This is a genomic window from Suttonella sp. R2A3 (assembly GCF_021513215.1).
Lineage (GTDB): Bacteria > Pseudomonadota > Gammaproteobacteria > Cardiobacteriales > Cardiobacteriaceae > JAHUUI01.
In genome coordinates this window covers 748,626-806,296 of sequence record NZ_CP090975.1, presented here as the reverse complement: position 1 = coordinate 806,296, position 57,671 = coordinate 748,626, and the positions used below count along the sequence as shown (strand labels likewise).

At 48.9% G+C, this 57,671-nt stretch carries 50 protein-coding genes, 1 tRNA gene, 1 pseudogene and 1 riboswitch (2 of these 53 cut by a window edge); of the genes and pseudogenes, 34 read left to right on the top strand and 18 right to left on the bottom strand.

Annotated features, from left to right (window positions below; genetic code table 11):
- Window positions 1-521, top strand: the 3' end of a protein-coding gene (locus tag L0B52_RS03825; protein ID WP_235065220.1) for an ABC transporter ATP-binding protein. The gene continues 1,336 nt to the left of window position 1, outside the view; 521 of the gene's 1,857 nt are visible here — the last part of the coding sequence; its start codon lies off the left edge, out of view; the stop codon is at window positions 519-521.
- 5 nt (window positions 522-526) lie between these two features.
- A complete protein-coding gene (locus L0B52_RS03820; protein ID WP_235065219.1) occupies window positions 527-1,498 on the top strand; it encodes a putative transporter in 972 nt (323 codons plus the stop codon).
- Between the two features lie 5 nt (window positions 1,499-1,503).
- Here L0B52_RS03820 and tenA read toward each other — a convergent pair whose 3' ends face one another.
- The 8 genes and pseudogenes from tenA to infA form a co-directional block, all read right to left on the bottom strand.
- Window positions 1,504-2,163: a thiaminase II gene (tenA, locus tag L0B52_RS03815; protein ID WP_235065218.1), complete on the bottom strand. Its 660-nt coding sequence runs from the start codon at window positions 2,161-2,163 to the stop codon at window positions 1,504-1,506.
- A gap of 2 nt (window positions 2,164-2,165) precedes the next feature.
- On the bottom strand, window positions 2,166-2,846 hold the full coding sequence (locus L0B52_RS03810) for a TenA family protein (protein WP_235065217.1): 681 nt from the start codon (window positions 2,844-2,846) through the stop codon (window positions 2,166-2,168).
- Window positions 2,847-2,862: 16 nt separating this feature from the next.
- Window positions 2,863-3,803: pseudogene (locus L0B52_RS03805) on the bottom strand (ABC transporter substrate-binding protein).
- Between the two features lie 9 nt (window positions 3,804-3,812).
- Entirely contained in the window at window positions 3,813-4,559 is a 747-nt protein-coding gene (locus L0B52_RS03800; protein ID WP_235065216.1) for an ABC transporter permease, read from the bottom strand.
- The gene (locus tag L0B52_RS03795; RefSeq protein ID WP_235065215.1) at window positions 4,553-5,266 is read right to left on the bottom strand and encodes an ABC transporter ATP-binding protein; all 714 of its coding nucleotides are present in this window, start codon (window positions 5,264-5,266) and stop codon (window positions 4,553-4,555) included. Before L0B52_RS03795 ends, L0B52_RS03800 begins: the two co-directional genes overlap by 7 nt.
- A complete protein-coding gene (gene thiD / locus L0B52_RS03790; protein ID WP_235065214.1) occupies window positions 5,267-6,064 on the bottom strand; it encodes a bifunctional hydroxymethylpyrimidine kinase/phosphomethylpyrimidine kinase in 798 nt (265 codons plus the stop codon).
- Window positions 6,065-6,113: 49 nt separating this feature from the next.
- Window positions 6,114-6,204, bottom strand: a riboswitch (TPP riboswitch).
- Between the two features lie 84 nt (window positions 6,205-6,288).
- The gene (locus tag L0B52_RS03785) at window positions 6,289-8,040 is read right to left on the bottom strand and encodes a BCCT family transporter (RefSeq protein ID WP_409202313.1); all 1,752 of its coding nucleotides are present in this window, start codon (window positions 8,038-8,040) and stop codon (window positions 6,289-6,291) included.
- Window positions 8,041-8,213: 173 nt separating this feature from the next.
- On the bottom strand, window positions 8,214-8,432 hold the full coding sequence (infA, locus tag L0B52_RS03780; protein ID WP_235065212.1) for a translation initiation factor IF-1: 219 nt from the start codon (window positions 8,430-8,432) through the stop codon (window positions 8,214-8,216).
- Between the two features lie 146 nt (window positions 8,433-8,578).
- Here infA and gcvT point away from each other — a divergent pair, with 146 nt between their 5' ends.
- The 7 genes from gcvT to L0B52_RS03745 all read left to right on the top strand — a co-directional run bounded on the left by gcvT (window position 8,579) and on the right by L0B52_RS03745 (window position 14,118).
- The gene (gene gcvT / locus L0B52_RS03775; protein ID WP_235065211.1) at window positions 8,579-9,691 is read left to right on the top strand and encodes a glycine cleavage system aminomethyltransferase GcvT; all 1,113 of its coding nucleotides are present in this window, start codon (window positions 8,579-8,581) and stop codon (window positions 9,689-9,691) included.
- Complete coding sequence (gene cysE, locus L0B52_RS03770; protein WP_235065210.1) at window positions 9,688-10,380, top strand: serine O-acetyltransferase; 693 nt, start codon at window positions 9,688-9,690, stop codon at window positions 10,378-10,380. Before gcvT ends, cysE begins: the two co-directional genes overlap by 4 nt.
- The gene (locus L0B52_RS03765) at window positions 10,373-11,497 is read left to right on the top strand and encodes a cysteine desulfurase family protein (RefSeq protein WP_235065209.1); all 1,125 of its coding nucleotides are present in this window, start codon (window positions 10,373-10,375) and stop codon (window positions 11,495-11,497) included. Before cysE ends, L0B52_RS03765 begins: the two co-directional genes overlap by 8 nt.
- On the top strand, window positions 11,494-11,814 hold the full coding sequence (locus tag L0B52_RS03760; RefSeq protein WP_235065208.1) for an iron-sulfur cluster assembly accessory protein: 321 nt from the start codon (window positions 11,494-11,496) through the stop codon (window positions 11,812-11,814). The genes L0B52_RS03765 and L0B52_RS03760 overlap by 4 nt, the downstream gene beginning before the upstream one ends.
- A gap of 110 nt (window positions 11,815-11,924) precedes the next feature.
- Entirely contained in the window at window positions 11,925-12,977 is a 1,053-nt protein-coding gene (locus tag L0B52_RS03755) for a DUF2333 family protein (RefSeq protein ID WP_235065207.1), read from the top strand.
- A gap of 5 nt (window positions 12,978-12,982) precedes the next feature.
- Window positions 12,983-13,960 (top strand): hypothetical protein, encoded by a 978-nt coding sequence (locus tag L0B52_RS03750; protein WP_235065206.1) that lies wholly within the window; start codon window positions 12,983-12,985, stop codon window positions 13,958-13,960.
- Window positions 13,961-14,029: 69 nt separating this feature from the next.
- Window positions 14,030-14,118, top strand: a tRNA-Leu gene (locus tag L0B52_RS03745).
- A gap of 249 nt (window positions 14,119-14,367) precedes the next feature.
- On the opposite strand, the gene L0B52_RS03740 is transcribed toward L0B52_RS03745, so the two are convergent.
- Window positions 14,368-15,147 (bottom strand): SDR family oxidoreductase, encoded by a 780-nt coding sequence (locus L0B52_RS03740; protein WP_235065205.1) that lies wholly within the window; start codon window positions 15,145-15,147, stop codon window positions 14,368-14,370.
- 4 nt (window positions 15,148-15,151) lie between these two features.
- Window positions 15,152-15,727 carry a tellurite resistance methyltransferase TehB gene (gene tehB, locus L0B52_RS03735; protein ID WP_235065204.1) on the bottom strand — a complete coding sequence of 192 codons (576 nt, stop codon included), beginning with the start codon at window positions 15,725-15,727 and terminating at the stop codon, window positions 15,152-15,154.
- Between the two features lie 232 nt (window positions 15,728-15,959).
- On the opposite strand from tehB, the gene L0B52_RS03730 reads away from it, so the two are divergent.
- The 5 genes from L0B52_RS03730 (at window position 15,960) to L0B52_RS03710 (ending at window position 22,926) form a co-directional block, all read left to right on the top strand.
- Window positions 15,960-17,324 (top strand): VOC family protein, encoded by a 1,365-nt coding sequence (locus L0B52_RS03730; RefSeq protein WP_235065203.1) that lies wholly within the window; start codon window positions 15,960-15,962, stop codon window positions 17,322-17,324.
- Between the two features lie 51 nt (window positions 17,325-17,375).
- Window positions 17,376-18,344, top strand: coding sequence for a hypothetical protein (locus L0B52_RS03725; protein WP_235065202.1), 969 nt, complete (start codon window positions 17,376-17,378; stop codon window positions 18,342-18,344).
- Complete coding sequence (locus L0B52_RS03720; protein ID WP_235065201.1) at window positions 18,344-19,210, top strand: phosphatase PAP2 family protein; 867 nt, start codon at window positions 18,344-18,346, stop codon at window positions 19,208-19,210. Before L0B52_RS03725 ends, L0B52_RS03720 begins: the two co-directional genes overlap by 1 nt.
- Window positions 19,211-19,222: 12 nt before the next feature.
- Window positions 19,223-21,697 carry a PEP/pyruvate-binding domain-containing protein gene (locus tag L0B52_RS03715; protein WP_235065200.1) on the top strand — a complete coding sequence of 825 codons (2,475 nt, stop codon included), beginning with the start codon at window positions 19,223-19,225 and terminating at the stop codon, window positions 21,695-21,697.
- 65 nt (window positions 21,698-21,762) lie between these two features.
- Window positions 21,763-22,926, top strand: coding sequence for an NnrS family protein (locus tag L0B52_RS03710; RefSeq protein WP_235065199.1), 1,164 nt, complete (start codon window positions 21,763-21,765; stop codon window positions 22,924-22,926).
- Here L0B52_RS03710 and L0B52_RS03705 read toward each other — a convergent pair.
- Window positions 22,923-23,786 (bottom strand): DMT family transporter, encoded by an 864-nt coding sequence (locus tag L0B52_RS03705; RefSeq protein ID WP_235065198.1) that lies wholly within the window; start codon window positions 23,784-23,786, stop codon window positions 22,923-22,925. The genes L0B52_RS03710 and L0B52_RS03705 overlap by 4 nt on opposite strands.
- Window positions 23,787-23,981: 195 nt before the next feature.
- On the opposite strand from L0B52_RS03705, the gene nhaC reads away from it, so the two are divergent.
- Both nhaC and L0B52_RS03695 read left to right on the top strand, forming a co-directional pair.
- Complete coding sequence (nhaC, locus tag L0B52_RS03700) at window positions 23,982-25,472, top strand: Na+/H+ antiporter NhaC (protein ID WP_235065197.1); 1,491 nt, start codon at window positions 23,982-23,984, stop codon at window positions 25,470-25,472.
- A 9-nt stretch (window positions 25,473-25,481) separates the two neighbouring features.
- Complete coding sequence (locus L0B52_RS03695) at window positions 25,482-25,910, top strand: universal stress protein (RefSeq protein ID WP_235065196.1); 429 nt, start codon at window positions 25,482-25,484, stop codon at window positions 25,908-25,910.
- Between the two features lie 155 nt (window positions 25,911-26,065).
- Here the strand turns inward: L0B52_RS03695 and L0B52_RS03690 are convergent, their stop codons facing one another.
- The 4 genes from L0B52_RS03690 to L0B52_RS03675 form a co-directional block, all read right to left on the bottom strand.
- Entirely contained in the window at window positions 26,066-27,985 is a 1,920-nt protein-coding gene (locus tag L0B52_RS03690; protein WP_235065195.1) for an ATP-binding cassette domain-containing protein, read from the bottom strand.
- A 137-nt stretch (window positions 27,986-28,122) separates the two neighbouring features.
- Window positions 28,123-28,554: an RNA polymerase-binding protein DksA gene (gene dksA, locus L0B52_RS03685; protein ID WP_235065194.1), complete on the bottom strand. Its 432-nt coding sequence runs from the start codon at window positions 28,552-28,554 to the stop codon at window positions 28,123-28,125.
- Window positions 28,555-28,604: 50 nt separating this feature from the next.
- The gene (locus L0B52_RS03680) at window positions 28,605-29,357 is read right to left on the bottom strand and encodes a metal ABC transporter permease (protein ID WP_235065193.1); all 753 of its coding nucleotides are present in this window, start codon (window positions 29,355-29,357) and stop codon (window positions 28,605-28,607) included.
- A 74-nt stretch (window positions 29,358-29,431) separates the two neighbouring features.
- Entirely contained in the window at window positions 29,432-30,139 is a 708-nt protein-coding gene (locus L0B52_RS03675) for a metal ABC transporter ATP-binding protein (RefSeq protein WP_235065192.1), read from the bottom strand.
- Window positions 30,140-30,195: 56 nt separating this feature from the next.
- Here L0B52_RS03675 and L0B52_RS03670 point away from each other — a divergent pair, with 56 nt between their 5' ends.
- Together L0B52_RS03670 and L0B52_RS03665 are read left to right on the top strand one after the other, a co-directional pair.
- Window positions 30,196-32,370 (top strand): primosomal protein N', encoded by a 2,175-nt coding sequence (locus L0B52_RS03670; RefSeq protein WP_235065191.1) that lies wholly within the window; start codon window positions 30,196-30,198, stop codon window positions 32,368-32,370.
- Between the two features lie 57 nt (window positions 32,371-32,427).
- Window positions 32,428-32,805, top strand: a complete 378-nt coding sequence (locus L0B52_RS03665) for a hypothetical protein (RefSeq protein WP_235065190.1) — start codon at window positions 32,428-32,430, stop codon at window positions 32,803-32,805.
- Here L0B52_RS03665 and L0B52_RS03660 read toward each other — a convergent pair.
- Window positions 32,802-33,806, bottom strand: a complete 1,005-nt coding sequence (locus L0B52_RS03660) for a lipoate--protein ligase (RefSeq protein ID WP_235065189.1) — start codon at window positions 33,804-33,806, stop codon at window positions 32,802-32,804. The genes L0B52_RS03665 and L0B52_RS03660 overlap by 4 nt on opposite strands.
- A 168-nt stretch (window positions 33,807-33,974) precedes the next feature.
- Here L0B52_RS03660 and rsfS point away from each other — a divergent pair, with 168 nt between their 5' ends.
- The 5 genes from rsfS to lpdA all read left to right on the top strand — a co-directional run bounded on the left by rsfS (window position 33,975) and on the right by lpdA (window position 41,188).
- A complete protein-coding gene (gene rsfS / locus L0B52_RS03655; protein WP_235065188.1) occupies window positions 33,975-34,313 on the top strand; it encodes a ribosome silencing factor in 339 nt (112 codons plus the stop codon).
- A 114-nt stretch (window positions 34,314-34,427) separates the two neighbouring features.
- Complete coding sequence (locus L0B52_RS03650) at window positions 34,428-35,468, top strand: TAXI family TRAP transporter solute-binding subunit (RefSeq protein ID WP_235065187.1); 1,041 nt, start codon at window positions 34,428-34,430, stop codon at window positions 35,466-35,468.
- A 103-nt stretch (window positions 35,469-35,571) separates the two neighbouring features.
- Entirely contained in the window at window positions 35,572-38,406 is a 2,835-nt protein-coding gene (locus L0B52_RS03645) for a 2-oxoglutarate dehydrogenase E1 component (RefSeq protein WP_235065186.1), read from the top strand.
- A 20-nt stretch (window positions 38,407-38,426) separates the two neighbouring features.
- A complete protein-coding gene (gene sucB, locus L0B52_RS03640) occupies window positions 38,427-39,608 on the top strand; it encodes a dihydrolipoyllysine-residue succinyltransferase (protein WP_235065185.1) in 1,182 nt (393 codons plus the stop codon).
- 140 nt (window positions 39,609-39,748) lie between these two features.
- The gene (gene lpdA, locus L0B52_RS03635; RefSeq protein ID WP_235065184.1) at window positions 39,749-41,188 is read left to right on the top strand and encodes a dihydrolipoyl dehydrogenase; all 1,440 of its coding nucleotides are present in this window, start codon (window positions 39,749-39,751) and stop codon (window positions 41,186-41,188) included.
- Between the two features lie 73 nt (window positions 41,189-41,261).
- On the opposite strand, the gene L0B52_RS03630 is transcribed toward lpdA, so the two are convergent.
- Window positions 41,262-41,735 carry an Lrp/AsnC family transcriptional regulator gene (locus L0B52_RS03630; protein ID WP_235065183.1) on the bottom strand — a complete coding sequence of 158 codons (474 nt, stop codon included), beginning with the start codon at window positions 41,733-41,735 and terminating at the stop codon, window positions 41,262-41,264.
- Window positions 41,736-41,850: 115 nt separating this feature from the next.
- Here L0B52_RS03630 and leuA point away from each other — a divergent pair, with 115 nt between their 5' ends.
- The 3 genes from leuA to putP all read left to right on the top strand — a co-directional run bounded on the left by leuA (window position 41,851) and on the right by putP (window position 45,521).
- The gene (leuA, locus tag L0B52_RS03625) at window positions 41,851-43,518 is read left to right on the top strand and encodes a 2-isopropylmalate synthase (RefSeq protein ID WP_235065182.1); all 1,668 of its coding nucleotides are present in this window, start codon (window positions 41,851-41,853) and stop codon (window positions 43,516-43,518) included.
- A 117-nt stretch (window positions 43,519-43,635) separates the two neighbouring features.
- A complete protein-coding gene (locus L0B52_RS03620) occupies window positions 43,636-44,025 on the top strand; it encodes an ectoine synthase (protein ID WP_235065181.1) in 390 nt (129 codons plus the stop codon).
- A 20-nt stretch (window positions 44,026-44,045) separates the two neighbouring features.
- A complete protein-coding gene (putP, locus tag L0B52_RS03615) occupies window positions 44,046-45,521 on the top strand; it encodes a sodium/proline symporter PutP (RefSeq protein ID WP_235065180.1) in 1,476 nt (491 codons plus the stop codon).
- Between the two features lie 61 nt (window positions 45,522-45,582).
- Here putP and gluQRS read toward each other — a convergent pair whose 3' ends face one another.
- Window positions 45,583-46,455 (bottom strand): tRNA glutamyl-Q(34) synthetase GluQRS, encoded by an 873-nt coding sequence (gluQRS, locus tag L0B52_RS03610; protein ID WP_235065179.1) that lies wholly within the window; start codon window positions 46,453-46,455, stop codon window positions 45,583-45,585.
- A gap of 118 nt (window positions 46,456-46,573) precedes the next feature.
- Between gluQRS and L0B52_RS03605 the strand changes: the two genes are divergently transcribed.
- The 8 genes from L0B52_RS03605 to L0B52_RS03570 form a co-directional block, all read left to right on the top strand.
- Window positions 46,574-47,536 carry a TAXI family TRAP transporter solute-binding subunit gene (locus L0B52_RS03605; protein WP_235065178.1) on the top strand — a complete coding sequence of 321 codons (963 nt, stop codon included), beginning with the start codon at window positions 46,574-46,576 and terminating at the stop codon, window positions 47,534-47,536.
- A gap of 107 nt (window positions 47,537-47,643) precedes the next feature.
- Window positions 47,644-50,301: a TRAP transporter permease gene (locus tag L0B52_RS03600; RefSeq protein WP_235065177.1), complete on the top strand. Its 2,658-nt coding sequence runs from the start codon at window positions 47,644-47,646 to the stop codon at window positions 50,299-50,301.
- 126 nt (window positions 50,302-50,427) lie between these two features.
- Window positions 50,428-50,844: a universal stress protein gene (locus L0B52_RS03595; protein ID WP_235065176.1), complete on the top strand. Its 417-nt coding sequence runs from the start codon at window positions 50,428-50,430 to the stop codon at window positions 50,842-50,844.
- 82 nt (window positions 50,845-50,926) lie between these two features.
- Window positions 50,927-51,883, top strand: a complete 957-nt coding sequence (locus tag L0B52_RS03590; RefSeq protein ID WP_235065175.1) for a peptidoglycan-binding protein — start codon at window positions 50,927-50,929, stop codon at window positions 51,881-51,883.
- 98 nt (window positions 51,884-51,981) lie between these two features.
- Window positions 51,982-53,082, top strand: coding sequence for a tRNA guanosine(34) transglycosylase Tgt (gene tgt, locus L0B52_RS03585; protein ID WP_235065174.1), 1,101 nt, complete (start codon window positions 51,982-51,984; stop codon window positions 53,080-53,082).
- 186 nt (window positions 53,083-53,268) lie between these two features.
- Window positions 53,269-56,664, top strand: a complete 3,396-nt coding sequence (locus L0B52_RS03580) for a PilC/PilY family type IV pilus protein (RefSeq protein WP_235065173.1) — start codon at window positions 53,269-53,271, stop codon at window positions 56,662-56,664.
- Between the two features lie 34 nt (window positions 56,665-56,698).
- Entirely contained in the window at window positions 56,699-57,256 is a 558-nt protein-coding gene (gene pilV / locus L0B52_RS03575) for a type IV pilus modification protein PilV (RefSeq protein ID WP_235065172.1), read from the top strand.
- Window positions 57,257-57,261: 5 nt separating this feature from the next.
- Window positions 57,262-57,671 carry the start of a prepilin-type N-terminal cleavage/methylation domain-containing protein gene (locus L0B52_RS03570; RefSeq protein WP_235065171.1) on the top strand. It continues 712 nt past the right edge of the window, so the window shows 410 of its 1,122 coding nt (coding positions 1-410); it begins with the start codon at window positions 57,262-57,264; its stop codon lies beyond the right edge, outside the window.

The following is a 57,671-nucleotide window of genomic DNA, read 5'->3' as shown; positions in this document are numbered from 1 at the left end:
TGGTGACCCAAGATACTTCCTTGCTCCACCGCAGTGTGCGCGAGAATATCTTATACGGCAAGCCCGATGCGGATGAAGCAGCGCTGGCAAAAGCGATTAAAGGTGCGCAAGCCGATGAATTTATTGCTGAGTTGAATGACCCTGATGGTAATATTGGTTTGGATGCGCAAGTGGGTGAGCGAGGGGTAAAGCTCTCCGGCGGGCAACGTCAGCGGATCGCCATTGCCCGTGTGTTACTCAAAGATGCGCCTATTTTGCTGCTCGATGAAGCCACTTCTGCGCTTGATAGTGAGGTGGAAGCGGCGATTCAATCGAGCTTGAACCGTTTGATGGACGGCAAAACGGTGATCGCGATTGCTCATCGCCTATCAACCATCGCCGCGATGGATCGTTTGGTAGTGATGGATAAAGGGGCAATTGTCGAGATGGGCAGCCATGATGAATTGTTGGCGCATGGTGGTATTTACGCGCGGCTTTGGGCAAGACAAACCGGTGGGTATTTAGGTCATGAAGAAGGATAGCTTAAGTGTTTCGTAGCTTTTTCCTCAATAAAAAATGGTGGGTGTGGTCGATTGGCGGCACACTTCTCATCGCGCTCACCACTTGGTATAAAGTCGAGATCGACGTTAAGATCAATGAATGGTTTGGTGAGTTCTATAACGCGGTGCAAGACATGCTCAGCGAACCCGGTTCCGTCACCTTCGAGACTTTTCTCGGCTACCTGTGGACGTTTGGCAAGTTGGCGGGCGTGTATATTCTGATTGTCGTGCTGGTGGAGTTCTTCGCCCGTCACTATATTTTCCGTTGGCGCACGGCGATGAACGAATATTACACCGAAAATTGGCAGAAACTGCGCCATATCGAGGGCGCCTCACAACGTATTCAGGAAGATACGATGCGTTTTGCGCGGATTATGGAAGGCTTGGGGTTAAGCCTGTTACGCGCTTTGATGACGTTGTTCGCTTTTTTGCCGCTGCTGTGGGTGCTTTCAGAAAATATTACCGAATTACCGTGGATTGGCAACGTGCCACATGCCCTGGTGTGGGTGGTGTTGATCACCACTGCGATGGGTACCGCGCTGTTGATGCTCGCAGGCATTCGTTTGCCTGGATTGGAATTTAATAATCAGATGGTTGAGGCGGCGTATCGTAAGGAATTGGTTTATGGCGAAGACCACATCGAACGCGCCGATCTACCGACGCTCAACATGCTCTATGCCGATGTGCGTCATAATTATTTCCGATTGTATATCAACTACCTCTATTTTGATTTAGTTAAATGGACGTATCTACAAGCCAGCGTGTTGTTTCCTTATCTCGCGCTCGGCCCAACCTTGATCACCGGCGCGATCACCCTGGGGTTGATGCAGCAGGTGGTGCGCGCCTTTAGCAAGGTTGAAGCGTCGTTTCAGTTTCTGGTTCATTCGTGGTCAACGATTGTTGAGTTGATATCGATCCACAAACGTTTAAAAGCATTTGAACAGCAAATGCACGCTTAATACTTTCAGTCTGTGTGATCTAAGCCCATCTGCCAAAAGGCAATCTCCATATTGGTGGCGGTGTTGAAAATATGCTGCGCGCGTTTGAGTTGTGCGGGGGTAAACTCTGCACAGAGTTCATCAAGTAAATCGCTTTCTGCCTGCGCCGCTCTCTGAAATTCCTCACTGGCGTAAAGCGCTATCCATGGTTGGTATGGGTTGTCTTTATATTCTGTCCACGGTTGCTCGCTTAACCAACGGCCGATTTCCGCATAGCCAAGCATACAAGGGGCGAGCGCGATATGCAGCTCGGCTAAAGAACCATTCATGCCACTATCTAATACATAACGCGTATAGGCGACCGTTGCCGGATGTTCGTCGAGAGTGTATAGCGATTGTTCACTAATGCCCCATTGCTGGCAATACTCAATGTGCAAGCCAATTTCGGTGTCTAACATCGCGTTGATACCTGCTTGTGCGGCACGCATGTGAGGCAGGGTGGCGCTTTTATAAATGGCAAGTCCCCAGGCGCGGGTGAAATGAATGAGAAAGAGAAAGTCTTGCTGTAAATACATGCGAAAGGCGGCAGCAGGCAGGCTGCCATCGCCTAGTTGACGCACAAAACCATGCTCAATGTACTCACGGTAGTTTGGGCAAGTGTGGCTGAGTTGCTGGTAGGTATTCATGGTTATTCCTCATCATAAGCGGCGGTGAAAAAGGCTTCTTCAAGGTCGAGTAAAGCACCAAAACGGGTGCTAAACGCGTTGTGTTGTTCGGGGTGGCCTGCGCCAATATGGTCCATTTCTAATAGCAGCCAATCAACAAAGTCATTAAATGTTGCATGGTTGTGTATGCTGATCCATTCGCGCAAATAAAAACGCTCAGGGTGCTTTGTGCCTTGAAGGTGTGCCCATGTTCGATAGGTCCATTCTGCAACACTTAATGCAATGATGCATTCTGCGTATCCGGTTGCCGCAGCGTCGTTAAGCTGTGTTGCAAAGGCTTGTGCTGCAGGGCTCAGTTTGGGATTGCTATAATCCGCTTCGGGTATATTGAGTGCATGAAAGCTGCGGATAAAGTAGGTATTTTCTTCGCTGGTGACGTTGGCAAGAAAGACGGCTAACCTGTGTTTACTTGTCATTTCAGGTGCATATGCGATCGCGTAGGCAATCAGCTTGGTTAATGTCTGTACAAATGCATAGTCTTGCACCAAATAACGAGCAAATACGGTATCAGGTAAGCAATCTTCTCCTAATTCAATGGTGAAGCGATGGTGGACGACTTGATCCCATTGTTCTTGGTGATAGGTGCATAGCTGTTCGCTAAAACGTTGCTGAGGGTGCTGTTGTTGAAAGGCTAAGAAGGACATGGGTTTCTCCTGATGATTATGGTGTGATGATGTAGCGATTTAACGCTGGGATGGGCTTGCTGATTAGGCCGTATTCGTGCATGAATTCCGCAAAGCGTTGGTAGCGTTGTGCATCGTAGGCAGCGGGACGTAATGCTAAGCGCGGTAAGGTATCGCGCCAGGCGCGGCGGTTGAGCTCATCATCCAGCTCGGGTTTGTTTTCGATAAACAGTTGCCATGCTTCATCGGGGTGGTTAATGATAAATTGCGTGGCCTCCTCAAGCGCGGTATTAAAGCGGCGGTAAGCGTCGCGTTCTCGGGTATCATTATTTGCGACAACAATCAGCTCGTCATAAGGGGGACGCCATGTTCTTCAACGTAAAATGCGCGGCCGGGATAACCTTCAATATCCAATGCGTTCAATTCAAAATTACGATAGCCGCCGATGACCGCATCTACTTGATCGCTGATTAAAGAGGGTGCTAACGACCAATTGACGTTAACGGTTTGGATGTCATCCAGGGTTAATCCGTCACTGGCGAGCATGGCACTTAGTAGTGCGTCTTCAAATCCTGAGACTGAATAACCAATTTTTTTGCCTTTAAGGTCAGCGATGCGTTGGTAATTGCTCTTTTCCAGAACCAATAAGGTGTTTAGCGGGGTGGCGATGAGTGTACTGATTCGCGAAAGCGGTAGTCCTTGATCAACTTGTACGTGTAACTGCGGTTGGTAAGTGATTGCCAGATCGGCTTTGCCGGCAGCAACCAGCTTGGGTGGTAGCGATGGATCGGATGGTTCGATGAAGGTCACATCCAAATCCTGTGCGGCAAAAAGGCCTTTGTTTTGTGCTACGACCAAAGCGGCATGGTCAGGGTTAATAAACCAGTCAAGGGCGATGGTTAGCGATTCTTTGCTATATGCGGCTAAACTGCTGAATGCAAGGAGTACGCCGATAAGGGTGGTGCGGATATTGAACATAATAAGCTCCTATGGGGTAGATGACCAGAAAATCCAGCGACTGAGTAGGCGGTCGGTGGTGAAATACAGTATTAAGGTACATGTGGTGAGTACGGCGAGGGCGGCAAACATTAAATCGGTATTCATGCGTGCGTTGGCATAAAGCATGAGATAGCCCAGGCCTTGGCTGCCACCAACCCATTCACCAATAACTGCACCAATCGGGGCAATCGCTGCTGCGATACGCATGCCTGAGGCAAACGCAGGTAGCGCAGCAGGGATGCGGATGAATAAGAGTTGTTGTAGGCGTGTAGCGCCAAGTGTGTGTGCTAAGGCAAGGTGGCTTGGTGGTGTGCGGCGCAATCCGTCGTAAGTGGCGGTAGCGATAGGGAAGAAAATAATCAGCAAACTCATGACGATTTTTGCGCTCATACCGTAACCTAACCACAACATCAGTAGTGGTGCGAGTGCAAATACGGGGATCGCTTGTGAGGCAATTAACAACGGTAATATCCAATCACGCAGCCCCACCGAGAGTTGTAAGATCAGTGCGCATAGCACGCCAAGCAGGGTGCCGAGCGCCAAGCCAAGCAGGATTTCTACGATAGTGATTGCGCTGTGGGCTGCGAGTAGATCAATGTTCGTGACAATACTGCGTGCCACCATCCACGGTGAAGGTAAGATATATACTGGCACACCGCTTAGCCATACCAATAGCTGCCACAGGCCGAGCAGGCCGAGCAACAATAGCAATGGGCGAGTGCTACGTTTTAGCATGGCGTCTCTGCCAATGCGTGATAGAGTGCTTCGCTGTGTGTACTAAGTTCAGGTTGACTGAGCGCACGCGGTGGTTCGGTATCAGGTAGGGGGAGTGGTGTAAGCGTGGCGGGGCTATGCGCCATCACATACAGTCGATCAGCTAAGCGCAATGCTTCGCTGGGGTCATGGGTAATCATCAGCACGGTTTTTCCTTTGAGTAGGCGTGCGGCGAGGGTTTGTAATTGATGACGTGTGAGGGCGTCAAGGGCGGAGAACGGTTCATCAAGCAAGATGATATGGCGTTGTTCCAGGAGTGTTCGTGCTAAGGCCACACGCTGGCGTTGTCCCCCAGAAAGTTGGTGTGGGTAACGCTTGCTGAGTGTGCGGATGTCTAATTCATCAAGTAATGGGGCTATATCGGGGGCGGCTTGATGACGTAGGCGATAGCCCAAGCGGATATTTTCCACGACATTCAGCCACGGTAATAGCTGGTCTTGCTGGCCTATCCATGCCAGTTGATCGGTTAGCGCTTTGCCTTGCCCATTGTGGATGTGTCCTTGATGGGGCGTCAATCCGGCAATGGCGTTGAGTAATGTGGTTTTACCACAACCCGAACGTCCAACAATCACATGCCATAGACCGCCGGTGAATGACTGATTGAGGCCGGAAAAAATGGTGTTGTGCGCGTGATGGATGTGTAAATCTTCAATAACGATAGTGTGCATCTACCACCAGCGGTGAAAATGGTGTACAGGGCCATGACCGCTACCAATATTGAGCGAATCAGCAGCGCGAATCGCGGCATCAATATAGGCTTTGGCTTCAGTAATCGCCTCAACTAATGGCAACCCTTTGCTTAGTCCGGCGGCAATCGCGGCGGAAAGGGTGCAGCCTGTGCCGTGGGTGTTGCGTGTGGGGTGACGCTCGCTGCTAAACCATTGTTGCGTTAAGGTATCAGTCAAATAATCACGGCTTTGTGCATCCTTGAGGTGCCCACCTTTAAGTAGAACTGCTTGGCAACCCATATCCAGCAACGCTTGCGCAGCGGATTGCATGTCTGCTTCATTATCGATGTTTTGCTTAAGTAGTACCGCGGCTTCGGGGATGTTGGGCGTGATGATTGAAGCCAGTGGGATAAGCTGTTTTTTCAGGGCGGTGATGGCGCTTTGTTCGAGCAGGGCATCGCCGCTTTTCGCGATCATGACCGGGTCGAGCACAATGTATTTGGGTTGATGCTCACGCAATGCCTCGGCAACGGTGTTAATCGTTTCTGCATTACCAAGCATGCCAATTTTTACCGCTTGCGGACGAATATCGGCAAAAACAGCATCAATTTGTGCGCGGATCGTGGCTTGGCTGATGCCTTCGATGGCGGTTACCGCCAGGGTGTTTTGTGCGGTAATCGCAGTGATGGCGCTGGTGCCAAATACGCCAAGCGCAGAAAACGTTTTTAAATCGGCTTGAATGCCAGCGCCACCACCAGAATCAGAACCGGCAATGGTTAAAGCAATAGCTGTGGACATAGTTGCTCCCTGTTCAAAAATGAACCGGTCGCACGGAGGGAAGAAAGTTAGCGAGATAGCGTTTGTTTCCTACGCCGGTACGAGCCGGATCAGGTTCACGGGTATTTCTCAGCGCCAGTGGCGCACCCCGACAAATCAGCGCTTAGGATAATCGCTTAGCTCGATGATGTCCAGATGAAAAAAAGCCCGACAGATTGCCGGGCTTAGTGTGGTTGTAATAAGGGCTAAAGTGATTGATTGGGTGTGTCATCATCTTCTTCTTGCGCTTTTTCCTCACGCATCTCTGCCCATTCAGCTTCTTGGTGGAGCACAGAGCCTTCTGGGGCATCCGAGGTTTCGCCAGCTTCCCAAGGAGCATTATCAGCAAGGTCTTCAATATGAATGGTGCTCAATTCATAATCTGGCTGGTAGCGCAAATCATATTTTGCCGCACGAATGCACGAGAGCATCATCATCCCTAAGATGATAATTAGTGGTGCACCGGCAAAAATTGAAGCGGTTTGCAGGGTGGATAAGTCGCCCATAAACATTAAGATTGCTGGTAAGAAACAGAGGGTGAATGCCCAGAATAGGCGGTTCCAGCGGTGTGGTTCATCATCCACTTCGTGTTGTACCACCGAGGCGAGAATATAAGAAATACTGTCAAAGGTGGTTGCGGTGAAAATAACCGCCAAGAAGGTAAAGACCGCAATCACTAAATAATGCATCGGCAGATAAGACAAAATACCGAAAATCGCCGCTGTCGCACCTTGGTCATTCAAGATATTGATGACATCTAAATCGCCGTTGATTTGTAAATAGAGCCCGTAGTTACCCAAAATGGTGAAGAAAATGGCGCAGCCCAGCGAGCCAAAGAAAATTGCCCCAACCACCATTTGACGAATCGTGCGTCCTTTTGAAATACGCGCGATAAACAGGCCAACGGTTGGTGCAAACACAATCCACCAGGCCCAATAAAATACAGTCCAATCTTGCGCGAACGTACTGGTCGAAAAACCAAGCTCGGCATGATCACGAAATGGGTTGATGGTGGTCATCATCGTAAATAGGTTGCCCAATGAGCGCCCGAGGCCTTCTAAACCGGTATTGAGAATAAACACCGTAGGTCCGACCACTAAGACAAATAGCAGCAACGCCATCGCGAGATAAAAGTTAATGTTGGATAAGCGCTGGATGCCGCTCTTCAAGCCTTGATAGGCGCTATAGGCAAATATCGCAGTAGTTCCGAGCAGCACGAAAAGACGCATCCAATTGCCAGCGGTGCCAGCACCAGTTGGTGTGCCGATCAGTTCGTGTAGGCCTTCTGTGATCAGCGGCGAGGCTAAGCCAAGTGTGGTTGCGCCACCGCCAACCATGCCGAAGACGAAGAACACATCAAACATTTTCCCCCACTTACTCAGGGCAAATTTTTCACCAACCAGCGGCATTAAGCTCTGGCTGACTTTGAGTACCGGAGTTTGGCGTACATAATAAAAGTAAGCAATCGGAATCGCAGGGACTAAATAAATCGACCAGGCAATTGGTCCCCAGTGGAACATACCGTAGGTACTTGCCCATTGGATCGCTTCTGCTGAACCAGGCTCGATACCAAACGGAGGGCCCTGATAGTAGTAAGCCCATTCAATCAAACCCCAGTAGAGGATACTGGCGCCGATCCCGCCACAGAACATCATTGCCGCCCATGAGGCGTTAGAGAATTCTTTGTCGTCTTCAGGCTTGCCGAGTTTGATGTTGCCGATATCAGAAAAGGAAATATAGGTCACAAACAGCAGGGCGGTGGCACCAAAGGCTAAATAGGCAACGCCAAAATTATCAGTCACAAAACTACGTGCCGCTGATACCCAGGCTTTGCCTTGATCCGGGAATAAAATAAGCGGTATGGATACGGAAAGTAGAATCACCAAAACCATGGTGAAGGTGAATTTATCGATGCGGGTATCTGGTATGTGTTCGGGGTTTTTATTATGGAGCTCCATATCGGCATCAAATTTACCGAGGTGAAGATGTTTGGTGCGTTCACTCGTCATAACAATTCCTTCGAACATGGAACAAAAGCATGTTCTTTGACATTGAGTTGTTTAGATGATGCTGAAGTGCATCTGCGCGATTGCGCGAAAAGGGTGATGAGAGGGTATCACCCCGATGAGGACTATTTTTCGCGGAAAATAATGCGACCTTTGCTAAGGTCATAAGGGGTCATTTCTACTTTGACTTTATCGCCGGTTAAAATACGAATATAGTGTTTACGCATGCGCCCAGAGATGTGCGCGTTGATTTGATGGCCGTTTTCTAACTCTACACGAAACATCGTGTTTGGTAAGGTTTCAATCACCGTACCCATCATCTCAATATTTTCTTCTTTAGACATAAATTCCTTAAAACAACTGTTAAGCGCTGGAATTCTAGCAATATGAACACATGAATTCAAGTTAATCCGTTATTTTCTCATCCGGCTAACGACTAAAGCATGATACGCTATGCAAGTTTATTAGCACTGTTTTATGAGGAGTAGAGATGGCTGAGGGAAAACAAACCGCGTTATATGACTGGCATATTGCTCAAGGGGCAAAAATGGTCCCATTTGCGGGCTATATGATGCCGGTGCAATATACAGATGGGATTGTTAAAGAACATCTATGGACACGCGAACACGCAGGCTTGTTTGATGTGTCACATATGGGACAGATTTTGGTGCAAGGTGCGGATGTAGCAAGCGCCTTAGAGCGCCTGTTGCCAGTCGATGCGCAAATTTTAGCAGAAGGCCAGCAACGCTACGGGCTACTGACCAACGAACAAGGTACGATTGATGATGATTTAATGCTCACCAAGCGTGCTGATGATTTTTATGTGGTGGTTAATGCGGCGTGTAAAGACGCGGATTTTGCTAAATTGCAAGCGGGTTTACCAGAGTGTACGGTCAGCTGGTGGCCAGAGCGCGCGTTATTCGCCTTACAAGGCCCTGAAGCGGTGGATGCTTTGGCAGAGTTAAACCCAGCGGTACGTGAATTAAGCTTTATGCGCGGTGGGGAATACGAATTATTAGGTGTATCTTGCTGGGTAAGCCGTTCTGGTTATACCGGTGAAGATGGGTTTGAGTTATCCGTGCCTAACGAGATCGCGGTGGCACTCGCTGATAAATTGCTTGCTGATGAACGCGTGCGACCAGTGGGGTTAGGTGCGCGCGATAGTCTGCGTTTAGAAGCAGGGCTGTGTTTATACGGTAATGATATTGATACCACCACCACGCCGGTTGAAGCGAACCTGACTTGGGCGATTCAGAAAGTGCGTCGTCCTGGTGGCGAGCGCGCAGGGGATTACCCAGGTGCTGCGATTATTGGAGAACAAATCGAGCAAGGTGCCGCACGTAAGCGTGTTGGGCTAGCCATCGATGGCCGTGCGCCAGTGCGCGCTGGGGCGCCGATTGAAGACCTGGACGGTCGGACGGTTGGTGAGGTGACCAGTGGCGGTTTTGGAGCCAGCGTGGGTGCGCCGATTGCGATGGGTTATGTTGCCAGCGATGTCGCCGAGGCGAAACCCGAACTGTTTGCTATGGTGCGCAACAAAGCAATTAAAGTACAGATTGTCCCGCTTCCATTTGTTAAAAAGGATTATAAAAACAACGCATGATTTGGTTTCAACGAGTTAAAGAAGATTTTGCTGTCGTCAAAGAGCGCGATCCGGCGACAAAAAGCAGTTTTGCGGTACTCACGCTACACACCGGTTTTTGGGCGGTAGCGAGTTATCGCTTGCAACACGCGCTTTGGGTATCCGGCTGGCGCTGGCTGGCGCGTTTGCTCGCAAATATGTCACGTTGGGTCACTGGCGTGGAAATCCACCCAGCAGTAGAAGCCGGGCATCGCTTATTCATCGATCATGGTATGGGTATTGTGATTGGTGAGACGGCTGAGCTTGGTGATGATGTGAGCATTTATCAGGGCGTGACGCTTGGCGGTACCTCATGGGCACAACACAAACGTCATCCAACCATTGGTAGTGATGTGATCATTGGTGCGGGTGCGAAAGTCCTCGGTGCGATTACCGTGGCCGATCATGCGCGCATTGGTTCTAATGCAGTGGTGGTAAAAGATGTACCCACGCGCACCACGGTGGTGGGTATCCCGGCCAAAGCGGTTAGTGCCGCGAATGAGCACCGTGAACCGTCTCATCGTCACGAAGATTGCGATCGCTTTGAGGCTTATGCGCAGAGCAACGATATTGCTGACCCAGTAATGACCGCGCTGAGCAAACTAAACGATCGAATTTGTGTTTTAGAAGAAGAAAACGAACGCCTGAAACGGCAACAGCGTAATGACTGAGATGGCGTATTTTGATTATGCTGCGATGACCCCGATCGATCCTCGGGTGCTCGCGGCGCTGAATGCTGAATTCAATCAGGTGGTAGGTAATGCCGGTGCGTTACACTCGAGTGCGCTTGCGGCGCGTGCACGCGTGGAAAATGCGCGAAAGCGCGTTGCGCAGACGATTAACGCTGATCCGCGCGAGGTTGTTTTTACCAGTGGCGCTACCGAAGCCGATAATTTAGCGATTAAAGGCGCGCTGACTTATCACGGCGCGAAAAATCCACGCCTGATTACCGTGCAAAGCGAGCACAAAGCGGTGCTAGATTCAGCGGCGGTGATGGCGAAACAAGGCGTCGATGTGGTGGTGTTATCGGTGCGTCGAGATGGCTTGATCGATTTAGACGCGCTGGAAGCCGCGCTCGCTGGTGCACCAACGACTTTAGTGAGCGTGATGGCGGTTAATAACGAAACGGGCGTTATTCAGCCGTTGTCTGAGATCGCTGAACGTGTGCACGCAGCTGGTGCTAAATTTCATGTTGATGCGGCGCAAGCGCCGGGACGAATGGCGGTCGATATGGCGGAATGGGGGGCAGATTTAGCGAGCTTTTCCGGACAAAAAATCTATGGGCCGCAAGGGATTGGCGCGCTGTTTGTCCGCCGTCTACCGAAAGTACGTTTGCAAGCGCAGCTCCATGGTGGTGGGCAAGAACGCGGACGCCGCTCGGGCACGCTGCCTCAGGCATTAATCGCGGCGTTTGCTGAAGCCATGGTAATCGCGGATAGCGAGCGAGCGAGGCATAATGCGACTGTATCAGCGCTCCGTGAGCGCCTGTTGGCTTCGCTACCGGCAACCATGAACCTCAACACCGACGCGCCGAGTGTGGCGCATATCATTAATATCGATAGCGGCGTGCCTTCAAATGAGGCCTTAGCGCGCGCTGATGCTGCTGGTGTGGCGCTATCGGCCGGATCAGCGTGCTCATCGAGTCGTGAAGGCTCGCATGTGTTACAGGCGATGGGGTTAGACGACCAAGCGCGTCGCTGTTTGCGTATTAGCTTGTCGCATCTAACCACCGAACTCGAGCTTGATCGTCTGATCGCTTTTTTACAGACTTTGGAGGCAGCAAAATGATTGAATTAAGCCCACAAGTAGTTACCCGTATTCAACAGCAGCTTGCCAAACGCGGCAGCGGCATTGGTGTGCATATTGATGTAATTCGCTCGGGCTGCTCTGGTTATTCTTATCGTATCGATTTTGTTGATGAAGTTGGCGAAGCTCAGCAGCAGTTTGCCCACGACGGTTTTGTGGTGGTGGTTGATGATGAGGATGTCGCTTTACTCGATGGCTTAGAGCTGCGTTTAGAGCAAAAAGGCTTGAACAGTGCGTTTGCCTTTAATAACCCGCAAGCTAACGGGACATGTGGCTGCGGCACCAGCTTTAGCGTCTAGCGTGAGCTGGTCATAAGCCTGTGCTGATTCGCGCATAGAGACCTTAGTGTTTGTATAATAGAATGGTTTTTTAAGAATGAGTCGTCATCTACGGCGTAAAGGAGCAAATAATGTCAGTAGCCTCTCGATCAATGCAGGGCGCGAAAACGGTGGTCCATTGGTATAAACCGAGCACATGGAAAGCACGCGGTTGGTTATGGCGCATTGGCCTGATTGTCGCGACCTTAGCTGTGATTATTGGCTTGCTGATGTTTTGGTGGAGTCGTGAACCGGGTCAGTTTGATGTGCAAGAAACGCGTAGTGCCTATCTTGCAGAAGGTCAGGAGCCGGTAGTTGGCTCAACAGTAACCGGCACGACGATTAAAATCATCGATACGTTGCTTGGTAAGTCGGGTGGTTTTCTGATGAATGATGTCACACCACCAGGCTTTTTGATGGATAACATTCCTTCGTGGGAAATAGGTGTGCTGCGTCAGTTGCGTGAGGTGACGCTCTCCTTGCGCACCGAGTTCAGTCGCTCGCAATCGCAGTCTGCGCAAGTGCCAGGTTTGGAAGAAGCCGATAGTTTGCTGCGTAATGACCCGAAAAAATGGATTTTCCCCAGCCCTGAAAACAAATACGGCGAAGCACGCGATAACTTGGTCAACTACGGGCAAGCGATTGCCGATGAAGGGCAGTCTAGCGCGCAATTTTACGCCCGTGCTGATAACTTGGTGGTGTACTTGGATCTGGTGTCGAAAAGTTTGGGCGACCTGACACAGCGCTTGAGCGCGAGTGTTGGTGATGTGGTGATGGATATTGATCAACAAAGTGAGGTCAGCGAATCTTCCACCCAGGCACCACTGTCGCAAAATGCGCGCACACCTTGGCTGCAGCTCGATAATATTTTCTATGAGGCACGTGGCTATAGCTGGGCATTGCTTCATGAGTTAAAAGCGATTCGGGTAGATTTTGCGAAAACGCTACAAGACAAAAATGCGCTCGCATCGCTAGATCAGATTATCGCTGAGCTGGAAAAATCACAAAAGCCGGTGTGGAGCCCGATGATTTTAAATGGGCGAGGCTTTGGCTTTAGCGCCAACCACTCGTTGGTCATGGCGTCTTATTTGTCGCGGGCCAATGCAGCGATTATCGACTTACATCAATTACTGAAAAACGGGTAGAACTTATGAACAGTCGTCTTTGGCCTCGGCTAGCACTAAGTGCGCTATTGGTTGTCACACCGTTTAGCCAGGCAGAATCGCAAAACAGCGTCGGCGATATGATTAATATCCTTTTAGGCGCTTATAATGGCGCAGCCACAGCGATGGCAGAAAATACCGATAGCGAAGCGCAGCTGTTAAACAAAGAAGATTTATCCGAGGTCGAAGCGCTGCTTGAGCAATACCAAGGACAGCTTAAGGCGCTGGTTAAAGACGATGGCTCGATTGATGTTCTGCGTTTGGGGCATTTTCTTAACCGCCTGCAAAACGAACAGCAGGGCAATATCAATTACGATTTTGTCCAAGCTTTAAAAGCCCTGCAGGATTACTCGCCAAGCAATGAACCACGCGACATACTCAATACACAAGTTGTGGCGCAGTTGGTTGATGCCGCTAAAAATGAAGAACTGAATCAGCAGATTGGTCAAGTGATACCATTTTTGAGCGCGATGCTGCAAATGAGTGAAACCATGAGCGGAGGTGGCCGGCAAGACGCTGGGTTTGATGCTGAATTGGCTATATTGCGTCATTTGGCTGAGCAAGCGAGCCAACCTAAGCTAAAACACACCGCTGAGGCAACCATTGCTAAATTAAAGATCCTCTATGCGGATCAGCGGTTGGGTGCATACGATGCGGCAGCGGTTGAGCAAAGCAAAAAAGCGCTGAATATTTTATATAAGCAGGCGATTGATAACACCGGTGAATTGTTGCCAGTTGCTACCTACGATCAAATTATTAACCTGCTTGAGGCGTTAGGGGCGGATTTTTCCCATGAACGTGAACAATGGATAAAACAACGCGCTGTCGCACGCAAAGCGCCTACTGCGCTGCAAGGGTTTGATGGTAAAACGCAATCATTGCTGCGTGAGTTAGACTATGAACAATTGCCACCGGAGCTACAACAACAGTTATTAGAAGTGATTGGTCAAAGTAAATCTGAATAAAAACATCAAAGCAGGAAATAATGATTGACGTGGCGCGTTTGTGCCGCTATTATTCCCCGCTTCACACCCGCCCGGGTGGCGAAATTGGTAGACGCAAGGGACTTAAAATCCCTCGGAGCTTAACCTCCGTGCCGGTTCGAGTCCGGCCCCGGGCACCATCTTAATGTTGCGAATACCCTAAAAATATAAACTACCCATCGATAAAGGGTTTATGTGTATTTGTGTTCAATCACAGCCTATACCATCTATTGATATACCAATAGATTGTCGGTATTTTTGACAGCATATACATCACTCTGGATTAGAGTAAAGATCAACGAATGGGTGTACTGTTCGCAAGTTTGTTCTTGTGATGACGGCTGATATCGTACTTTATTCCCATCACTCATTAGTGATCGAGAAATAGTTTAAAATTTATCAGAGTGAAAATTTTTCTCACCTTGCGTACGGGCTTTTTTTGCCAATTGTAAAAATAGTCTTGGCCAGACGTTACTTAATTTCCCTAACCAACCATCACTTTTTGGCAGGAAGTATTCAAGCGGTTTGTGGTGTAACACCGGGCCCAAAATAGCTTGAGCGACTTCTTCTGAGGTAAGCGCGCGTTTTCCAGAAAAGGTAAGCGCAGCATTCTTATCGCCTCTTTGCTGCTCAAGCATATCGGTTTTCACCGCACAGGGATTCATTAAAGAGACGCTGATACCATAAGGCTTTAAATCGCCCGCCGCGGCAAGGCTAAATCCGCGCACAGCAAACTTACTTGCGGCATAAACCGGTGTGCCCGGGGTGGGGAATAGGGCGGCCGTTGAGCCGATATTGATGATATGCCCGGATTCTTGTTGTTTCATGGATGCTGCTGCAGCGTTAGTGCCAAAAATAGTCCCTTTAACATTGACATCGAGCATCGCAGAGACTTCTTCTACTTTAAGCTCACCGGTGACACCGCTAAATAAAACACCAGCAACGTTGATCAGCACATCAAAAGGTGTGTGACGCTCGATTACTTTACGCCACTGGGCGGTATCGCAGACATCGAGTTGATCGCAGCTAACCTTGGGATTATTGGCATATTGCTGTTTAAGCGCTGTTAAATCGCGCCCTAGGGCAATGATCTCATGGCCTTGCTCGCTAGCAAGCGTGACAAGCGACGCCCCTATGCCGCGATTAGCGCCGGTAATGAGGATCTTCATACCATCACACCTGTAGTTTATTCAGGTTTGCGCGCGAGCATGGTGGCAAATTGAATTGCATGCCATTATGCATGGTGCCTAAGTCTTCGTTGTATTTAACCATCTCCCAGCCAGCGTAGGTATCGCGCAATTCGCCTTCGTCCAAAACAAATGGAAAGCCAACCGGACAAGGGTAAGCCTCTGTGCTCATCGCGCAAACGATCAAGTTATACCCGCCAGGTAAGGTGCGCTCCTGCATATTGGCAAGGATCGCTGGGACGCGTTCCGGGTTGAGAAACATCAGGGTGACTGTGCAGGCAATAAAGCCATAATCATCGCTGATCGCCGCTTCGTTTAGGTCATAAATCTTAGGGTGAATGTTGTCGATCCCTTCAGCTTCTATAATCGATTGCAGTGAATCGATCGCGCCAGGGTTGTGGTCAACAGCGGTCACATTGAATCCATGCTGACTTAAAAACAGCGCGTTACGGCCATTTGAGCAGCCCATATCGAGTGCATCACAAGCTGATACATGCTCCATTGCCTCAATCACTTCGCTGTGTGCTGGGTTCAAGCCATACCGGCTATTCACATCGTTCATACCTGCCTCATTATATCCGACTAATAAGGTACTAATTATAGCGTGCATCAAGGGCTACAGTCGAGAGGCAAAATTGGTCTTGCTTGAAGTATAGGGCTTAGCGCATTAAGTTACGCCCAATCACAGCACGCATAAATCGTCCAAGAAGATTGCAAAAGATAAGATAACGCGCTTTAATGCGAGAAAGCGCTTCACTGGCGGAGTGCACCACATAACAATGAGGAGTTTATCTATGGATCAGTTTGAGCGTCCTGCTGAGATTCGCGCGCGGTTTTCTAAGGCAATGTCGGATATGTATCAACAGGAAGTGCCGCTATATGGTGATTTAATGGATCTGGTCGCTGAAGTGAATACGCAGGCGATGACCGAGCACCCTGAGCTGCGCAGCCAGCTTGAGCATACTGGTGAGCTGACGCGTTTGGATATGGAGCGTCATGGTGCCATTCGTGTGGGTACGGCAGAAGAGTTGGCTACGATCCGTCGTTTGTTTGCTGTGATGGGGATGGAGCCGGTTGGTTACTACGATTTGGCTCCTGCCGGGGTACCGGTACATTCCACAGCGTTTCGCGCACTTGATAGCGAGGCGCTTAATATCAGCCCATTTCGTGTATTTACCTCATTATTGCGTTTAGAGCTGATTGAAGATAAAGCGTTGCGCGATAAAGCAGCAGCGACCTTAGCCGAACGTGATATTTTTACGCCACGAGTGCGCGAGCTGATTGCACAATGTGAACATGACGGTGGGTTAAGTAGCGAGGATAGTGAAGCGTTTGTCCGCGAAGCATTGGAAACATTCCGCTGGCATCAGCAGAGTCAGGTGAGTGCGGCACTCTATCAAGAATTACATGATCAACACCGCTTAATTGCCGATGTAGTGGCGTTTAAAGGGCCACACATTAATCATTTGACCCCACGTACGCTCGATATCGATGCAGTACAAAGTGGGATGAGTGCACGGGGTATTACACCAAAAGCGGTTGTTGAAGGCCCACCACGTCGTAAATGCCCGATTTTATTGCGCCAAACCAGCTTCAAAGCGTTGGAAGAATCGGTGCATTTTACCGATGCCGCCGGCAGTCATACCGCGCGTTTTGGTGAAATTGAGCAGCGCGGGGTAGCGTTGAGCGCAAAAGGCCGCGCGCTTTATGATCAGCTGCTTAATGCGGCACGCGAAGAGGCCGGTGGTGCACCCACTGAGGCGAACGCACAAGAATACCAAGCGATTTTAAGCCGACATTTTGCCGCATTCCCTGATGAGTATCAGACGTTACGCGAGCAAGGTCTGGCGTTTTTCCACTACTTTGTCACTGATACCGGTCGCGCAGCAGGTGCACAATCCGGTAAGACACTCGATGCCTTATTAGAGGCAGGTTTGGTTGCTTATGAGCCGCTGGTTTATGAAGATTTCTTGCCAGTGAGTGCGGCGGGAATCTTCCAGTCGAACCTGGGCGATGATGGCCAGAAAAATTATGATGGGGCGTCTAATCAAGCGGTTTTTGAACAAGCGCTTGGTGCGAACGTGCATGATGAAATGGCGATGTATGCTGCCAACCAACAGCGCAGTATTGATGCGTGCTTGCAGGCCCTTAATGCCTAGTAGCTGCCAATGAAACACCTCTCGCGATGGCATGCCTGGTTAGCGCGGCTGATGACGCGACTTTATTTTTCGCGTATTACTGTGCGTGGTGTGCCTCGTGATCCTCGCCCAACGCTGTTTATCGGTAGTCATCGCAATGGCGCAACCGATGGCCAAGTCTATGTGCATGCGCTAGGACGAACACCATCGCTGATTTCCATCCAGTTATTACGTAAAGCATTTTTACGCGTGCTTTTTGATGGAATTGCTGTGGTGCGTGAAAAAGACTGCCAGCGTTATGGATTGAAGCGCAGTGCAGTCGCCTCACCTGTTGCCGCTGCAGTGGCGCAAATTCACGCCGGTGGTGATGTGTGTATTTTGCCGGAGGGGACGAGCGAATGGTCGTTCGCCCCGCAAGACTACCAGGCTGGGATGGCGGTGATTGCTGCGAAATGCCGTGCAGCAGGTGTGGATTTTGTCGTGCAGCCGATGGGGGTGTTTTATACCAAACCTGATGGATTTCGCTCACGGGTATCGGTGGTGCGAGGGAAGCCGTTTGTGCCACTGGCGGATGACGTTAAAGCGTTACAGACAGAATGTGCTGCAGCGCTTGATGCTGTGTCGGTGGACTGTCGTGACGTACGACAATTTAATGCGGTACAACGCTCGGCTTGGCGACAAGCACAACAAGGAGCTGATTTTGGCGAAGCATTTTTGCGCGCGCAACGCGCTGAGGAGAAACCGGCAGAGTTCCATGCTACAGGTGAATCTTCTTGGAGAAAATATTTAGCAACGGTCGCGCTAATCCTAGGGTTTCCTATGGTGATGCTGGCTGCTCGCTTAGCGCAACGTGGCGCTGATGGACGTAATAATGTGACGTTTTTTCGCTTGCTCGGCGGATTCTATGGTGCGTGGTTACAAATCGTTTGCTATCTGTTGCTGCTTATCTACCTACCGTGGTTGGCTGTGCTCGGTTTAAGCGTTGGTTTGGCGGGCTGGTGGCTGTATCCCGAGCCACAACCGCTCGATTTGGAGGATTGATGAAAGCATGGATTACTTGGCCGTTTCTAGTCATCATCGCGTGCATTGTGCTGTTGGCTGTACTGGCGCTAAAGGTTATTGCTGCTGATTTTGCGACCTATCCAGAAGTTAGTTTCATCGAAGGTAATCTGAATCCTATTTTGCTCTGTGCTTTTGCGGTGTTGTTGTGGCTGTGGGCGGCGGTTAAAGCATGGCGAACGCCGGATTGGCCGTGGCTTGGTTCATTGTTATTTGCGCTATCCTGGCTGGTTTTTCCATTGCTCAAACTGGTTAATCTTTATTGGATTAACTGGTCTGCGGATACTTTTTTAGAGCACGTGGATGGTTTGATCTGGGGTGGAAGATCGCTGGCAGCTTATGTTCGTTATGAGGATTATCCATGGTTGGCGGATGTGTTGGCGGCGTGTTATTTCGCATTTTATTTTATCGTATTGGCTGGCGTGGCGGTTTATACGTGGCGGCGGCATAGCACAGCAGCAAAGGCGTTTTTTAACGGTTTAATGTTCGTCTATCTGTTGGGTTTTATCGGCTATTTTGCGCTGCCGGCGGCAGGTCCTGTGTTCTATCATCTACCAGATCAAGGCGGTGGCGGTGTGGTGGCGCGCTTTGTCATCGAGACGGTTAAACAAGGCGTGACCGGTATGGATGTCTTTCCCAGCTTACATACCGCGATAACGGTGTTTATCGTCGCGTTCTTTTATCTTGATGGGTACCGTAAAACGGCGTGGTGTTTATTGCCGGTGATGCTGGGATTGATCGCAGCGACGATCTTTTTGCGTTATCACTACGGGGTGGATGTATTAGCAGGTCTATTGTTAGCAGCGGTGGCTTTATGGTGGTTTTCACCGAAACGATTGCTTGATTAAGCGAGGTGTGTGATGTTTGTGCGATTTTCTGATCCAGCGGCGCTTGATGTCGCTTTAGTCGGCGGTAAAGGTTATGGACTGGCGAAAGCAGCACAAAATCATCTACCGGTTCCCGATGGTGTGATCCTTACGACGGATGCGTATTACCAGTGGTTTGCACCACATCGTGATCATGTGATGGCGCTGATGGTAACTCATGGCGATGCACAAGCGCAAAGTGCGGCTGTGAGTGCTTATTTGGCTGAACAGCCGTTACCTGAACCTGTGATTAACGCACTAACTGAGCTACAAAACCAACAACATGAGCGATTTTACGCAGTGCGCTCTTCCGGTAGCGCGGAAGATTTGCCCGGTGCAGCCTTTGCTGGATTACACGACACTTTGTTGAATGTGCGCGGTGTAACAGCACTTGCTGAGGCAGTGAAGCGTTGTTGGCTGAGTTTGTGGAATGCGGCGGTGCTGCCTTATCGTGAACGCCTCGGGGTAGCGCATGATTCGGCGGCGATGGCGGTGGTCATTCAGCAGATGGTTGATGTAGGGGTTGATGAAGCCGCCGGTGTGGCGTTCTCGATTGATCCGGTCGGTGGTGACGTCAATGTTGTATTGATTAATGCAGCTTTTGGATTGGGGGAAACGGTGGTTGCTGGTGAAGCGCCGGTGGATGAATACCGCGTTGATCGTGACGGAGGGATTCATTCGCGCACGATTGCGTGTAAAAAAGAGGCGTTGGTACGCAGCGCAGAAGGCAATCAAACCGTTGCTATCGACCCTAAATCGCAAAACCAAGCAGCAATTACTCCCAAGCAGGCCGCGCAGATTGCCCGTTTAGCGCGTCAGGCTGAAGCACGGTTTGGCTTTCCGCAAGATATTGAATGGGCGATTGAGCGTGGGACGGTGTATTTGTTGCAATCGCGCCCGGTGACACGTTTTGCCCCACGCTGGACCCGCGATGAATCGGCAGAACGTTTTCCCAATCCAGTGACGCCGCTAACCTGGCAACTCTGCGAAAAAGGGTTTCATGCCTCACTTAATTATTCATTTGAGCTGATGGGCTTGCCGCCTTTCCATGATAAGTGGTTTGCGCTCAAAGATGGCTATGTCTACGGCAACCAAAATGCGGTGGCGGTTTATGCGGGGCGAATGCCGTTTGCGGCTTTTCAAGATACCGGCAGTTTGGCAGCGTTTATTGAAGCCGGTGGTCTGTGGCAATTTGCGTGGATCAGTGAATTACCGTTACGTTGGTTAAACGACTTGGACGCTTATTTATTGGCATTAGGACGTTTTAACGCCTTGGATTATGAAGGCAAAACGTTGGCGCAATGCTGGCAGCATTTGCTCGAGATTAACGATTTGGGTACGCGTTATTTCTTGCCCAATATCGCAATTTCACTCACGCAAACCTTGCTCTATCGCGTGCTGCGCAAGGTGTTAGAGCGTTTTGTGGGGGATAAAGCGCAAACCGTATTTGATCAATTGATTGCCGTAACCGATACCAAGACAGGCGCGGTAAATCAGGCGATGTGGCGTTTGTCACGACTGTTGCGTCAGTATCCGGCGTTAATGGCTGAGCGGTTTTATGATCAAGCCTCGTTGGAGCAGGCCTTGGCTGACTACGATGAGCTGGCACAATCTTTTACGGATTTTTTAGCGCGTCATGGTCACCGCGAAGTGGATTTTGATGCCTATCATCCAACCTGGTTGGAAGCGCCACAAACGGTGTTCACGCAAATTCAGATGATGGCAGAGCAAGAAGACGATGATCATGAGCGCACGTATTGGCGTAAAAAAGACGTGATGCTGGCTACCGAGTTGCAACTACTCAAAGACACCCCGGAATCATTTCGCTTTTTCTTACAGGAATTGATTCGCTTGGCGCGCAGCTATACCGCGCTTGATGATATTGAGCATTATCAAACCACGCGTCTGAGTATTCCATTTCGCGTCGCCGCTCGTGAAATCGGCAAGCGTTTGGTTAATTTAGGCGCACTCGATCAGGCGATGGATGTGTTTTTTGTGCCGCCGGATGTGTTAGAACAAGCGATTAACAGCGAAGATTACGCTGAGATTCGCCAGCAAGCTGAAGCGAATAAGCAAGCGTATCAAGAAGCGCAGCAGCGTGCGCCAGATTGGGTGTACGGTGAAACAGCGATGGTGACTGATGAAGGTGATCAATGGCAGGGGCTGGCTGGAAGCCCTGGGGTGGTCGAAGGGGAAGTGTTTGTGATTACTGATCCTGCGCAATTTGCCGATTTCCCGCAAGGTGCTATCTTGGTGGCTCGCACCACCAATCCAGCCTGGACGCCGCTGTTTTATCACGCTAAAGGTGTGATCACAGAAAGCGGCGGGCCGTTGTCGCATGGTGCGGTTACCGCGCGCGAATTAGGCATTGCGGCGGTGATGAGTATTCGCGATGCGTGCACGAGGCTTAGCAATGGGCAACGCGTGCGTTTAGATGGACAGCGTGGCGTGGTTTCGGTACTCGATTGATTTGGGTCATGTGAATGAGTCGTGCTTAGATGCTAAGCTAGATACAAATTTTTTGAGTGAGTGTCATGAGATCCGCTATTTTTAATTTAGGCTTCCGCCTATTTTTTGCCAGTGCCGCCGTTTTTGCCGTCTTCACCATGGTGCGCTGGTTGTTTCTGTATAGTTTGCATATCGGCAGCAGCACGATGGCGGCGATGAACCCATTTTATTGGCATGGTCATGAGATGGTATTTGGCTATAGTTTTGCGGTGGTTGCTGGATTCTTGTTGACCGCAACTGGTGTGTGGACACAACAGAAGATGCCACATGGTTATACGCTGTTCTTTATTTGGTTGCCTTGGCTGCTCGCTAGGGTACTCTTTTTCTTCGGCGCGTTATTACCGCTCGCAATGGTTCTTGATACCATTTTTGCCCTAGCCTTACTGTACTTTTTTGCGAAACCGGTGTTTGCGGTTAAGCAATGGCGGCAGATGGGTATTTTCTCCAAGTTGGTATTGATGGTTATTGCTAACTTGCTGTTTATGGCGGGTTCTTTTGGCCCTCTGGCTAGAGGGCAGCATTGGGGCTTATATTTAGCTTTGTTTATAATCATCGCACTGGTACTGACGATCGGCCGACGGGTGATGCCGTTTTTTATCAAAAGCGCGACAGGCTTTGCGGTGCGTCATTATCCCTGGACAGACCGCACCAGTTTGCTTGGCTTTTTTGGCTTTGTGGTGCTTGATATTTTTACGCCTTGGCATAGTGCTGCAGCTTTATTTGCGCTGGTGGCGGCGATTGCGATGGGTTGGCGGTTAATCGGCTGGCATACGCCGAGTCTCTGGAAAAAGCCACTGCTGTGGAGTATGTATTTATCGATGTGGTGCATTGTCATCGGCTTCTTAATGCTCGCTGTTCGCCTGTGGTTGCCTGTCCCGATTTCTTTATCGATTGCCATGCATATGCTCGCCCTTGGCGGGATCGGTATTATGACGTTTTCGATGATTGGTCGAGTGAGCCTGGGGCACACAGGGCGCAATATCCATGCACCACCGAAGCGATTATTGATTGGCTTTTATTTGCTCTTTGCTGCGTTGATTTTTCGTGTGATTATGCCAATTATCCTGCCTGAGCACTATGTGGTGTGGATGATCCACGCACAAGTCGCGTGGACCGTTGCCTTTGTGTTACTGGTGAGCGCGTACTGGCTAATTTGGATCAGCGCGCGCCCTGATGGCAAGTTTGGTTAAAAGATTCGCTGGCCATAAAAGAGCACAATAATCGCGGCCATGGCGAGGGTAATCCCTAGCGCATTGATCGCGCGGATTTTCTCGCCAAAGGCTGCAGCGCCAATGAGCGTTCCTAAGGAAATAACGCCCAAATTCATTCCCGCGAAGACCAGCGATGGGTTATCACTCATCGCTTGGTGGGCACGGATATAGAATAAGATATTGGCGAAATTGAGTACGCCAAGCAGCAGTCCGGCGAGCACGTCACGCATTGACCAACGACTGCCTTTAGCGAGCAAATAAGCAAACATCACCACGCCTGCGAGGATAAAGCTGACCAGTAAAATGCTGGAAAAAGCCGCACCGCTCTTGGCGATATGTTTGAACAAGATATCGATTACCCCATAACCTGCCCACACGCCCAAAAGCAGCAGGGCGGTTTGGGCAATACCTTGTTGGCGTTTTGTGTTCCCTTTACCGCCATAAATAAGCGCACATAGCGCGATAAACGCCAAAATAATCCCGCTCAATTTAATCGGGCTTAACGACTCGCCAAAGAGGGTGAAGGCGGCTAAGATCGGTAAAAATAACGACAGGCGTTGTGCGGCATCGGATTTAACAATTCCCACTTCAGCGACGGCTTTGCCCATGATAATAAACACAGTTGGCAGCAATAGACCGAGGGCAGCAAAGATTGGCCATTGTGAGATTAATGCATCGGTTGCGCTGAGATCAGGTTTTAAGACAAACCAGCATAGCGCCGTGGCGATCAGATAATTAACCGCGATCGCATGGCTGATAGCGAAGTTTTGCCGACGGGCGATTTTTAACAACACCGACACACTGACGCTCGCAGCAATACTTAGCAATAGGTAGATCATTGGTGATCCTTAAAAAAGCGGGCAATATGACGTATTTCTCGCACTACAGCAATCAGAGTTTGCCTACGCACAAAAAATCGTCTCATGAGCGCCTATTATGCAAAGAAATTTTCTGATAGCGTAATATTAAAATTATGTTAATCTTAATCAGCTAAGGGTTGAGCCCTTTAATAACACGAGAATAAAAGGTGAGATATGGAGAAAACAGCTTCTGAGAAAAAGCGTCCATCGATAGGGCTATCGTTGGTGCCGATTGTGTTTTTGATTGTGATGATGACGATTAACGTCATTGTTTTTAGCGATGATGCGACCTACGGCCCGAACCAATTCGCGCTGATTTTTGCCGCAGTACTCGCCGGGGTGCTCGGTGTATGGCGTTTGGGTGTGCGTTATAAAGACATTGAGAACTCAGCGATTGAATCGATTGGTATGTCGATGCAGGCGATGCTGATTTTATTGGTGGTTGGCGCTTTGATTGCCAGTTGGATTATGTCCGGGGTGGTGCCGCTACTGATTTTATATGGGCTGAAAGTGATTAGCCCGAGTATCTTTTTGTTTACCGCCTGTGTGTTGAGTGCGGTGGTTTCTTTGTGTACTGGAAGTAGTTGGTCAACCGCCGGCACAGTAGGGGTAGCGTTGATTGCGATTGCAGACACACTCAATATCCCATTGGGCATGGCGGCAGGCGCGGTGGTTTCCGGTGCCTATTTTGGCGATAAAATGTCACCCTTATCGGAAACAACCAACCTGGCACCAGCGATGGTTGGCACTGATTTATTTACTCACATTCGCCATATGGTTTATACCTCTGGGCCAGCGATGATTATCGCTTTACTACTATTTTTGCTGATCGGTTTCTTCTACCAGGGAGACACGCTGGATGCGGGACAGATTGATGATGTTATCGCGATTATCGGCGAACACTTCAATACGTCACCGTTGTTGCTGATTGTGCCGATCGCTACGATTGCTTTGGTGGCACGCCGCTTTCCGGCATTACCATCGCTGATTTTTGGCGTGTTGCTTGGGGTGCTGTTCACTTTGATTTTCCAGCAAGACTTATTACAAGAATTGGCAGGTCCTAAAGGCATCGGTGGGATGTACGCTTTAGTGATTAGTACGCTCGCTAATGGCTTTAGTATCGAAACCGGTAATCAGGTGATCGATGATCTGTTTAGTCGCGGCGGCATGTTTGGCATGATGAATACCATTTGGCTGATTTTCTGTGCGATGGTTTTTGGTGGTTCACTAGAAGCTACCGGCATGCTGCAACGTTTGGCGGACGCTATTTTATCGATGGTACGTGGCACAGGCTCGTTGATTGGTGCGACGGTCGCCACGTGTTTATTCACCAATATTACCGCTTCTGATCAATATATCGCGATCGTTATTCCGGCGAGAATGTTCAAAACCGCCTATGCTAAAGCCAAACTGCTGCCAAAAAACCTCTCCCGTGCGGTAGAAGACTCAGGCACAGTGACTTCCGTGTTGGTGCCGTGGAATACCTGTGGGGCGTTTTTCTCAGGCGTGCTAGGGGTGCAAACCATGGCGTATGCGCCGTTTGCGTTTTTTAACCTGTTAAGCCCGATTATCTCGGTGTTCCTAGGCGCGATGAATTGGACGATTGAACGGGTTAAGGAAGAAAATGGCTATCATATAAAAACTGCTGAATCGACGACTGTCTAAGGAGCATCTATGAATATCTTATTACCGATTGATTTGATTGATGCAGCACGTGAAGAACGTGCCGTTGTAGAGGCGCTTAAGCAAGCTAAGGCGTTTGCTGGTGAGATCCATATTATTAGCGTGATTCCTGAATTTAACAGCCATTTATTCCGCAATTTTTATGATGAGAGTGTGGGTAAAGAGGCGCTGCAGCTAACTAAAGCCAAAATGACCGCATTTTGCGAGAGCCATTTGCCCGAAGATGCGCCTTATACCACGCATATTGCCCAGGGTAATATCTACAAAGAAATCCTCAATAAAGCTGAGGAAATTGGTGCCGACTTGATTGTTATGTCAGCGAGTCGACCGGAGCTTGCTGATTATCTGCTAGGCCCGAATACCGCAAAAGTGGTGCGTCATGCGCGGCAATCTGTGTTGGTGGTTCGCGCTGAAGGTTAGGTGAGTTATACACTTGGGATGTGCGCAGTATTTGGGATAAGCTGTGGACAAAGGTGCTAACTTTGGCTGTGTACATCATTTTTTTCCGCTGCTTTTTTTTAAGCAACAGGCGTTATTAATCCATAGTGCGGTGTTTAACAAACCTCACTATGGATTTAATCGGCGTGATCTTCCCAGCGTGCAGACGCTGCTTCGATCTCTTCCATAACCTCCAGCCACGTAGCCTCTAAATCGCTATGTTCACGGGTTGCTGCGGTTTGTGCAGCAAGCACCTCGTTAAGCTGGGCTTTATTTTCAGCCTCGTAGAGTGCGCTATCAGCCAGCTGCTGTTCTAAGGCAGTTAGCTTTTGCTGCACGCTTGCGAGCTTGTCCTCGGTGCGCTTTAGTTGTTGGTTAAGCGGTTGTAGGGCGCGCCGTTTCTCTGCCTCGTGGCGTTTTTGCGCTTGGCGGGCCGCTGCTGTATGGCTGCCACTCGATGTTTCTGACTGGTGAGTCTCAGTTTTTTGCTCGTTAAGTAGCGCATCGCGATAATCGTCTAAGCTGCCGTCAAAGGGATCTAATCGTCGATCACGCACCCAGTAAAATGTGTCACAGGTCGAGCGCAGCATCGCGCGATCGTGCGAGATAATGAGCATCGCACCTTGAAAGCTTTGCAGGCCATAAGTGAGCGCGTCACGCATGGCGATATCCAAATGGTTGGTTGGCTCATCAAGGAGTAATAGGTTGGGTTGGTGTGCGATCACCAGCGCTAGCGCTAAACGTGCTTTTTCGCCGCCAGAGAAGCGCTTAATTGGTGCATGAACATCATCACCTTGAAAGCCATAGCCACCCAAAAAGTTGCGCAGCGCTTGTTCGCTGCTCTCTGGCCATAACCGTTGTAAATGACTCAGTGGATTGCCATCGGGGTCGAGCGCATCAAGCGAGTGTTGGGTGAAATAACCAATCTGGGTAAAGCGGTGTGCCGCGCGTGCGCCTTGTTTTGGTGCTAACGTGCCGGCAAGGAGCTTCATCAGCGTGGATTTACCCGCGCCATTACGTCCCAACAGGCCAATCCGTGCGTCGTGCTCAATCGATAGGTTGATGTGTTCGATAATCAGCGTGTCATCATCGTAACCGACGCTGGCGTTCTCGAGCTGCAATAAAGGGTTGGGTTGACGTTCGGGTGCGGGGAAGACAATATCATAAGACGATGGGGTGGGCGGTGGTGGTGCAGCGCTTAATTTTTCCAAAGCCTTGAGCCGGCTTTGCGCCTGCTTGGCTTTGGTGGCTTTAGCGCGAAAACGGTCAACAAACGATTGCAGGTGGGCGCGTTTGGCGCTTTCAGCGCGATACAGCGCCTCAGCTTGAGTGCGGCGCTCGTGGTGTTGGCGTTCAAATTCGCTGTAATTGCCACGGTAATGGTACAAACTGCCATGCTCAATGAATAAGATTTGCTGGCATAAGCTGTCTAAGAAATCGCGATCGTGGGCGATGATGATTTGCGTGGCGTGATGGGTTTTTAGAAAATCCTGTAGCCAGATAATTGCATCGAGATCAAGGTGGTTGGTTGGCTCATCAAGCAATAACAGTTCTGCCGGGGCAATCAGCGCCTGGGCAAGGTTTAAGCGCATGCGCCAGCCGCCAGAAAAGCTTTTTACTGCGTGATGGTGGGTATCGGGATGAAATCCGAGACCGCTTAATAACGTTGCCGCACGAGCCGGTTGCGCGTAGGCATCAATGGTGCTGAGCATTTCATGGGCGTGCGCAATCGCCATACCTTCACCGCTCGCCTCAGCTTGGCTCAACGCCTTTTGGGCAGCAATATAGCTGTGATGGCCGCTTAACACATAATCGAGCGCCGACTGATCAAGGGCAGGGGTTTCCTGGCGCACGCTGGCAATCTGCCAACCTTGGGGCAGTGACAAATCGCCTTCGTCTTGTTCTAGCTCACCCCGCAGTAAGGCCAATAAGCTCGATTTGCCACTGCCATTTTGCCCGACCAGGCCCACGCGTTGCCCATCATGAATGCGCGCATTTGCGCCGCTAAGTAGCCTGTCGCTGCCACGGCTTAGCCGTATATTATTGAGTTCAATCATCCGCGCATCATACCGTTAATACGTTTAAAAATCGCTGTGAGCATAAAAAAGACCAGCAAGCGCTGGCCTTTGTTTTATTGAAGTGAGTCAATGGCTTCGAATTTGCCATTTACTTGGTTTAACCACGATATGCTCAATCAGCGCGCATCGTGGAAGCTTTTTTCTTTGCGCTCGGCAATCTCTTTACAATCAATGCACAGCTCAGCAGTAGGGCGCGCTTCAAGGCGACGAATGCCGATTTCTTCACCGCATTTTTCGCACCAACCAAACTCATCGCGCACCAAGCGGTCTAAGGCTTTGTCGATTTTGTGCAGTAATTTTCGTTCACGATCACGGGTGCGTAGTTCGAGCGAGAATTCTTCTTCTAAGCTGGCGCGGTCATTAAGATCAGCAGTTTGGGTGCGTTCATCTTTGAGGTGCGCACGGGTGCGTTCGCTTTCTTCATAGATGTTGGCTTTCCAAGTTTCCAGGATTCCGGTGAAATGCTCGCGTTGCGCGTCATTCATGTACTCTTCTTGTTCCTCGAGTACGTATTCCTGGGCATTTTTTTTCTGTTTCATTGCTGACATGTCCGCCTCCAGTGCGAAAAAATGGCGCAATAGTATCCGAATAAATCGGGTTAGTCAAAAGCATTATTCGTTTTATTGGATTTTTTTATATTGGCGAGTCCTTTCATTAAACGCGCAAGAAAATATAAACACCCAGCGCTAACCACGATCGCTGGCGCTACCGGTAGATCGAATTGCCAGGCGGCTGCGATACCAAACGTTGTGGCTGCGCCAGCAATCAGTGTGGCAAACAGGGCGCTCTGCTCTGGGGTGCGCGCAAAGCGGTTGGCGGTATTCGCCGGAATAATTAACATCGCGATCACCAGCAATAAGCCAAAATACTGTACCATGACACCGACAAAACCGCCTAGGATGAGTAAAAAAACCAATTCTATCCAATCGCTGCGCGGTAGCTCGCAGGCACCAAGATCCGGGTTAAGGGTGAGCAAAAGCAGAGATTGCCAGAGCAGACGTAAGACGATGATGGTGATTGCGCCGCTTAATAGAATCAGCCACAAGTCGCTGCTCGTGGTGGCTAAAATATCGCCAAACAGATAGCCCATAAGATCGGTGCGGATATTTTCCATCGCAGCAATCAAAACTAAGCCTAGCGCGAGGGCAAAATGCGAGAGCACACCAAGAATGTTGTTGCCATCCTCACGACCACGGCGTTTTAAGATAAATAGCAGCAATACCAAAACCAGTGTGATGCTCCATATGCCGAGTGAGAGCGGCAGATCAAAATACAACGCTAACGCGATGCCGAGCAAAGAACTATGCGCGAGCGCTTCACCAAAATAAATCAGCCGCCGCCAACTGACCATGCATCCTAATGGCGCGCAGACACACGCGGCGCTCAATGCACATAACCAGGGAATTAAAACAAAGTGAATAAACATTAGAGGTGGGTATGGTTGTGTTGGTGGGTGTAAATGCCGATGTCATCGGGGTGCTGCTGCTTGAGTAAATGACGAAACTCAGGGTGTTCGTGAATATCTTCGGGTTTGCCCGCACAGCACATATGGCCGTTAAGGCACAACACTCGATCGCTACCAGCCATCACGAGATGCAAGTCGTGTGAGACCATCACAATACCGGCGTGGCTTTCTTGCTGCCAAGCGCGAATCAGATGGTAAAATTCACCGAGGCTTGCCGGATCGATACCAGAGGCGGGTTCGTCAAGCACCAATAAATCGGGCTGACGCAAGATGGCGCGTGCGAGTAATACCCGCTGGGTTTCCCCACCAGAAAGGCTTTGTAACGGAGCGTCGCGTAATTGATCGATGTTGAGTCGCTTAAGCCAAGGATTATCGATGTTATCGCTAACGTCTTTGAGAAAACGTTCAGTGGACATCGGCAGGTCAGCAGGAACGCTCCATTGCTGGGGAACCAAGCCGATACGCAGTTTTTTATGGCGGGTAATATGGCCGTGGGTCGGGTGCAGTAGCCCTAGGATCAGGCGCAATAAGGTGCTTTTGCCGCCACCGTTGGGCCCCACAATGGTGAGAATTTCATCACTGAGAATCTCAAGGTTGATGTTGTGTACAATAGCGCGATCGTGCGGTTGAAAGGCAATATCGCGTAAGCTAATCAGCGCTGCAGACATAAGGGTGAGGCTTTGGAAAAATTCTATTGTAACGATTTTTACGGGGAACAAAAAGGATGAGCGTGCAGCGTATTGAGGTGGCGCTGAATCGTCCGTTGCACGGCAGCTTTTCCTATTTGAGCGATCAGCCACTAGCAGTCGGTGTGCGCGTACGTGTCCCGTTTGCGCGACAAAAATTAGTTGGGGTGGTGCTGGCTTGCCAGGATGAGGCGCAAGCGCCGGCTGTTGACTATGCGTTGAAATCGGTTGATAGCGTGCTCGACGATGCCCCGGTGATTGGTCCCGAATTAATGGCCTTGCTGACTTATGCTGCGCGTTATTACCAGCACCCACTCGGTGAAGTCATTCATGCAGCATTGCCGAAATTATTACGTGATGGTGCGGATAACGCACGCGAGTTGTCGGTTTCTTATACGTTGACTGAAGAAGGTCAGTTGGCGCTCGAGCAACGCTTGGGCGCGAAACAACAAGCGGTGTTGCAGGCGTTAGAGCAAGGTTCGCAAACTATGGAAGCATTGCAGCAAAGCCATAGCGTGAGCGCGGCGTGGCTACGCGATCTAGCCGAGCGAGGGTGGTTAAGCGCGCAAACCTATTGGCAGGTGCCAGAAAAGCTAGCATCAGCAGACGCACCAGAGTTGAGTGCCGCACAGCAGCATGTGTTAGAGGCTATTTCACAGACAGAAAACTTTGCCGTGCATTTGCTTGATGGCGTCACCGGATCGGGGAAAACGGAAATCTATATCCGCTTACTTGCCGAGCGTTTGGCAGATGGCGGCCAAGCTTTGGTGTTGGTGCCAGAGATTGGTTTGGTGCAAGCGATGAGCGAGGCGCTGCGTCGTCGTCTGCCTTTTGCGGTGGTCACCCATCATTCTGGGCTTAGCGATAAAGCGCGGCTGGATAGCTGGCAGGCAGTGGCTGCTGGTGAAGCGCAGATTGTCGTTGGAACGCGTTCTGCGTTGTTTAGTCCGTTTAGAGATTTGCGCGTGTTGATTGTTGATGAAGAACACGATCAGGCGTATAAACAGCAAGATGGTTTTCGCTACCACGCACGCGATATGGCGATTGTTCGTGGGCAGAAAAATCAGGCGTTGGTGCTGCTTGGTTCGGCAACGCCATCGTTAGAAAGTTATCACCAGGTCTGGCAGGGTAAGTGGCGCTATCATCAGCTCAGTGAGCGTATTCGTGCACAGGCACCGGCCGAGATTGTCTTACTCGATGGGCAAAGCGAAGCGTCTGTGGGTGGTTTGCATCCGCGTTTACTCACCCGCATTCGCCGTACGCTGCAAGACGGCAAACAAGTGATGTTATTTCTCAATCGGCGCGGGTATGCACCGCTGCTGTATTGTGGAGAGTGCGGCTGGAAAAGCGATTGCAGTGCCTGTGATGCCACAATGACCGCGCACACACGCAGTCACCGCCTGCAATGTCATCATTGTGGCAGACAGGCGCCATTGCCGCTGCAATGTCCTAATTGCGGTACTTCAGATCTGGTGTTGCTGGGTATGGGGACGCAGCGCTTGGAGCAAACCATCACCCAGCAAATTCCGCAGGCACGCGTGTTGCGTATGGACAGCGATGCGTTTACCACCGCCAAGCAGTTCAATGAAGCGGTGGGGCAAATTCACCGTGGTGAAGTGGATATTGTGTTGGGGACACAGTGGTTGTCAAAAGGACATCATTTCGCGAACTTGCATTTGGTCGCGGTGGTGGATGTCGATCAAGGGCTGTTTAGTCCGGATTTTCGTGGTGAAGAACGTTTGGCTCAGCTGCTAGTGCAAGTTGGCGGGCGAGCTGGGCGTGAGGATCAAGGGGAGGTCTGGTTGCAAACCAGCCAACCGCAGCATCCATTATTTACGGTGCTGCATCAACCTTATCAAAAAACCGCCAAACGCCTTTATGAACAACGTCAAGTTATGGGCTTACCGCCGACTCAAGCACAGGCGCTATTGCTCGCCACGCATCGCGATGCAGCGCGCGCCATGCAAGCGCTACAATGGACGCGCCAAGGCGCGGCGCAAGCAATCGATGATGATCGATTGCTCTGGCTGGGGCCGGCGCCGGCTGTGATGGCGCGTAAAGACGGTCGTCACCGTGCGCAATTGCTCATCCAGGCTGCTGATAAAGCGATGCTCCAGCGCTATTTGCCCACCATCAGTGCGTGGTTAACTGCTCAAGGTGAGGCGCTGCACGTGCGGGTGCAAATCGATGTGGATCCGCAAGGGATGGAATAGTTGCGTTGATTGAGCGCAAACGATATTATTGATTTGTCTCATGATATAAGGATGTGCATGATGAAACAAGAACAATCGCAGCTGGATATCGAAGCGTGTCTTACTGACGAAGAATTGTCGCATTTGCGCGATCTTTACCTCAAGTTTAAAAAGCAAATAAACATTACGACCATCTTAGCTGTTGTGATGATGGGTTCTTTTCCGCTCATGCGGCAATTTATGTTTGAGCAAGGGGAGTTGGTGCTTTTTCTTGGTTTTATGCTCGCAGGGTGTACGCTTTATTTTGTGTATATGAACTTTGTTAGCCAGCGTGCGCTCAAAGAGGCTTTACGCGAGAGCGCCGCCAAATATCAGCTCGATAAAAAAGTGTTTGGGCAGGCTTTTGAGCGCACCATGCGGCGTGAAGTTGGCGGACCTAAAGTCGGTAAGCTTTAAGCGATTAGGCGTGCGAGTTCGGCTGCTTCGATGTTACCAAGATAATGCTGAAGATCGAGCGTATTTAGGGTGGCTTCGATCGCTTCTGCTTGATAAGCATGGCCAATAAGTGCGTCTTCTAATTCACTTAAATTACCTAAACCGAAGAAATCGCCATAAATTTTCAGCGCGGTGACTTTGCCTTTTTCAACATCTAAGCGCACATCAACCAGTCCGGCTGGGAATTTGTGGCGGCGTTGTAGGGCAAATTTGGGTGAATGACCGTAGTTCCAATCCCAATTCGCAAAGCGCTCGGCGCGGATGCGTTCAACCTCCGCCCAATCCTGGTCGGTTAAATGGTACTCACGGACATCTTCGCGATGCTCGACATCAAAAATCTCCAGCAACAGGCGATCACGGAACGCTTCGGTGCTTAAGTCTTGCCACTGCTCGTCCATATGCGGCAGGATATTGGTCACCCGACTGCGGATTGATTTAATCCCTTTGGATTCGATTTTTTCTTTGGCCGGTTTGAGTGCTTGTGTAACGACGTCGAGATCGCTGTTATAGAGGATTGTGCCGTGCGCGGTCATGCGGCCGCGCTGCATATACATCGCGTTACCGGAAAATTTACGCTCTCCGATGACCAGATCGTTGCGGCCACGTAGTTCAGCGTCTTTAACCCCCATATTATGCAGCGCTTTAATCACCGGTTTGGTGAAGGTGTTGAAATCGCGAAAGGTGTTGTCGTCGTCTTTGATAAAGCAGAACGAGAGGTTGCCGCGATCATGATACACCGCGCCACCGCCAGACATCCGTCGCACGACATTAATTCCATGCTCTGCTACATAATCACGATTGATCTCTTCGATGGTGTTTTGGTTGCGACCGATGATAATCGAGGGATCATTGATGTAAAACAATAAAATAGGCTCGTCGACCAGGCGGTTTTCCACCAAATACGTTTCTAAGGCAATGTTGGTGGAGGCGTCGTAGTGATTTTGATTGTCGACGAAATACATACTGATCATCCTCTAATATTTTTGAAAGACGAATGATAATCTATTTTTATTGATCGGTCATTGTAGGTTTGTTCATCAGGGTGGGTGATTAACAAACAAAAATGGGGCGATTTTTGACCTTTTTCACTATATAATTGGCAACGAAATATTGAATAAATTGGAGCGTTAATGACCCCGGAACAACTGAAATTGTTGGTAGAAGAAAGCCTGGCAGAAATGAAAGGCGTTGATGTGCAGGCTATTGAGCTTGCGGGTAAAACCGATATTGCTGATTTTATGGTCATTGTCAGCGGGACTTCTGACCGCCATTTGCACGCTATGGCCAATAAGGTGGTTGAAGATAGCAAAGCCAGTGGTGTGCCGCCAGTGGGTGTTGAAGGCGAAGACAGTCGCGATTGGGTGCTGGTCGATTTAGGCGATGTGATTGTGCATTTGATGCGCCCGGAAACGCGCCAACTCTACGCACTCGATAAACTCTGGTCGTTGCCGCCAACCCGTGAGCATTGATTGAATTTCTTGTGCGCTGTGACGCGAGGAATGAGCGACTAAGCACTGCTATTTTCTTTTGATTGTGATAATATTTACCTAACTTATGAATTTCATGATGGCAGGAGTCAGGCGATGAAGAAAATTAAGCGGTATAGCGCTTTTTTGTTAATGAGTTTAATCGCACTCACTGCTTGGGCACAGGATGAAACGCCCACCACACCCCCACAAAATTCTCTTGAAAACCTCGAGTTGTTTAGCGTTGGCAGTGGCTATAACAATGGGGTGTATTTTTTATTGGCGACCGTGTTGGGTGGGGTGATTTCTGATCCCTATGGCGATCTTTCTTGTGAACATGGTGGGAATTGTGGCGTGGAAGGGTTGCTGCTGGTGAATGTTTCTACCCCTGGATCAGTGGCCAATATTGAGCAATTAAGCACTAAAACGCTAGATTCTGCGTTTGTGCAATCCAATATCGCCTATTGGGCGTATACCGCCAGTGGCTTGTATGAAAACAAAAAACCTTTTGAAGAATTGCGTGCGCTGGCAAGCCTTTATCCGGAAATGCTCCATTTGGTGGTGCGTGCTGACAGCGATATCGAGAGTATCACCGATTTGGTGGGTAAACGGGTTGCGGTTGGCGCGAAGAACACCGGTACATTTTTAAACGTTTCTGATGTACTCAAGGCTCATGGCGTTGACGTGTCTGAATTACAGGCCAACCATGATGATGCTCCACAAGCCGTAGAACAGTTTCTCGCCGGCGATTTGGATGCGATATTTTTTGTTGCGGGCGCGCCGATGCCGCAAGTGCAATACTTAGCGGAAGAAACCGATATTCGTTTGATCCCGACTTCTTCAGCGATGATTGATTCATTGCTTACTCGTAATCAATATTACACCGCGACCACTATCCCGGCAGGAACGTATCCAGGGGTCGATGAGGCTGTGCCTAGCGTTGCGGTTCGTGCGCTGTGGCTGGCTCGCGCTGATGTGGTTGATGATGAGATGGCGTACCAGTTGACTAAAGCCTTATGGCGTAAAGAACACGCGCATTGGTTGGAACAAGTGCTGCCGAATTCTGCGCTCAGTGTGAAGCAATCGCTTGATGGGATAGGTATTCCGCTGCATCCAGGGGCAAAACGTTATTACAATGAAATTGGTAAACGATTTTAAGCAGAGGAGTGTTTGAGTAATCTCCTGCGCACGCGTATCATAGCGCACAAATTAACGGCACGCTTGTCGCGCCACCTTATTATTAAATGGCTCGGAAACTACTATGTCTGAACGGTATCAATCACAAATCGCCAGCTCAGGATTATACGGCGGAAATGCGGAATATATTGAGGTGCTCTATGAGCAATATCTTGATGATCCGCAAAGTGTTAACGAACAGTGGCAAAACTATTTTGCTGAATTAAAGCAAGACAGCGATGAGAAGTCGCGTCTGGATGTGCAGGAACGCTTTGAAGTGCTCGGGCAGATGCCACCAATGGCTTCAGGGGGTGGCGGTGATGTTAATAAGCAAATTGGGGTGCGTAAGCTGATCCATGCTTATCGTCTGCGCGCCTTCCATAAGGCCAATACGGATCCGATTAACTTGCGTCCTAAACACATCGTGGAAGAATGCGACTTAGCGTATAACAATCTCGGTAAGGACGACCTTGAAACGATTTTTGATGTCGATGGCGCGTTTAATCAGAGCGAAATGAAGCTCAAAGATCTGGTTGCAAACCTCGAGAATACTTACGCAAACCATCTAGGCGTTGAATTAGCGCATGTATGGGAAGTGGCTGAGCGTCGTTGGTTCTTTAAGCATTTTGAAGACAGCGCCGGCGATTATGGCTTTAGTGATGAAGACAAAAAGATTTTCTTAACCCGCTTGGTTGCTGCTGATGGGATGGAAAAATACCTGCATAAGCGCTACGTGGGCCAAAAACGCTTCTCGCTTGAAGGCGGTGATGCGTTAATTCCGCTTACCCAGATGCTTATCGATCATTTAGGCGTCAATGAAGTGGAAGAAATCGGGATCGCTATGGCGCACCGTGGTCGCTTGAATATGTTGATTAACGTGTTCGGTAAGAACCCACAAATGCTCTTTGACGAGTTCGACGGCAAAATGCAGCCAGCGGCGAATCGTAGTGGTGACGTTAAATACCATATGGGCTTTTCTTCACGCATCGATATCGATGGTCATAAAGTCGATTTGTCGATGGCGTACAACCCGTCGCATTTGGAATTTGTTAACGCGGTACAAATGGGCTCAACCCGTGCGCGCCTTGAGCGTCGCCGCCAAGCAATACCGGGCGACGATGGGGTGATCTTGGATATCGCCAATAAAGCGGTGCCTATTTTGATCCACGGTGACGCAGCGCTTGCTGGTCAGGGGATCAACCAGGAAGCGCTTCAGTTGTCGCAGTTGCGCGGTTATCAAACCGGTGGTTCGATTCATATCGCGGTCAACAACCAGATTGGTTTTACCACCTCAAATCTGCAGGATTCGCGCTCATCGATGTATTGCACCGATATCGCTAAATCGATTCAAGCGCCAGTGCTGCATGTTAATGGTGATGATCCTGAAGCGGTGGCATTCGCGGGTCGTTTGGCTGCTGATTATTTGCTCGAATTCCAAAAAGATATCTTTATTGATTTGGTGTGTTATCGCCGTTTGGGTCATAACGAAGCGGATGAACCTTCAGCAACTCAGCCTATGATGTACCGCAAAATTCGTCAGCATCCGGTACCTGCCGAAGTGTATGCGAAAAAATTGCTCAACGAAGGGGTCATTGAAGAAAATACCCTTGCTGACCTGCAAGAACAATACAAAGAGCGTTTGGAACAGGGCGAGCGCGTTGCACCGGCTAAAGAGATTGATAGCTCGGTACATGATGGGCTTTACCACGAATGGATGGCGATGCGTGATCAAGACTGGGATAAGCCGGTTGATACCACCTATCCCGTGGAAAAAATCCAGGCGCTAGGCGAGAAAATTTTCGCGATTCCAGATAATTTTAATGTGCATACGATTGTTAAACGCTTGCTAACAACCCGACAAAAAATGGTCGCTGGTGAGCAAGAGTTTGATTGGGGGACCGCGGAGAATTTAGCCTACGCCACCTTGCTCGATCAAGATTACCAAGTGCGCGTTTCAGGTGAAGATTGTGGTCGTGGGACGTTCTCGCACCGTCATGCTGTGCTGCATGATCAAGAGACCGGCGAGAGTTATTTACCCTTAGCGTATATCAAAGAAGGCCAACCGTCGATTCGTGTGATTGATTCACTGCTCTCCGAAGCGGGCGTATTAGGGTTTGAATATGGCTATGCCACCGCTGAGCCAAAAGGTTTGGTGATTTGGGAAGCCCAATTTGGTGATTTCGCCAACGGTGCACAAGTCATTATCGACCAGTTTATCGCTTCTGGCGAAACCAAATGGGGACGCTATTGTGGCTTGGTGATGCTCTTACCGCATGGCTATGAAGGCCAAGGCCCAGAGCACTCATCAGCGCGCTTAGAGCGTTATCTGCAGCTGTGTGCGAAAGACAATATGCAAGTGTGTGTCCCTTCAACCCCAGCCCAGGTTTATCATATGTTGCGTCGCCAAGTGTTGCGTACCTTCCGTAAGCCGCTGATTGTGATGTCGCCAAAATCGTTGCTGCGTCATAAGCTGGCGGTGAGTACCATGCAAGATCTTGCCGAAGGTCAGTTCCATGAAGTGATTGACGAAATTGATGATCTCGCGAAAGACAAGGTCAAGCGTGTGGTGCTGTGTTCGGGTAAGGTTTATTACGACTTATTGCAAAAGCGTCGTGATGAAAACATCGATGATATTGCTCTAATTCGCGTTGAACAGCTCTACCCATTCCCAGGTAAAGCGCTTAGCGCCTTATTTGCAACCTATAAGAACGCTCAAGACTTTGTTTGGGCGCAGGAAGAACCGCGCAATCAAGGGGCTTGGCTGCAAATTAGCGAATCGCTTAACGACGCGCTGCCTGAAGGTAAGCAAGCGTATTATATTGGCCGTGAAGAATCGGCATCCACCGCCGCCGGCTACGCGAAAGTACACGCTGCCGAGCAAGCTGCGCTGGTTGAACAAGCATTGAATATTGCTCAGTAATTTATAGATAGAGGTATCCCATGAGTACAGAAGTAAAAGTTCCAGAATTACCCGAATCGGTCGCTGATGCGACGTTGGTTAACTGGCACAAACAAGTTGGCGATTTTGTTGAAGAAGGTGAAAACTTAGTTGATCTGGAGACTGATAAAGTCGTGCTGGAAATGCCAGCCCCTGTTGCTGGCGTGTTAAAAGAAATCACTGAAGAAGACGGCGCGACTGTCACCAGCGGTGATGTGGTGGCGATGATCGAAGCAGGTGAGAAACCAGCGGGTGATGAAAGCGCTAGTGAGAAAGCAGCTGATTCATCAGAAAGCGCTGCCAAAGCACAAGATGCGCAAAAAACAGCGTCTAAAAAACCAGCTGATGTGGATAAAAATGCCAGCCCGGCAGCACGTAAAATGGGCGCCGAAAATAATGTAGATACCAAAGATGTTTCTGGTTCAGGACGTGGTGGTCGTGTGACTAAAGGCGATATGAAGCAGCATCTCTCTGGTGGCGGTGTACGTCATGAAGAGCGTGTGCCGATGACGCGGATGCGTAAGCGTATCGCTGAGCGTTTGATGGATGCCCAACAAAGCACCGCGATGTTGACGACGTTTAACGAAGTCAATATGAAGCCAATTATGGATTTGCGTAAGAAGTACCAAGACCAGTTTGTGAAGAAAAATGACATCAAGCTTGGCTTTATGTCGTTCTTTGTTAAAGCAGCAGTCGATGCACTTAAGCAGTTCCCAGCAGTTAATGCTTCGATTGATGGTGACGATATTATCTATCATAACTACTGCGATATCGGGATTGCGGTATCTGGCCCACGTGGCTTGGTTGTGCCGATTCTGCGCAACAGCGAATTGCTCGGGTTTGCTGATATTGAGTTGGGCATTAAAGAATTTGCTGAGAAAACCAAGAGTGGCAAACTCAGTTTAGAAGAAATGACCGGCGGTACGTTCTCGATCACCAACGGCGGTACGTTTGGCTCGATGCTCTCTACACCAATTCTTAACCCACCACAGAGTGCGATTTTAGGGATGCACAACATCGTAGAACGCGCTGTGGTTGAAAATGGCGAGATTGTGATCCGTCCGATGATGTATTTGGCGCTTTCTTACGATCACCGGATTATCGATGGTCGTGAAGCGGTGAGCTTCTTAGTCGCGATTAAAAACGCGCTCGAAGATCCTGCACGCATGCTGCTTAATATTTAAGGTCGTTTAAGGAAGGGTGTTGTGAAACATCCTTCCGTTGCTCCGATAATAGGCACGCTGCGTTGTGCCTGTCTTTTGAACTATATCGAATATATCGGGGCGGCAAAGCCCCGCTTACTTTCTAAATTCGAGGAATATTTATGAGTCAACAATATGATGTAATCGTCGTCGGCGGTGGTCCTGGCGGCTATGTGGCGGCTATTCGCGCCGCTCAACTGGGTTTTAAAACCGCTTGTGTGGAAATGTGGCAAGACGATGCGGGCAAAGACCGCTTGGGCGGCACGTGCTTGAACGTTGGCTGTATCCCATCAAAAGCGCTTTTAGAGTCTAGTGAACTGTTCCATAAAAGCCAACACGAACTCGCCACCCACGGGATTAGCGCAGAGAACGTATCGATTGATATCGCAAAAATGATTTCACGCAAAAACGAAATTGTTGATCAGTTAACTGGCGGTATCGCACAGCTTTTCCAGGCCAACGGTATCGAGTGGATTAAAGGTCGTGGTCGTTACCTGGGCGATAAAGTGGTCGAAGTGACCGCGCACGATGACAAAGTGAGTGAATATAAAGCCACTAAAGGTGTGATCCTCGCTTTTGGTTCACTGCCGATTGATATTCCAGTGGCAAAAATGGACGGTGAGCATATTGTCAGCTCAACCGGTGCACTCGATTTTGCTGAAGTACCTAAGCGTTTAGGTGTGATTGGTGCTGGCGTGATCGGCTTGGAAATGGGTAGTGTGTGGCAAGCGGTGGGTTCGGAAGTGACCGTGCTTGAAGCAATGCCGGATTTCCTGCCTTTTGCTGATAAGCAATTGGCGAAAGAAGCGCAACGTACCTTCAAAAAACAAGGCCTGGACATCAAGCTTGGCGCGAAAGTGACTAACGCTGAAGTCAAAGATGGCGAAGTGGTTGTCAGCTATGAAGACAAAAATGGCGAGCAAAGCGCACACTTTGATAAGTTGTTGGTTGCGGTTGGCCGTAAGCCGAATACCCAGGACGTGCTTGGTGAGAACACTAAAGTGGTGATTGGCGATCGTGGCTTTATTGAAGTCGATGAGCATTGCCAAACCGCGGAACAAGGCGTTTTTGCGATCGGTGATTGTGTTCGTGGACCAATGCTTGCCCATAAAGCCAGCGAAGAAGGCGTGATGGCGGCGGAAATCCTGGCTGGACAAGCTGGACACGTGCGCTATGACGTCATTCCTTCGGTGATCTACACCCATCCGGAAATGGCATGGGTTGGTCAGAGCGAAGAACAGCTTAAAGAAGCTAGCGTTGATTATGTGAAAGGTGATTTTCCATTCGCCGCTAATGGACGCGCGAAGGCGATGAATGCCGCAGGAGGGTTTGTGAAAATCCTTGCTGATGCTGAAAGTGACGAGATCTTAGGCGCGCATATTATCGGCCCTAATGCCTCAGAGATGATTCATGAGCTGATTGTCGCGATGGAGTTTTATGCGGCCAGTGAAGATGTGGCGCGTATTATTCATGCCCATCCAACGCTGTCAGAATCGATTCATGAAGCAGCGCTTGCCATCAGTGGCGGAGCGATTCATAAAGTGAATCCGAAGAAAAAATAATCAGCGCAGCTGATAGATAACAATGGCACGAAAGACAGAGCGCTTTCGTGCCATTTTTTTGATCATATACAGGTTAGGGTTGTGGGCTACGGTTAAAAACTGAGCGCAGTTCAAAACTTGAGTGTACGTTATGTACCCCGGGCAGGCGATTGAGCTTGCCGAGTAAAAACGCTTCATAAGAAGCCATATCTTTTACCACTACATGTAATAAAAAATCCTCGACCCGTCCGGTGACAATGCTCATGCTGATCACTTCGGGAAAATCCTTAACCGCTGCCTCAAAATGCTCAAAGCGCTCAGGCGTGTGCGCATCCATGGTGACTGCGATAAAAATGCTCAAATGATAACCCAGTGCTTCTGGGTCGAGTTCTGCACGATAACCTTGAATGATGCCTAAGTTTTCTAAACGCTTAACCCGTCGCGCACAGGGCGTTGGTGATAGGTTAACCGCCTCGGCAAGCGCGAGGTTATTGATACGTCCATCATGGGCGAGGATGCGCAATATATGACGGTCGGTGTTATCGAGTTGTTGGTGATTTTCACTCATATTTTACCTTAAATCGGGGTTTATCACTTTATAAAACCCATTTATACAGGAAATTTAGTGAGAATGTCGGTTTTTCTTGGTTTATAATGTGATCATTGATTTTAGGAGAAGCATCATGTCGCAGTTTACTCATAATAAATATCCTACCTTTGCCTTTGCTCCCGAGTTACCTAATCGGCAGTGGCCAAATCGAGTGATGAGTAAAGCGCCGGTTTGGGCAAGTGTCGATCTGCGTGATGGGAATCAGGCGTTGATTGATCCGATGACGATTAAGCAGAAATTACGCTTTTTTGAGTTGTTGGTCGATTGTGGGTTTAAGGAAATTGAAATCGGTTTTCCTTCCGCCTCACAGATTGAATTCGACTTCACCCGCCTGCTCATCGAAGAAGGCCATATTCCTGATGATGTAACGATCCAAGTTCTGGTACAAGCGCGTGAACATTTAATCGAACGTACTTTTGAAGCGCTTAAAGGTGTGCGGCGCGCGATTGTGCATGTTTATAACTCGACGTCTAAGGTACAGCGCGAGAAGGTGTTTGCTAAATCGCAAGAAGAAATCACTGAGATCGCGATTAATGGCGCGCAGATGGTTAAAGACCATGCGGCTAAGCATCCTGATAGTGAATGGGTGTTCCAATATTCGCCGGAGAGTTTCTCGCAAACCGAGCCCGAGTACGCGGTAGCGGTAGTCGATACGGTATGTGAGGTTTGGCGACCACAAGACGGCCAGCAGGTGATTATTAACTTACCAGCTACGGTAGAATCGTCGATGCCGAACATCTTTGCCGATCAAGTAGAGTATTTCTGTACCCATCTAGGCTGTCGTGAGCATGTGGTGGTGAGCGTCCATACCCATAACGATCGTGGTTGCGCAGTGGCGGCTTCTGAGCTGGCAGTGCTCGCTGGTGCTGATCGAGTGGAAGGTACCTTGCTCGGTAATGGTGAGCGCACCGGGAATATGGATATCATGGTGATGGCGATGAACCTCTATAGCACCGGGATTGACCCAGAGTTAGATTTTGCCAAGATGAATGAAATCGTTCATGTGGTGAGTGAGTGCAACAATTTACCGGTGCACCCACGCCATCCGTATATTGGTGAGCTGGTCTTCACCGCCTTTTCCGGCAGCCATCAGGATGCGATTAAGAAATCGCTGGATCGTGGTGAAGCGGTGCAGTGGGAGGTTGCTTATTTGCCGATTGATCCGCTGGATATCGGTCGCAGCTATCAAGACGTGGTGCGGATTAATAGCCAATCCGGTAAAGGCGGGGTGGCGTATATCTTGGCGCGTGATCATGGGCTCAACTTGCCGCGTTGGTTGCAAGTTGATTTCGCGCAAAAAGTGCAAAAAGAATCAGAGCGCACCCAAAAAGAACTGTCTTCACAAGACATTATCGCCTTATTTGAGGCGCAATATTTACCTGATGGCGATCTGCAGTTAGCCGATTACAGTATTCGCCGGCAGGCAAAACAAGACAGTATGAATGCTGTGCTGACTCAAGAAGGGCGACGGATTGAGATTGGCGGTAGTGGCAGTGGGGTGCTGAGCTCGTTTATTGATGGCTTGCAAAAAGAAACTGGGCTGGAGATCAGTGTCACCAACTATGCCGAACACGCGATGACCCAGTCAACCGATTCACAAGCGGTGGCGTATGTGCAGCTGATTATCAATGGTGCTTTGTATACGGGTATTGCTTACAGCTCTGATACAGTGACAGCGATGCTACGCGCAACCTTGGTTGGCGTATCATTAGCGCTTGAAGATCAAGCGAAAGCTGCTTAAGTTTGACTATAAAAAAGCAATCAGAAATGGTTGCTTTTTTATTGCTCATTTCTTACTTAGTTTTCATTCAGGACGAAATTTGTTATGATTAAGGATAGCTTATTTTAAGGAGTACTTATGTTTGTGCGCAGTTTGCGTGAGGTTGAAGAAAGCGATTGTTATGTTGATTGGGGCAATGGCACCAGTCACCGTTTACTGACTGAGCGCGATGGTATGGGTTATACCGTTTGTCATACTGTGGTACACAAAGGGTCTGAATCTTTGTTGGAATATAAGAACCACCTCGAGGCGTGCTATTGCATTGCGGGCAGTGGGGAAGTTGAAGACATGCAAGGCCAGGTCTATCCGATTAAAGTGGGCGATATCTATGTTTTGGATCAGCATGATAAACACTATCTTCGCGCCTCAGTGGATGAAGATATGGTTTTAGTCAGTGTGTTCAATCCGCCGCTCAAAGGCACAGAACGCCACAATTTAAATGATCCTGAGGCCTCTTCGGCTTATTAAGAACGCAAAAGGAAGATAATATGATTATGCAATATTCTGCCTTCGGGCTCTATATGATTGTGATGTTCGCGATCGGGCTTCACTTCTATTTCCGAACGGACAGTATTTCTGATTTCGTTTTAGGTGGGCGTACGCTCGGCCCGATCCCTTCAGCCATTAGTTCGGTCGCTTCCGACTTTAGTGGTTGGTTATTGATGGGGCTGCCTGCTTTTGCGATGACTGGTGGTATGGGCGCATTCTGGATTGCCTTGGGCTTATTGCTCGGGACATTCGCCAACTGGACGTTTGTCGCGCCCAAATTGCGTCAGGAAAGTTTTGATCTTGATGATGCGGTCACCGTACCAACCTTCTTAGAGCGCAAACTCAAAGACCCAACCAACTTTCTACGTGTGGTCTTATCTCTCGCCATTCTATTCTTCTTCGCGTTTTATACCGCGAGTGGTTTTGTTGCTGGCGGTAAGCTCTTTGAAGTACTGTTTGGTTTGGATTATCACATCGCGATCACAGTCGGCGCGCTGGTTGTGCTGAGTTATACCTTCCTGGGTGGTTATTTGGCGGTAAGCTGGACAGACGTGATTCAGGGGATGCTGATGATCGCCGCGTTGATCTTTATTCCGGTCGTCGCTATTCAATTCATGGGCGGCTGGGATGAAACGTTTGCGACCCTAAAAGAACTGAGCCCACATCAACTTGGATTTTTCCACGGGCCGGTTAATAAAGTGGTCGAAGGCAGTTTGAATATCAATGTTGAAACAGCCGGCAAAGCGATTTCTATCCTCACCATCGTCTCGTTGATGGCATGGGGTCTGGGTTATTTCGGTCAGCCACACATCTTGGTGCGTATGATGGGGATTAACTCGGTAACCGAAGTGAAAAAAGCACGCTGGATTGCCACGGGTTGGTCATTCATTGCGATGAGTATGGCGTTACTGGTAGGTTTTATCGGTGTAGTGTATTTCCAAGACCATCAAATTGCCGATGCTGAATATGTCTTTATCTTGATGGTGCAAGGGCTGACTCATCCATTGGTGGGTGGCTTGTTACTCGCAGCGATCATGGCAGCAATCATGTCAACGGCTGATAGTCAGTTACTCGTTGCCAGTTCGGCGCTGACCAGTGACTTGGTTCGTGACAAGATCAGCGAAAAACAATCACTGCAATTAGGCCGTTTAACAGTAGTTGTTGTCGCACTAGCCGCACTATTCCTCGCTTGGGATGAGAACAGCAAAGTACTTGATATCGTATCTTATGCATGGGCTGGCCTGGGTTCATCGATTGGTGCGGTCATGCTCGTGTCACTCACTTGGCCAAAAGCGACCTATCAAGGCGGCATCGCCGGGGTGTTGGTTGGTGCGTTTGTCACCGTTGGTTGGAACTACTTAAGCGGTGGCTGGATGAATATGTTCGATCTTTACGAACTGCTTCCAGCGTTTGTCTTGGCAGCTCTTGCGGTATTCGTCGTCAGCTCAATGACACAACCTAAAGAGGTCGCGTAAGCTGCGCTAACTTCAACGAGACACTCTGAAATTAAACGGGGTGTCGCTTAAGAAGATCGGGTCAGATGGTTCTGGCCCGATTTTTTATCTCTATTAACCACCAATCAGTGGCGGCCGACAATAAGTCTTTAGCGCTATCGTGATGATTCACTCGATAACCCAAGAATGCTAACGCTTCACGCAGGGCTGGTAAAGGATCGTTAAGATCAATCGCTTGTGCATGGTTTTGTTTACTTAATTTGCGCTGCGTATGATCGAGCACCAATGGGTGGTGTAAATACTGTGGATGAGGGTAGTTGAGTAGATTTTGCAGGTGATACTGAATCGCGGTTGCTGCGGTAAGGTCTTGGCCACGTACCACATGGGTGATCCCTTGGATTGCATCATCGGCAGTGACTGCTAGCGCATAAGCGATATCGCCATCACGACGTTTCACGATCGGATCGCCAATATGTGCACAATCAAAGAATAATTCGCCTAACCAACGATCGGTAAAGTGAATGGTTTTATTGGGCAAATACAGGCGAATGGCTGCGTCGTTATGCTCGAAATCAACCGTGTTTTTGCGACAAAAACCGGGGTAGATGGGCCCTAAATCACCAGGGCGAGCATGAGGATGCCAATCCTTACGGCTACAAGTACAGGTGTAGAGTTCGTCTTTGAGGGTGTGTAACAGATCGTGATAATGCGCTAAATGCTCACTTTGCACGCGTATTTCCCCATCACAGTTCAAGCCATAAGTGGCTAAGCCCCGTAAGATAGCGTCCTGATATTGCTGTTTTGAGCGACTGCGATCGACATCTTCAATACGCAGTAGCCAAGTGCCATGATGGGCACGTGCGTCTAAATAGCTCGCAACGGCCGCAACTAATGAGCCAAAATGTAGTGGTCCACTGGGCGTTGGCGCAAAACGCCCGACATAAGAAATAGACATTATTGTGTTTGTTGTGTGAATAATACTTGCTTTACGTTAATGAATAATGGTAAAACAAAAGCCGTTGACTGTGAATAGTTCATTGGTCATCGTGAGTAAAGCTTAAAAGGAGAACTTTATGCGTCAATTATTCAAAGCAAGTATGTTAGCTTCAGCTATGGCAGTGAGCTATGGCGCGCTAGCAGAAGGACAGATTGTGACGATCGGTACTGGTGGACAAACTGGTGTGTATTATGTCGTGGGTCAGTCTGTTTGTAAGTTGGTTAACCGCAATACCGCTGAAACGGGCGTCAAATGTAATGCGCCATCAACTGGTGGTTCTGTGGATAACCTGAATGCATTGGCAGCTGGTGAGCGTCAAATGGGTATCGTGCAATCAGACTCACAATACCGCGCCTACAAAGGCGAAGGTGAGTTCGATGGCAAGAAAAACGAGAACCTGCGTTCAATTTTCTCTGTACACCCTGAACCATTCACCGTCGTTGCTCGTACCGATGCTGGGATAAATGATTTTGCTGACCTGAAAGGCAAGCGTGTCAATATCGGTAACCCAGGCTCTGGTACGCGTACTACTATGGAAGTATTGCTTGAAGCTGAAGGTTGGGGCGAAGCCCCATTTGCTGTGGCTTCTGAGTTAAAACCAGCAGAAATGGCATCAGCATTGTGTGATAACAACCTTGATGCGATCTCTTACACCGTTGGTCACCCATCTGGAGCGATTAAAGAAGCGGCTGCTTCTTGTGAATCACACTTAGTGAATGTGACCGGTGAAGCGGTAGACAAATTGGTTGATGAGAACTCCTATTTTGCTAAAGTCACCATCCCTGGTGGGATGTACGATGGTACACCAGATGACACCGAAACCTTTGGTGTGTATGCGACCTTAGTCACCTCTAGCGATGTTGATGAAGATACGGTCTATGAAATCACCAAGACTGTCTTTGACAACTTCGATCGCTTCAAGAGCTTACACCCAGCATTTGAGAATCTGAAGCAAGAAGACATGATCACTAATGCCTTGACTGCCCCATTACACGCGGGTGCAGAGCGTTATTATCGCGAACAAGGTTGGATCGAATAAACATCTGCTGACACCAGTAGTCGGGGCTTTGCGCCTCGGCTGCTTACGCAAGGGCTTTTTGCACGAGCCTTTGCGCAAGCAGCACAACAATTTACCTGGGAGCAAAGATGGCAGAACAACAATCTACAAATGCATCAGCAATCGATCTGGAGGATATGGTTGCTTCTAGCGATACTGGCGGACGTGCACCTTCAGGTATTACGAAACAAATCATCGTTTGGACAGCGATTATTTGGTCTTTATTCCAAATTTATTATGCCTCGCCACTGCCTTTTGCGTTTCAAGGTTGGCTGAATGATCTTGGCTTGAAGCAGCTGAATGTGGTGGTTGATGATACGCGTGCGCGCTCGATTCATTTAGCCTTTGCGCTATTTTTGGCGTTTTTATCCTATCCAGCGCGTAAGAACTCACCGAAGCATCATGTTCCTGTACAGGATTGGATTTTTGGCGTTGTTGGTGCTTTTTTAGCCTCTTATTACCTGTTTTTCTACGATGGGATTGTTCAGCGTGTGGGTGCGCCGAATATGCAAGACATTATCGTTGGCTGTATGGGTATTTTATTGTTGCTCGAAGCGACCCGACGCAGCTTAGGTCTGCCCTTGGTGATTATTGCCTCGGTCTTTTTAATTTATAACTATGTCGGGCAGTTTTTCCCCATTTCGTGGATGGTCTCACACCGTAGTGGTTCACTCAACCAAATCATCAACCAGCAATGGATCACCACCGAAGGGGTCTTTGGGGTTGCCTTAGGGGTCTCGACGAAGTACGTGTTCTTGTTTGTATTATTTGGTGCCTTGCTCGATAAAGCTGGCGCGGGTAATTATTTTATCAAAACAGCGTTCGCCTATTTAGGGCATTTCCGTGGTGGTCCCGCTAAAGCAGCGGTGGTCGCTTCTGGTTTGACCGGGCTTATTTCGGGTTCATCGATTGCTAACGTGGTGACAACTGGTACTTTCACCATCCCGATGATGAAACGGGTGGGCTTTAGTTCTGAAAAAGCCGGGGCTGTGGAAGTCGCTTCATCAGTAAACGGGCAAATTATGCCGCCGGTTATGGGTGCTGCAGCGTTCTTGATGATCGAATACGTGTCTATGCCGTATAACCAGCTAATTACCCATGCCTTTTTGCCAGCGGTGATTTCATATATCGCACTGGTGTACATCGTGCACTTAGAGGCGTGTAAACAGAATTTAGATGGGCTACCACGCACTGATCCAGCGAATCCTATTTTAATTTCGCTGCTGCGTGCGCTTGGCACATTTATCGCCATTTGCTTGATTTATTTTGCGGTGAAATATGGCCTTGGGTGGATCAAAACTGCCGCGCCTAACCAGGCCTTTTTAATTGTTTGTGGTTTTTTGGCTGTCGTGTATTTAGCGCTCATTTGGCGCGTGGCGCAATTCCCAGATTTGCAAATGGACGATCCTAACGAGGCGATCGTTAAGTTGCCTTCAGTGAAACCAACAGTTAACGCTGGGCTGCATTTCTTATTGCCAGTGGTTGTGCTGATTTGGTGTTTGATGGTGGAGCGATTCTCGCCAGGGCTGTCAGCCTTCTGGGGTACGATGGCGCTGATCTTTATCCAGCTGACACAACGTTTGTTGCTCAGTTTCTTCCGCGGTGCGGGCGAATACGTAAGTAACTTTAAGTTGGGTTTGTGCGATCTTAAGCAAGGCCTGGAGATGGGTGCGCGTAATATGATCGGGATCGGCATTGCAACCGCAACAGCCGGGATCATCGTAGGGGTGGTCGCGCTCACCGGTTTTGGTGTGCAATTATCGAACATCATCGAAACCATTTCTGGCGGCAACTTGTTGATCATGCTGGCGATGGTAGCCGTATTCAGTTTGATTTTGGGTATGGGGCTGCCAACGACAGCGAACTATATTGTTGTGTCGTCGCTGATGGCTGTGGTGATTGTTGAAGTTGGCCGACAAAATGGTTTGGTTGTCCCACTGATTGCGGTGCATTTGTTTGTGTTCTACTTCGGAATTATGGCGGATGTGACACCTCCAGTTGGGCTGGCTTCGTTTGCTGCTGCTGCAGTGTCGGGTGGTGACCCGATAAAAACCGGTTTGGTTGCGTTCTTTTACAGCTTGCGTACTGCGCTATTACCATTCCTGTTTATTTTTAACACCGATTTACTATTGCTTGGGGTGGATTTCTTCCACGGACTGCTCATATTTGTGGTGTCGACAATCGCGATGCTCGCCTTTACCGCGGCAACGATGGGCTGGTATTTTGCGAAGAATAAAATCTGGGAAACGGCGCTGTTATTGTTGGCAACCTTTGTGTTGTTCCGTCCGGGCTTCTTTATGGATTATGTTTCACCGAGCACACAAGAAGTCTCTCCGCCTCGGTTGGTTGAAGAGCTTGCAAAAGCGCCAGTGGGAGATGATTTGATGCTGCATGTGAAAGGGATTAATGCCTACGGTAAGAAAATCACCTTCTACGCCAAGCTGGATGTGCCCGAAGGCGCAACGGGTAAAGAGCGGTTAGAAAAACTCGGTTTTGTGTTGTCACAAGATCCGCAGCGTATTGAATTTGATGGTGATACGTATAACAATACACTGCTTATCGATAATGTGATTTTTGATTCGCCAGCAGCTGATGTTGGGCTTGAATGGGATCAGAATCTACTTGGTGCTACGTTGCCTGTTAAAGGGAACTTGGCAAAAGAATGGATGTATATTCCGGGCATCTTGCTTCTGATGGCTTTGGCGTGGTTGCAGAAAGGGCGCCTGCGTCGTCAGGAAAAGGTGTGAGTGAGTAAAAGCTGTGCGTAGCATGCTTTGTTATTCCGCTTCGGTGAGTTGTTGAGACTCCCTTCGTTGGAACGCCATGTTTGCCACTTAACAGTATCGAATACTCGTTAATACGAAGGAGAAAAAATGTTTGCAAAAATTATGGTCGCGATCGATCTTAATCATGAAGAACAGGCGGTGCGGATTATTAATCACGCCTTGGCTGTAGGTAATAATGATACGGTTTATCAATTGGTTCATGTGATTCCGCCGTTAGGCGCTGGGTTTGTCTCTTCTTTCTTGCCGAAAGACTACGACACCCAGCTGATCAAAAAAGGTCAGGAGGAGTTGCACGCCTTTAGCAAAAAGCATTTTCCACAAGGTGTGAAAGTGCAGCATATGGTGGCGCACGGCAGCATCTATGAAGAAATCAACCGCTTAGCCACTGAGCAAGGCAGTGAATTGGTGATCTTAAGCGCATCAAAACCAGGCGCTAAAGGCTTAGGCCCTAATGCGGCACGAGTCTCACGCTACAGCGATAAATCTGTGATGGTTATTCGCTAAAGACTTTGTGCGCCGTGCTTTTTTACGGTAAAGTACACAGTTAGTTTTATTTGTCATTCTGTTGTATCTGGAGAAATCATACATGATGAAACGTAGTTCCTTGGCGGTTGTCATTGCCGCTTCATTAACAGGGTTGGTTCAAGCACAAGAAGCTAGCGGAACAGCGAGCGTTGGTACCTCTCTGACTGTGCCTCAAGCAAAAGCGGGCGAATGTCAGGCGTTGATTATTGTTCCGGCTAAATTTGAGCCCAAAGTGGAACAAGTCATAGTGAAAGAAGCCTCAGAGACCATCGAAATTGTGCCAGCAGAATACGAATGGGTCGAAAAAGAAGTGATGGTTAAGCCAGCGGGTGAGCGTTTAGAAATCATCCCTGCGACGTATAAAACGGTTGAAGAAGAAATCGAAGTTGAGCCAAAAACGGTAGAAAAAGAAGTGATTGAGCCACAGTTTGCGGAAATCAACGAAGAAATTGTGTCTAAGCCTGCGTATATGTCGGCGTTTTCTGAAGGGTCTAATAGAGAATTTGCTTCGGTGAGTGAGGTTATGCGTTTGGCCGAAGTCCCACAGGCAAACACTACAATCACTAAGAAAGTGGTTCAAGAAGCGGTACAAGTTAAAGAAACCCCGGTTGAAAGCCAGTTTGTGACGATTGAAACACAAGTTATCGACCAGCCAGCGGAAGTTAAAAAAGTTCCGTTCGAAGCAGAATACGAAACAGTACGTGTGAAGCAGTTGGTTAAAGAGGCGGAAGAAGTGCGCCGTGAAATCCCTGCAGAATACGCGGAAGTGACGGTATACGATAAAATCGCTGACGCGCAAATGCGTTGGGAAAGCGTTTTGTGTGAGAATTCGGTTAACCAGTCAACCATTGAAGAAGTGCAAAAAGCGCTCAATGAAGCAGGTTATAACGCTGGTGGGATCGACGGCGCGTTAGGGCCATCAACCACACGTGCTTTAGAGCAATATCAGCGTGATAATGGTCTAGGCGTTGGCGGCGTTACCATGGAAACATTGGAAGCTTTAGGCATTAGCCAATAATAAGATCTTCCAAATGTGTTTAAAGGGAAGGTCTGGCCTTCCCTTTTTTAATGCGCACAAGTTTTTAAGCAGTTTTTATCAACCATCCACCATCTTTTATGCACTATACATTACTTAAAAAAAGCGGCGAAGCACGTCGTGGCACGATCACATTTAATAACGGCATGACCGTGCAGACGCCCATTTTTATGCCGGTCGGCACCCTTGGTACGGTCAAAGGCTTGTCTCCAGAAGAGCTTAATACGTTGGGCGCTGAAATCATCCTCGGCAATACCTTTCATTTAATGCTGCGTCCGGGTGAGGATATTGTTAAAGCACATGGTGGACTGCATCAATTTATGCACTGGGATAAGCCTATTCTGACCGATTCTGGCGGCTTTCAAGTGTTTAGTTTGGCGAAAATTCGCAAAATCAGCGAAGAAGGCGTGCGCTTTCGTTCACCGATTGACGGTAGCGATGTATTCCTCACGCCAGAGCGCTCGATGCAGGTGCAGCGTGATCTCAACAGCAATATTGTCATGCAATTTGATGAGTGCACGCCGTATCCGGCAACCCATGAGCAAGCTGCTGATTCCATGCGTCTGTCGTTGCGCTGGGCGAAGCGTTGTGTGGCAGCGCATGGTGATAGTCCAAACAGTTTGTTTGGGATTGTGCAAGGAGGCGTATATGAAGATCTGCGCCGTGAATCAGCACAAGCACTCGCTGATCTTGATTTGCCGGGTTATGCGGTGGGTGGGCTCGCAGTCGGTGAACCCGCAGAAGAGCGCAATGATACTTTAGCATACACTTTACCCCTGATGCCGGCAGATAAACCACGCTATTTAATGGGGGTTGGACGCCCTGAAGATATTGTTGAGGCGGTGTTGCGCGGGGTGGATATGTTTGATTGTGTGATGCCTTCGCGCAATGCACGCAACGGTTATTTATTTACCCAATACGGCACGCTGAAAATTCGCAATGCGCGTTATAAGCAGGACACAACACCGATTGAAGAGGGGTGTGATTGCTATACTTGTCAACATTATTCGCGCGCTTATTTACATCATTTGGATAAATGTAATGAAATGCTCGGTTCGCGCCTCAATACCATCCATAATCTACGCTATTATCTGCGCTTGATTCATGGGCTACGTGAGGCGATTGAGCACGATACGCTTGATATGTTCGTACGTGAATTTTACGCGCTTCGTGCTGCGTAATGGCTCGATACTGCTATAATGATAAAGAATCAATGTATTGATTGATAAATACTGTAGTTATGATGCTAACTTTTGTTCATTTTTTTTAGGCAGTTGTTTATCTTGTTATCCATGCTAATTTTTAAAGCGGCATATTATTTGCTTTACGAAAAGATGGTAGTCTATCGATAGCACCCGAGGTGTTTTATGAGTGGTCAAAATAATTATTATGTGTTCAAACACAGCGCATTAGCGTTATCTATCGCGCTTGCCTGTTCGCTAAGTACCATAGCGAGCGCTGCCGATGAGCCAAAGAACGCAGGTGTAGAGTTGCCACGTTCACCGTTTGCCTCGGTACCACTGCATTTACAAGAAACCACGACCACAGTTACCGGTAACCGCCCTAAGCCGAATGTCATGCTAGTGCTCGATGATTCGGGGAGTATGGGCTATGGTGTGCCTGGATCATGGAAAGATCGTATTACTGTATTGAAAGATACGCTAACTAAATTGATTGATGGTGGGGTTGATAGTAGCGGTAATCCTGTAGAAGGCTTTGGCGATAAAATTAATTGGGCGGTGTTTCCTATTAATATTGATTATAGATATTGGGGATCTAAATATTGGTCTTGGGATAGTAGTTTCGGAAATGCAGCCAAGGCACTAAATAATATTGATCGAATAACCGCTGATGGTGGAACGCCAGGTACAACAGGCTATGTTCGAGGTTTGATCAAAACGATGGATGCTTTGCAGTACCGTTGTCAAAAAAGTTACGTAATTGTGGTTTCTGATGGTGACTCTAATGCGAGCGAGAGTTCTAGCAGGGGGTATAAACCTATAGCTAATTATCTAACAGGCTATAAAAGTTATTTTGATGATTTACCAGCCAGTCACCCTTTTCCGAAAAAATATGTTTTTCCTTGGTTTAATGTTTCAGGAAAAGACTTTCCAGATACAAATGAACGATCCGCCTATGTGAATAGTATTGGTGCCAGATCTGGAGCAGGGTTAAGTTATTATAGCTATACGGCTGCCCGTTTAGATATTAGGTCAAGCGGCACGGATGTTGAAGGAAAAGGTTGGAATGAACCTTATGGTGATCCTGATGATCCAGGATATGAAGACAGTAAAAAACAAACCGTACAAACCTTTACGATTGGGTTTGGTGATGGTGTGAGTGCTTATGGGACGCGTTATCTCAAGCATGGTGCGCAGCCTAACCCCGTTTTGCCCGATGATGTTCCTACTAGTACTTATCCAAATGGCTATTTTGTTGCTAATAGCGAAGATGGGTTGTATAACAGTTTGCGCTCGGCGTTATCACAAGTAGAAACATCCTCAGCCTATGTGGGTGGAGATAGTGTGTCGATTTCCACACCGACAACCAGCGGTTCAACAGTGACTGACCTGGCAGCGTATCTAACCCTGGATTCAACCATTTGGGGATCGCAATTACTGTTTAACAAAGTCAATCCTGACGGTACGATTGATAACAGTAGCCAGAGTTCACCAATTTTTCCAAATTCTCGCTGGGTGATGATTAATAATGGCAGCACAACAAAATGGTTGCGTGATTATCAGGATTCGGGTGCTGAAAGCTTCTTTGGCTTAAAAAGCCAAGCGGAATTTAAGCAAGGACTTATGCCTTGGTTACTGCGTGATCCGAACAAAACTGATGCACAAATTGAAAACGCCATTGCGAGCGTGTTACCTAATCCTGAAAACCGATCGGTGCAAAAATACCGTAAACGTACTGATAGCGCGGCTGATGTTGCGCGGATGATGGGCGATGTTCTGGGCGCGCCAATCCTCACCATGATGAAGCCTAACGATGGTGGGCGTGAGCGCTATGTGGTCACCGCCGCTAACGATGGCATGGTCTATTTTTTCAAAGCTAATGGTAATGAGACCAGCCCTTATACTTTATTGGGTAATTATATCCCGGGGGCAATGCAACGTGAGGCTGCTGATGGTGGTGATACGGTTGCAAAAAGCCTCAAAGCAATTGCTGAGACTGGCTATGGGCGTTCTGTGGATCAACCACACCTATACTTAAACAATGGTGGGATGGTATACCGCACTACGCCATTGGTTAAAAATAGCGCCGGAACAGTTGTCGAAAATCAACAAACCTTGGTTGTTGGTGCGATGGGACAAGGTGGCCGCGGCGTGTACGCGCTGAATATTGGTGGGCATAATCGCGTTGATGGTTCTTCAACAGGGCTTGATTCAAGCACAGATTCTGAATTATTAGCCAATGTGCCACTTTGGGAAACGCAAAAAGGGTCGACCAACAAGCTTGGCTATACGGTTGGTACACCGCAAATTGGCCAGGTTGCGACACAATGGTTTGCAGGCGGTCAACCTAACGTTGAGACTGGCGTGCGACTTTATGCCTTCTTTGGTAATGGCTATAACATCAATCCAGCTAACGTCATCAGCCCTTCACCTGCGCTTGAATCATTGCCTACATTATATGTCTACGATGTGTTAGGTCAGGAAATGGGGACTTCTGGTGCAGCATCTGATGGTCATGCCAAAGGGACAGAGGTGACAAAAATCTCAGCCACTGGTGGGATTGGTGGATTAGCCTCGCCAACTTTGGTAGATGTCGATTTTGATGGGGTAGTGGATGTCGCTTATGCTGGGGACTATGGCGGTAATATGTATCGCTTTGACCTGCGTGGTGCGCCATCGACATGGAGCGCGTCGAAAATCTATCAAGGCGCCGGTGGTCAACCGATTACCGCAGCACCTGCAGTGTTCCGTCAAGATAAAGATAATTATATCGTGATCTTTGGTACCGGTAGTGATATCTACCAGGCTGATTTGCATAATAAACACCAACAGGCGCTGATGGGCGTGTTTGATGATCTCAGCACGGCACCATCTAATGCAGTTACTCAAGATAAACTCCTTGAACAAAACTTGACCGAGACCACAGTTAACGGCAAAAAGTTACGTTTCATCTCAAAAAATGAGGTAGCTGATGATCATAAGGGTTGGATCGTGAAGCTACCTGAAGGGACGGGTGAGCGGATTGTTGTTAAACCTGAAGTGCTCACTACCACTGCATTCTTTACCACGCGCAGCTATAGCGTTGAACAAGAGGGCGATGATAGTGCAAATAATGAAATCAGTTGTGATGCGACAAGTGTTTCAACCACAAAAAGTAGTGGTCAAAGTTGGCTGATGGGGGTTGATGTGCGCACAGGTGGCGCGTTAACCATGGGTAAAAGTGCTTATTTCACCAACCAAACACGCGGTGAAGGCGATGAGCAAGAAGCTGCAGCCGGCTTCCAGTTAGAAGGGATGTCCACAGCCGTTGTCCTCTTTGGTAGAAGCTCAGAGAAAGCGCTTGCGACCACTCCTAATGGAGATGCTGGTGGCAGCGGTGAAGGAGCGATCTTAAGTAGTACTGCCGTTGATGCACCAGATAATACCTGTATGCCAAGCGCTGAATACTGGGCATTGGTTGGCGATCAGGCAGGTTTGGGATCGCAGAATATTTCTGTTAAGAAATGTGAACATGATGAGGGTGTTACGGGTATGAGATCTAGAGGCTTGTATCGCCTAAATCTGCGTGATATCACTTTTTAAATATAGTCCTGACGACTGCTGATAGGTTAACGCTATGAATCATCACAACGTATCTCTTAAAGCTGGCTCGACTTCGCATACACGGCGCGAGTGGGGGATGACGATACTTGAAGTGTTGGTTGCGTTGCTAGTGGTCGGTTTGGGGATGACGATGGCGATTTCGATGCTGCAAAGCAGTGTACGTTATAACCAGACTGCGGAATACCGCTCGATTGCTTTGGGAGAAATAGAGCAAATAACCGATCGCATGCGCACAAATCGCATGGCTGCGAATAACGATGACTATCTTTATCCAGCAAGTGCGAGCGAGCGGAGTAACCCTGATCCGGAAAATACGGCTTGGACGCCACCATCAGCAGCGAGCGCTTGTTCTGCATCTTGTACCATCGAGCAGTTAGCCAAAGCTGCTGCTGAACGAGATCTGCATGATTGGGGGGCTGATGTGGCAGCGAGCTTACCTGAAGGTGCGGGCTATATTGATAAAGTTGGTGATCAATACCGCGTCTCTGTCTTTTGGCGACATATCGCAGAAAGTGATAAAGGTTCAGCAGGTGAGGCTTTTCGCAGCGTAAGTATGTTGGTGACGCTATAGGCATCATGATGAATAACGTGAAACAACAAGGCTTTACCCTAATCGAATTAATGGTTGCGCTATCGTTAGGGCTGGTTATTTTGCTCGCGCTGACTTCTGTGTATGTTACCGCCAATAATGTGGCGAAACAGCAAAGCGTGACCGCACAACTCGATGAGACCGCAAGACAAGTGTTTCGTCGTCTGTCGAATGATTTTCGTCAAGCTGGGTTTGTCGATATTATGGATGCGCCTACCAAAGATGGTAGCGCAGGTAATGGTAGTGGTGGTGTGAATAGTCCAATCGGTACGCGTTATGCCGCAGGGCTTTTAAGTAACGCTAACCAAAGAATTGATAAAATCTATGGTAAATCCGATGATTTTACTGCTCCTTTGTTAGTGGATCCTAATCAATATTCAGCAATTGGCTATATCAG

Excerpts from the sequence above, each read along its gene's own strand:
- tenA (WP_235065218.1), bottom strand. The coding sequence starts at position 2,163 with ATGAATACCTACCAGCAACTCAGCCACACTTGCCCAAACTACCGTGAG.
- L0B52_RS03810 (WP_235065217.1), bottom strand. The coding sequence starts at position 2,846 with ATGTCCTTCTTAGCCTTTCAACAACAGCACCCTCAGCAACGTTTTAGC.
- L0B52_RS03800 (WP_235065216.1), bottom strand. The coding sequence starts at position 4,559 with ATGCTAAAACGTAGCACTCGCCCATTGCTATTGTTGCTCGGCCTGCTC.
- L0B52_RS03795 (WP_235065215.1), bottom strand. The coding sequence starts at position 5,266 with ATGCACACTATCGTTATTGAAGATTTACACATCCATCACGCGCACAAC.
- thiD (WP_235065214.1), bottom strand. The coding sequence starts at position 6,064 with ATGTCCACAGCTATTGCTTTAACCATTGCCGGTTCTGATTCTGGTGGT.
- L0B52_RS03785 (WP_409202313.1), bottom strand. The coding sequence starts at position 8,040 with ATGGAGCTCCATAATAAAAACCCCGAACACATACCAGATACCCGCATC.
- infA (WP_235065212.1), bottom strand. The coding sequence starts at position 8,432 with ATGTCTAAAGAAGAAAATATTGAGATGATGGGTACGGTGATTGAAACC.
- gcvT (WP_235065211.1), top strand. The coding sequence starts at position 8,579 with ATGGCTGAGGGAAAACAAACCGCGTTATATGACTGGCATATTGCTCAA.
- cysE (WP_235065210.1), top strand. The coding sequence starts at position 9,688 with ATGATTTGGTTTCAACGAGTTAAAGAAGATTTTGCTGTCGTCAAAGAG.
- L0B52_RS03765 (WP_235065209.1), top strand. The coding sequence starts at position 10,373 with ATGACTGAGATGGCGTATTTTGATTATGCTGCGATGACCCCGATCGAT.
- L0B52_RS03760 (WP_235065208.1), top strand. The coding sequence starts at position 11,494 with ATGATTGAATTAAGCCCACAAGTAGTTACCCGTATTCAACAGCAGCTT.
- L0B52_RS03755 (WP_235065207.1), top strand. The coding sequence starts at position 11,925 with ATGTCAGTAGCCTCTCGATCAATGCAGGGCGCGAAAACGGTGGTCCAT.
- L0B52_RS03750 (WP_235065206.1), top strand. The coding sequence starts at position 12,983 with ATGAACAGTCGTCTTTGGCCTCGGCTAGCACTAAGTGCGCTATTGGTT.
- L0B52_RS03740 (WP_235065205.1), bottom strand. The coding sequence starts at position 15,147 with ATGAAGATCCTCATTACCGGCGCTAATCGCGGCATAGGGGCGTCGCTT.
- tehB (WP_235065204.1), bottom strand. The coding sequence starts at position 15,727 with ATGAACGATGTGAATAGCCGGTATGGCTTGAACCCAGCACACAGCGAA.
- L0B52_RS03730 (WP_235065203.1), top strand. The coding sequence starts at position 15,960 with ATGGATCAGTTTGAGCGTCCTGCTGAGATTCGCGCGCGGTTTTCTAAG.
- L0B52_RS03725 (WP_235065202.1), top strand. The coding sequence starts at position 17,376 with ATGACGCGACTTTATTTTTCGCGTATTACTGTGCGTGGTGTGCCTCGT.
- L0B52_RS03720 (WP_235065201.1), top strand. The coding sequence starts at position 18,344 with ATGAAAGCATGGATTACTTGGCCGTTTCTAGTCATCATCGCGTGCATT.
- L0B52_RS03715 (WP_235065200.1), top strand. The coding sequence starts at position 19,223 with ATGTTTGTGCGATTTTCTGATCCAGCGGCGCTTGATGTCGCTTTAGTC.
- L0B52_RS03710 (WP_235065199.1), top strand. The coding sequence starts at position 21,763 with ATGAGATCCGCTATTTTTAATTTAGGCTTCCGCCTATTTTTTGCCAGT.
- L0B52_RS03705 (WP_235065198.1), bottom strand. The coding sequence starts at position 23,786 with ATGATCTACCTATTGCTAAGTATTGCTGCGAGCGTCAGTGTGTCGGTG.
- nhaC (WP_235065197.1), top strand. The coding sequence starts at position 23,982 with ATGGAGAAAACAGCTTCTGAGAAAAAGCGTCCATCGATAGGGCTATCG.
- L0B52_RS03695 (WP_235065196.1), top strand. The coding sequence starts at position 25,482 with ATGAATATCTTATTACCGATTGATTTGATTGATGCAGCACGTGAAGAA.
- L0B52_RS03690 (WP_235065195.1), bottom strand. The coding sequence starts at position 27,985 with ATGATTGAACTCAATAATATACGGCTAAGCCGTGGCAGCGACAGGCTA.
- dksA (WP_235065194.1), bottom strand. The coding sequence starts at position 28,554 with ATGTCAGCAATGAAACAGAAAAAAAATGCCCAGGAATACGTACTCGAG.
- L0B52_RS03680 (WP_235065193.1), bottom strand. The coding sequence starts at position 29,357 with ATGGTCAGTTGGCGGCGGCTGATTTATTTTGGTGAAGCGCTCGCGCAT.
- L0B52_RS03675 (WP_235065192.1), bottom strand. The coding sequence starts at position 30,139 with ATGTCTGCAGCGCTGATTAGCTTACGCGATATTGCCTTTCAACCGCAC.
- L0B52_RS03670 (WP_235065191.1), top strand. The coding sequence starts at position 30,196 with ATGAGCGTGCAGCGTATTGAGGTGGCGCTGAATCGTCCGTTGCACGGC.
- L0B52_RS03665 (WP_235065190.1), top strand. The coding sequence starts at position 32,428 with ATGATGAAACAAGAACAATCGCAGCTGGATATCGAAGCGTGTCTTACT.
- L0B52_RS03660 (WP_235065189.1), bottom strand. The coding sequence starts at position 33,806 with ATGTATTTCGTCGACAATCAAAATCACTACGACGCCTCCACCAACATT.
- rsfS (WP_235065188.1), top strand. The coding sequence starts at position 33,975 with ATGACCCCGGAACAACTGAAATTGTTGGTAGAAGAAAGCCTGGCAGAA.
- L0B52_RS03650 (WP_235065187.1), top strand. The coding sequence starts at position 34,428 with ATGAAGAAAATTAAGCGGTATAGCGCTTTTTTGTTAATGAGTTTAATC.
- L0B52_RS03645 (WP_235065186.1), top strand. The coding sequence starts at position 35,572 with ATGTCTGAACGGTATCAATCACAAATCGCCAGCTCAGGATTATACGGC.
- sucB (WP_235065185.1), top strand. The coding sequence starts at position 38,427 with ATGAGTACAGAAGTAAAAGTTCCAGAATTACCCGAATCGGTCGCTGAT.
- lpdA (WP_235065184.1), top strand. The coding sequence starts at position 39,749 with ATGAGTCAACAATATGATGTAATCGTCGTCGGCGGTGGTCCTGGCGGC.
- L0B52_RS03630 (WP_235065183.1), bottom strand. The coding sequence starts at position 41,735 with ATGAGTGAAAATCACCAACAACTCGATAACACCGACCGTCATATATTG.
- leuA (WP_235065182.1), top strand. The coding sequence starts at position 41,851 with ATGTCGCAGTTTACTCATAATAAATATCCTACCTTTGCCTTTGCTCCC.
- L0B52_RS03620 (WP_235065181.1), top strand. The coding sequence starts at position 43,636 with ATGTTTGTGCGCAGTTTGCGTGAGGTTGAAGAAAGCGATTGTTATGTT.
- putP (WP_235065180.1), top strand. The coding sequence starts at position 44,046 with ATGATTATGCAATATTCTGCCTTCGGGCTCTATATGATTGTGATGTTC.
- gluQRS (WP_235065179.1), bottom strand. The coding sequence starts at position 46,455 with ATGTCTATTTCTTATGTCGGGCGTTTTGCGCCAACGCCCAGTGGACCA.
- L0B52_RS03605 (WP_235065178.1), top strand. The coding sequence starts at position 46,574 with ATGCGTCAATTATTCAAAGCAAGTATGTTAGCTTCAGCTATGGCAGTG.
- L0B52_RS03600 (WP_235065177.1), top strand. The coding sequence starts at position 47,644 with ATGGCAGAACAACAATCTACAAATGCATCAGCAATCGATCTGGAGGAT.
- L0B52_RS03595 (WP_235065176.1), top strand. The coding sequence starts at position 50,428 with ATGTTTGCAAAAATTATGGTCGCGATCGATCTTAATCATGAAGAACAG.
- L0B52_RS03590 (WP_235065175.1), top strand. The coding sequence starts at position 50,927 with ATGATGAAACGTAGTTCCTTGGCGGTTGTCATTGCCGCTTCATTAACA.
- tgt (WP_235065174.1), top strand. The coding sequence starts at position 51,982 with ATGCACTATACATTACTTAAAAAAAGCGGCGAAGCACGTCGTGGCACG.
- L0B52_RS03580 (WP_235065173.1), top strand. The coding sequence starts at position 53,269 with ATGAGTGGTCAAAATAATTATTATGTGTTCAAACACAGCGCATTAGCG.
- pilV (WP_235065172.1), top strand. The coding sequence starts at position 56,699 with ATGAATCATCACAACGTATCTCTTAAAGCTGGCTCGACTTCGCATACA.